At 60.3% G+C, this 56365-nt stretch carries 55 protein-coding genes (1 of these 55 cut by a window edge); 14 read left to right on the top strand and 41 right to left on the bottom strand.

Features of this window, described 5'->3' with window-relative positions:
- The 18 genes from GHN92_RS15760 to ccoN (GHN92_RS15675) all read right to left on the bottom strand — a co-directional run.
- On the bottom strand, positions 1-211 hold the beginning of the coding sequence (locus tag GHN92_RS15760) for an adenine phosphoribosyltransferase (protein WP_095002764.1). The gene continues 335 nt to the left of window position 1, outside the view; the window shows 211 of its 546 coding nt (coding positions 1-211); the start codon lies at positions 209-211; its stop codon lies off the left edge, out of view.
- A 53-nt stretch (positions 212-264) separates the two neighbouring features.
- Entirely contained in the window at positions 265-999 is a 735-nt protein-coding gene (fnr, locus tag GHN92_RS15755) for a fumarate/nitrate reduction transcriptional regulator Fnr (protein ID WP_029611340.1), read from the bottom strand.
- Positions 1000-1119: 120 nt separating this feature from the next.
- Positions 1120-2502, bottom strand: coding sequence for an oxygen-independent coproporphyrinogen III oxidase (gene hemN, locus GHN92_RS15750; RefSeq protein ID WP_153380558.1), 1383 nt, complete (start codon positions 2500-2502; stop codon positions 1120-1122).
- 196 nt (positions 2503-2698) lie between these two features.
- On the bottom strand, positions 2699-3382 hold the full coding sequence (locus GHN92_RS15745) for a sulfite exporter TauE/SafE family protein (RefSeq protein ID WP_095025020.1): 684 nt from the start codon (positions 3380-3382) through the stop codon (positions 2699-2701).
- Positions 3375-3605, bottom strand: coding sequence for a cbb3-type cytochrome oxidase assembly protein CcoS (gene ccoS / locus GHN92_RS15740; RefSeq protein ID WP_095002761.1), 231 nt, complete (start codon positions 3603-3605; stop codon positions 3375-3377). Before ccoS ends, GHN92_RS15745 begins: the two co-directional genes overlap by 8 nt.
- A gap of 20 nt (positions 3606-3625) precedes the next feature.
- The gene (locus tag GHN92_RS15735; protein ID WP_095024091.1) at positions 3626-6076 is read right to left on the bottom strand and encodes a heavy metal translocating P-type ATPase; all 2451 of its coding nucleotides are present in this window, start codon (positions 6074-6076) and stop codon (positions 3626-3628) included.
- A gap of 106 nt (positions 6077-6182) precedes the next feature.
- A complete protein-coding gene (locus GHN92_RS15730; RefSeq protein ID WP_095002759.1) occupies positions 6183-6725 on the bottom strand; it encodes a FixH family protein in 543 nt (180 codons plus the stop codon).
- 11 nt (positions 6726-6736) lie between these two features.
- Positions 6737-8152: a cytochrome c oxidase accessory protein CcoG gene (gene ccoG, locus GHN92_RS15725; protein ID WP_095002758.1), complete on the bottom strand. Its 1416-nt coding sequence runs from the start codon at positions 8150-8152 to the stop codon at positions 6737-6739.
- A gap of 215 nt (positions 8153-8367) precedes the next feature.
- Positions 8368-8778: a type II toxin-antitoxin system VapC family toxin gene (locus GHN92_RS15720; protein WP_133144953.1), complete on the bottom strand. Its 411-nt coding sequence runs from the start codon at positions 8776-8778 to the stop codon at positions 8368-8370.
- Positions 8778-9029 (bottom strand): type II toxin-antitoxin system Phd/YefM family antitoxin, encoded by a 252-nt coding sequence (locus GHN92_RS15715; RefSeq protein WP_095002756.1) that lies wholly within the window; start codon positions 9027-9029, stop codon positions 8778-8780. The genes GHN92_RS15720 and GHN92_RS15715 overlap by 1 nt, the downstream gene beginning before the upstream one ends.
- Positions 9030-9172: 143 nt before the next feature.
- The gene (gene ccoP / locus GHN92_RS15710) at positions 9173-10150 is read right to left on the bottom strand and encodes a cytochrome-c oxidase, cbb3-type subunit III (RefSeq protein ID WP_095002755.1); all 978 of its coding nucleotides are present in this window, start codon (positions 10148-10150) and stop codon (positions 9173-9175) included.
- Positions 10147-10338, bottom strand: a complete 192-nt coding sequence (locus tag GHN92_RS15705; protein ID WP_003447209.1) for a CcoQ/FixQ family Cbb3-type cytochrome c oxidase assembly chaperone — start codon at positions 10336-10338, stop codon at positions 10147-10149. The genes ccoP (GHN92_RS15710) and GHN92_RS15705 overlap by 4 nt, the downstream gene beginning before the upstream one ends.
- A 5-nt stretch (positions 10339-10343) precedes the next feature.
- Positions 10344-10955, bottom strand: coding sequence for a cytochrome-c oxidase, cbb3-type subunit II (ccoO, locus tag GHN92_RS15700; protein ID WP_016780305.1), 612 nt, complete (start codon positions 10953-10955; stop codon positions 10344-10346).
- Positions 10955-12397, bottom strand: a complete 1443-nt coding sequence (ccoN, locus tag GHN92_RS15695) for a cytochrome-c oxidase, cbb3-type subunit I (RefSeq protein ID WP_095002754.1) — start codon at positions 12395-12397, stop codon at positions 10955-10957. The genes ccoO (GHN92_RS15700) and ccoN (GHN92_RS15695) overlap by 1 nt, the downstream gene beginning before the upstream one ends.
- Before the next feature lie 468 nt (positions 12398-12865).
- Positions 12866-13804 carry a cytochrome-c oxidase, cbb3-type subunit III gene (gene ccoP, locus GHN92_RS15690; protein WP_095018988.1) on the bottom strand — a complete coding sequence of 313 codons (939 nt, stop codon included), beginning with the start codon at positions 13802-13804 and terminating at the stop codon, positions 12866-12868.
- Complete coding sequence (locus GHN92_RS15685) at positions 13801-13992, bottom strand: cbb3-type cytochrome c oxidase subunit 3 (RefSeq protein ID WP_095002822.1); 192 nt, start codon at positions 13990-13992, stop codon at positions 13801-13803. The genes ccoP (GHN92_RS15690) and GHN92_RS15685 overlap by 4 nt, the downstream gene beginning before the upstream one ends.
- Positions 13993-14007: 15 nt before the next feature.
- A complete protein-coding gene (ccoO, locus tag GHN92_RS15680) occupies positions 14008-14616 on the bottom strand; it encodes a cytochrome-c oxidase, cbb3-type subunit II (protein ID WP_095002752.1) in 609 nt (202 codons plus the stop codon).
- A 10-nt stretch (positions 14617-14626) separates the two neighbouring features.
- Positions 14627-16051, bottom strand: coding sequence for a cytochrome-c oxidase, cbb3-type subunit I (gene ccoN / locus GHN92_RS15675; protein ID WP_019826669.1), 1425 nt, complete (start codon positions 16049-16051; stop codon positions 14627-14629).
- A gap of 72 nt (positions 16052-16123) precedes the next feature.
- Between ccoN (GHN92_RS15675) and GHN92_RS15670 the strand changes: the two genes are divergently transcribed.
- Entirely contained in the window at positions 16124-16807 is a 684-nt protein-coding gene (locus tag GHN92_RS15670) for an alpha/beta family hydrolase (RefSeq protein ID WP_133144954.1), read from the top strand.
- A gap of 83 nt (positions 16808-16890) precedes the next feature.
- On the opposite strand, the gene GHN92_RS15665 is transcribed toward GHN92_RS15670, so the two are convergent.
- The 3 genes from GHN92_RS15665 to acnA form a co-directional block, all read right to left on the bottom strand.
- Positions 16891-18456: a PAS domain-containing methyl-accepting chemotaxis protein gene (locus GHN92_RS15665; protein WP_095002750.1), complete on the bottom strand. Its 1566-nt coding sequence runs from the start codon at positions 18454-18456 to the stop codon at positions 16891-16893.
- An 80-nt stretch (positions 18457-18536) separates the two neighbouring features.
- Positions 18537-19328: a CPBP family intramembrane glutamic endopeptidase gene (locus GHN92_RS15660; protein WP_095018986.1), complete on the bottom strand. Its 792-nt coding sequence runs from the start codon at positions 19326-19328 to the stop codon at positions 18537-18539.
- A gap of 173 nt (positions 19329-19501) precedes the next feature.
- A complete protein-coding gene (gene acnA / locus GHN92_RS15655; protein WP_153380556.1) occupies positions 19502-22246 on the bottom strand; it encodes an aconitate hydratase AcnA in 2745 nt (914 codons plus the stop codon).
- 204 nt (positions 22247-22450) lie between these two features.
- Here acnA and rlmM point away from each other — a divergent pair, with 204 nt between their 5' ends.
- Together rlmM and tusA are read left to right on the top strand one after the other, a co-directional pair.
- Positions 22451-23530, top strand: coding sequence for a 23S rRNA (cytidine(2498)-2'-O)-methyltransferase RlmM (gene rlmM, locus GHN92_RS15650; RefSeq protein ID WP_095018984.1), 1080 nt, complete (start codon positions 22451-22453; stop codon positions 23528-23530).
- A gap of 14 nt (positions 23531-23544) precedes the next feature.
- On the top strand, positions 23545-23793 hold the full coding sequence (gene tusA, locus GHN92_RS15645; RefSeq protein WP_095002746.1) for a sulfurtransferase TusA: 249 nt from the start codon (positions 23545-23547) through the stop codon (positions 23791-23793).
- Positions 23794-23912: 119 nt separating this feature from the next.
- On the opposite strand, the gene GHN92_RS15640 is transcribed toward tusA, so the two are convergent.
- Positions 23913-25313 (bottom strand): MATE family efflux transporter, encoded by a 1401-nt coding sequence (locus tag GHN92_RS15640; protein WP_095018983.1) that lies wholly within the window; start codon positions 25311-25313, stop codon positions 23913-23915.
- 174 nt (positions 25314-25487) lie between these two features.
- Here GHN92_RS15640 and pdxB point away from each other — a divergent pair, with 174 nt between their 5' ends.
- On the top strand, positions 25488-26630 hold the full coding sequence (gene pdxB, locus GHN92_RS15635; RefSeq protein WP_095002744.1) for a 4-phosphoerythronate dehydrogenase PdxB: 1143 nt from the start codon (positions 25488-25490) through the stop codon (positions 26628-26630).
- Positions 26631-26722: 92 nt separating this feature from the next.
- Here the strand turns inward: pdxB and GHN92_RS23875 are convergent, their stop codons facing one another.
- The gene (locus GHN92_RS23875) at positions 26723-26899 is read right to left on the bottom strand and encodes a PA1571 family protein (RefSeq protein WP_165446486.1); all 177 of its coding nucleotides are present in this window, start codon (positions 26897-26899) and stop codon (positions 26723-26725) included.
- A 252-nt stretch (positions 26900-27151) separates the two neighbouring features.
- Here GHN92_RS23875 and GHN92_RS15630 point away from each other — a divergent pair, with 252 nt between their 5' ends.
- The gene (locus GHN92_RS15630; protein ID WP_153380554.1) at positions 27152-28909 is read left to right on the top strand and encodes an ABC transporter transmembrane domain-containing protein; all 1758 of its coding nucleotides are present in this window, start codon (positions 27152-27154) and stop codon (positions 28907-28909) included.
- Between the two features lie 123 nt (positions 28910-29032).
- On the opposite strand, the gene GHN92_RS15625 is transcribed toward GHN92_RS15630, so the two are convergent.
- On the bottom strand, positions 29033-29314 hold the full coding sequence (locus GHN92_RS15625; protein WP_016780320.1) for a pyrimidine/purine nucleoside phosphorylase: 282 nt from the start codon (positions 29312-29314) through the stop codon (positions 29033-29035).
- A 79-nt stretch (positions 29315-29393) separates the two neighbouring features.
- Positions 29394-29936 (bottom strand): exonuclease domain-containing protein, encoded by a 543-nt coding sequence (locus GHN92_RS15620; RefSeq protein WP_095018981.1) that lies wholly within the window; start codon positions 29934-29936, stop codon positions 29394-29396.
- 189 nt (positions 29937-30125) lie between these two features.
- On the opposite strand from GHN92_RS15620, the gene GHN92_RS15615 reads away from it, so the two are divergent.
- A complete protein-coding gene (locus tag GHN92_RS15615; RefSeq protein WP_153380552.1) occupies positions 30126-30923 on the top strand; it encodes an ABC transporter substrate-binding protein in 798 nt (265 codons plus the stop codon).
- A gap of 21 nt (positions 30924-30944) precedes the next feature.
- On the opposite strand, the gene GHN92_RS15610 is transcribed toward GHN92_RS15615, so the two are convergent.
- From GHN92_RS15610 to GHN92_RS15590, 5 genes are all read right to left on the bottom strand, one after another.
- The gene (locus tag GHN92_RS15610) at positions 30945-31493 is read right to left on the bottom strand and encodes an RNA polymerase factor sigma-70 (protein ID WP_095002740.1); all 549 of its coding nucleotides are present in this window, start codon (positions 31491-31493) and stop codon (positions 30945-30947) included.
- Positions 31494-31697: 204 nt separating this feature from the next.
- Entirely contained in the window at positions 31698-32471 is a 774-nt protein-coding gene (gene dsbG / locus GHN92_RS15605; protein ID WP_153326534.1) for a thiol:disulfide interchange protein DsbG, read from the bottom strand.
- Entirely contained in the window at positions 32450-33322 is an 873-nt protein-coding gene (locus GHN92_RS15600; RefSeq protein ID WP_095039344.1) for a TlpA disulfide reductase family protein, read from the bottom strand. The genes dsbG and GHN92_RS15600 overlap by 22 nt, the downstream gene beginning before the upstream one ends.
- A complete protein-coding gene (gene dsbD, locus GHN92_RS15595; RefSeq protein ID WP_095018978.1) occupies positions 33323-35065 on the bottom strand; it encodes a protein-disulfide reductase DsbD in 1743 nt (580 codons plus the stop codon).
- A gap of 93 nt (positions 35066-35158) precedes the next feature.
- The gene (locus GHN92_RS15590; RefSeq protein ID WP_153380550.1) at positions 35159-36202 is read right to left on the bottom strand and encodes a hypothetical protein; all 1044 of its coding nucleotides are present in this window, start codon (positions 36200-36202) and stop codon (positions 35159-35161) included.
- A 182-nt stretch (positions 36203-36384) separates the two neighbouring features.
- Here GHN92_RS15590 and GHN92_RS15585 point away from each other — a divergent pair, with 182 nt between their 5' ends.
- The 7 genes from GHN92_RS15585 to lipA all read left to right on the top strand — a co-directional run bounded on the left by GHN92_RS15585 (position 36385) and on the right by lipA (position 44974).
- Positions 36385-37068: a response regulator gene (locus tag GHN92_RS15585; protein ID WP_095002735.1), complete on the top strand. Its 684-nt coding sequence runs from the start codon at positions 36385-36387 to the stop codon at positions 37066-37068.
- A complete protein-coding gene (locus GHN92_RS15580; protein WP_095002734.1) occupies positions 37065-38390 on the top strand; it encodes an ATP-binding protein in 1326 nt (441 codons plus the stop codon). Before GHN92_RS15585 ends, GHN92_RS15580 begins: the two co-directional genes overlap by 4 nt.
- 392 nt (positions 38391-38782) lie before the next feature.
- On the top strand, positions 38783-40192 hold the full coding sequence (cycA, locus tag GHN92_RS15575; protein WP_153380548.1) for a D-serine/D-alanine/glycine transporter: 1410 nt from the start codon (positions 38783-38785) through the stop codon (positions 40190-40192).
- Positions 40193-40277: 85 nt separating this feature from the next.
- A complete protein-coding gene (locus GHN92_RS15570) occupies positions 40278-41807 on the top strand; it encodes a sigma-54-dependent transcriptional regulator (RefSeq protein ID WP_095002732.1) in 1530 nt (509 codons plus the stop codon).
- A 423-nt stretch (positions 41808-42230) separates the two neighbouring features.
- Entirely contained in the window at positions 42231-42608 is a 378-nt protein-coding gene (gene gcvH, locus GHN92_RS15565) for a glycine cleavage system protein GcvH (protein ID WP_133144960.1), read from the top strand.
- A 49-nt stretch (positions 42609-42657) separates the two neighbouring features.
- A complete protein-coding gene (glyA, locus tag GHN92_RS15560; RefSeq protein ID WP_153326524.1) occupies positions 42658-43911 on the top strand; it encodes a serine hydroxymethyltransferase in 1254 nt (417 codons plus the stop codon).
- Positions 43912-43936: 25 nt separating this feature from the next.
- Positions 43937-44974: a lipoyl synthase gene (lipA, locus tag GHN92_RS15555; protein ID WP_256666472.1), complete on the top strand. Its 1038-nt coding sequence runs from the start codon at positions 43937-43939 to the stop codon at positions 44972-44974.
- On the opposite strand, the gene GHN92_RS15550 is transcribed toward lipA, so the two are convergent.
- From GHN92_RS15550 to GHN92_RS15500, 11 genes are all read right to left on the bottom strand, one after another.
- A complete protein-coding gene (locus GHN92_RS15550; protein WP_153380546.1) occupies positions 44952-45839 on the bottom strand; it encodes a metal ABC transporter solute-binding protein, Zn/Mn family in 888 nt (295 codons plus the stop codon). The genes lipA and GHN92_RS15550 overlap by 23 nt on opposite strands.
- Complete coding sequence (locus tag GHN92_RS15545; RefSeq protein WP_095018972.1) at positions 45840-46739, bottom strand: metal ABC transporter permease; 900 nt, start codon at positions 46737-46739, stop codon at positions 45840-45842.
- Positions 46736-47491 carry a metal ABC transporter ATP-binding protein gene (locus GHN92_RS15540; RefSeq protein ID WP_095018971.1) on the bottom strand — a complete coding sequence of 252 codons (756 nt, stop codon included), beginning with the start codon at positions 47489-47491 and terminating at the stop codon, positions 46736-46738. Before GHN92_RS15540 ends, GHN92_RS15545 begins: the two co-directional genes overlap by 4 nt.
- Positions 47488-48429, bottom strand: a complete 942-nt coding sequence (locus GHN92_RS15535; RefSeq protein ID WP_153380544.1) for a metal ABC transporter substrate-binding protein — start codon at positions 48427-48429, stop codon at positions 47488-47490. Before GHN92_RS15535 ends, GHN92_RS15540 begins: the two co-directional genes overlap by 4 nt.
- Before the next feature lie 34 nt (positions 48430-48463).
- Positions 48464-49018 (bottom strand): DUF6162 family protein, encoded by a 555-nt coding sequence (locus tag GHN92_RS15530; RefSeq protein WP_095002724.1) that lies wholly within the window; start codon positions 49016-49018, stop codon positions 48464-48466.
- Positions 49015-49350 (bottom strand): hypothetical protein, encoded by a 336-nt coding sequence (locus tag GHN92_RS15525; RefSeq protein WP_095002723.1) that lies wholly within the window; start codon positions 49348-49350, stop codon positions 49015-49017. Before GHN92_RS15525 ends, GHN92_RS15530 begins: the two co-directional genes overlap by 4 nt.
- A complete protein-coding gene (locus tag GHN92_RS15520) occupies positions 49350-49889 on the bottom strand; it encodes a thiamine pyrophosphate-binding protein (protein WP_095002722.1) in 540 nt (179 codons plus the stop codon). The genes GHN92_RS15525 and GHN92_RS15520 overlap by 1 nt, the downstream gene beginning before the upstream one ends.
- Positions 49886-51085 (bottom strand): PepSY domain-containing protein, encoded by a 1200-nt coding sequence (locus GHN92_RS15515; RefSeq protein WP_095024078.1) that lies wholly within the window; start codon positions 51083-51085, stop codon positions 49886-49888. Before GHN92_RS15515 ends, GHN92_RS15520 begins: the two co-directional genes overlap by 4 nt.
- A gap of 191 nt (positions 51086-51276) precedes the next feature.
- Entirely contained in the window at positions 51277-52227 is a 951-nt protein-coding gene (locus GHN92_RS15510; protein WP_153380542.1) for a siderophore-interacting protein, read from the bottom strand.
- Positions 52228-52297: 70 nt separating this feature from the next.
- On the bottom strand, positions 52298-53623 hold the full coding sequence (locus GHN92_RS15505) for an Nramp family divalent metal transporter (protein ID WP_095002719.1): 1326 nt from the start codon (positions 53621-53623) through the stop codon (positions 52298-52300).
- A 14-nt stretch (positions 53624-53637) separates the two neighbouring features.
- Entirely contained in the window at positions 53638-54588 is a 951-nt protein-coding gene (locus GHN92_RS15500) for a 2-hydroxyacid dehydrogenase (protein ID WP_153380540.1), read from the bottom strand.
- Positions 54589-54790: 202 nt separating this feature from the next.
- Between GHN92_RS15500 and gltX the strand changes: the two genes are divergently transcribed.
- Positions 54791-56272: a glutamate--tRNA ligase gene (gene gltX, locus GHN92_RS15495; protein WP_095002717.1), complete on the top strand. Its 1482-nt coding sequence runs from the start codon at positions 54791-54793 to the stop codon at positions 56270-56272.
- Positions 56273-56365 lie beyond the last annotated feature (93 nt).

Here is a 56365-nt window from a genome sequence, read left to right as displayed (position 1 = left end):
GTACCGAGCCGATCAGGAAGCCGCGGGCATCCATGGCGCCGATATGGCTGAAGTCAGCCTCGACGTAGCGCTCGATAAAGCTGTCGGCGATCACGCGCATGGCGCGGGGCGACTGGTAGAGGGGGGTGATGTCGCGAAAGATGACGCCCGGCTTGGGGAAATCAATAACCGGGCGAATCAGGGTTTTGAGGCAAAAATCGTCGGAGACCATATCGGGCTGTCCTGGGGAGCGTTAAGCGCGCCAGTATAACCCGTCAGGCCGTGTCAAACCTCCAGCGAACCACCGGCCAGGGCACACAGCTTGATCGGGTCAAGAATATGCACTTCCTTGCCTTCGGCAGTGATCAACTGGTTTTCCTGCAGGCGGGTAAACACGCGGGACACGGTTTCAACGGCCAGGCCCAGGTAATTGCCGATTTCGTTGCGCGACATGCTCAGGCGGAACTGATTGGCCGAGAAGCCGCGAGCACGAAAACGCGCTGACAGGTTGACCAGGAACGTGGCGATACGTTCGTCGGCGGTTTTTTTCGACAGCAGCAACATCATTTGCTGATCGTCGCGGATTTCGCGGCTCATTACACGCATCAGCTGGCGACGCAGTTGCGGCAGTTGCACGGAGAGTTCGTCGAGACGTTCGAAAGGGATTTCGCATACCGGTGTAGTCTCTAGCGCCTGGGCCGATACCGGGTAGGTTTCAGTGTCCATACCCGACAGGCCGACCAGTTCGCTGGGCAGGTGGAAACCGGTAATTTGCTCTTCACCGTTGTCGCTCAGGCTGAAGGTTTTCAGTGCGCCGGAACGTACCGCGTAAACCGAGCCAAACGTGTCGCCCTGGCGGAACAGGAACTCGCCTTTTTTCAGTGGGCGGCCGCGCTTGACGATTTCTTCCAGCGCATCCATGTCTTCCAGGTTCAACGAAAGTGGCAAACAGAGTGGGGCCAGGCTGCAATCCTTGCACTGTGCCTGAGTGTGAGCGCGCACTTTTACTGGCTCGGACATTTCTTAAATCCTTGTAGGAAAACACACATAAGATGCAAGGGTAACCCAGCGTGGGGGGGCTAGACCAGCCGCACCATGCCAGGGCACTCATCTCATGCTGTAGAGGTCGTGTTTGCGACCTTAGATCACCCGCGAATAGCGCTGACGGGTTTGTTGCTCAAGGTAAGCGTCGAACACCATGCACACCGAGCGCACCAGCAGCCTGCCAGCAGGCAGCACAGTCAGTTGCTGGTCGTCCAGGGCGATCAGGCCGTCGGCGGCAATGGTCTTGAGCGTCGGCCACTGAGGGGCAAAATAGCCGCGAAAGTCGATATTGAACGCCTGCTCCACGGTCGCGAACGGCAGGTGCAAATTGCAGATGATCTGCTGGATGACCTCGCGACGGATACGGTCATCCTGATTGCATACCAGGCCACGGCTGGTGGCGAGCTGGCCGCTGGCCAGGGTGTGCTGGTATTTGGCCAGGTCGCTGTCATTTTGGCAGTACAGGTCGCCGATCTGGCTGATGGCGGAGACACCAAGCCCGATCAGGTCGCAATGGCCGTGGGTGGTATAACCCTGGAAGTTGCGTTGCAGGGTTGATTCTTCCTGGGCGATGGCCAGTTCATCGTCTGGCAGGGCGAAATGATCCATGCCGATATAGCGGTAGCCGGCGCCGGTCAGTTGCTCGATGGTGCGCTCCAGCATCTGCAGCTTGGCGGCAGGCGAGGGCAGGTCGCTGGTGTTGATGCGTCGTTGGGGCATGAAGCGTTCAGGCAAGTGCGCGTAGTTGAACACCGACAGGCGATCGGGCTGCAGGCTGATCACTTCTTCAACGGTGCGGGCAAAGGCTTCCGGGGTCTGCTTGGGCAGGCCGTAGATCAGGTCGATATTGATCGAGCGAAATTGCAGCGTGCGTGCAGCGTCGATCACTGCCCGGGTCTCTTCCAGGCTTTGCAGGCGATTGACCGCCCTTTGCACGTCCGGGTCGAGGTCTTGCAGGCCGATGCTGACACGGTTGAAGCCCAGTTCACGCAACAGGCCCATGGTCGACCAGTCGGCTTCGCGGGGGTCGATTTCGATGCCGTAGTCGCCGGAGTCGTCGTCCAGCAGATTGAATTGCTGACGCAGCTTGGCCATCAGTTGGCGCAATTCGTCGTGGCTAAGAAAAGTCGGGGTGCCGCCACCAAAGTGCAGTTGCTCGACCTTCTGCCTGGGGTCGAGGTGGCAGGCGATCATCTGGATTTCCTGCTCGAGTTTCTGCAGGTAGGGCTGGGCCCGGCCACGGTCTTTGGTAATGACCTTGTTGCAGGCGCAGTAATAGCAAATATTGGCGCAAAACGGCACGTGCACATACAACGACAGCGGGCGCAGAGCCTTGCGGCTTTCGCGCAGGGCGTGCAGCAGGTCGAACGGGCTGACCTGGCTGTTGAACTGCATGGCTGTCGGGTATGAGGTGTAGCGCGGTCCGGCAAGATCGTAGCGGCGGATCAATTCTGGGTCCCAACGAATGGCGTCGAGCATGCGGGCATTCCCCTGGGATGGCTGGCAATGCTGCGGATTCTAGGGGGTGGGTCGTTGTAGCATCTTGATTTGCATCAACAGCTGTGATTGGCAAGTGCACCTGTGGGAGCGAGCTTGCTCGCGATACCGGCGACGCAATGTGTCAGGCAAATCGCGGTGATGCCATCGCGAGCAAGCTCGCTCCCACGGGTTCTGTCTAGTGCCCCATCAACCAGTGCTGATGGGGACCGGGCAGGGTCCAGATACCGAACAGGATCACCAGTAATCCTCCAGCCATGCGCACGCTGCGTTTGCGCAGCACTGCGGTGACACGTTCTGCGGCAAGGCCGGTGGCCAGCAGCACGGGCCAGGTGCCCAGCCCGAACCCCAGCATCAGTAATGCACTGTCGATTGCGCTGCCCTGGCTGGCGGACCAGATCAACGTGCTGTACACCAGCCCGCAGGGCAGCCAGCCCCACAGTGCCCCCAGCAGCAAGGCGCGCGGCAGGCTGGTGACCGGCAACAAGCGGCTGGCCACCGGCTGGATATGGCGCCACAGGCCGCGGCCCAGGCTTTCAATGCGGGTCAGGCCGCTCCACCAGCCGGCGAGGTACAGGCCCATGCAAATCAGCAGCAAACCGGCGAGGATGCGCATAAACATGGCCGCCGGGCTGTTGGCTACTGCCCAGCCTGCCAGCCCCAGCAGTAGTCCTGCTGTGGCATAGCTGAGAATTCGGCCAAGGTTGTAGGCCAGCAGCAGCCTGAAGCGTCGGCTGCGTTGCTCTTTGGGGATGGCCAGCGTCAGCGCGCCCATCAGACCGCCGCACATGCCCAGGCAGTGTCCGCCCCCGAGCAGGCCCAGGATAACGGCCGATACCAGCAGCGGGGCCAGCTCAAGCATGGGGCGGGGCTTTTTTGTCGGTGTCGCTGGCCGACTCCGGGTGCAGGTTTTTGGCTTCTTCGACGGCAGCGGTATGCTGCGGATCCTGGTCATCGAACAGGATGCTGTGGGCTGGGCTGTCCAGGTCATCATACTGGCCGCTGTCGACTGCCCAGAAGAAGATAAAGATGCAGATGGCGACAATCAGCAGGGCCGCCGGAATCATGATGTAAAGCGCTGGCATAAGGGCTCCAGGGGACCGGGTCAAGCCGGTAGCGGGCGAGAGTGTGGCATGGCTGGAGTATGCGCCTGGGCGGGCATGCGCGTCAGGCGCAAGGCGTTGAGCACCACGGTCAGTGAGCTGATCGACATGCCGATGGCGGCCCAGATCGGAGTAATCCAGCCCAGTGCGGCGAATGGCAGCATCAGGCCATTATAGAGTCCGGCCCACAACAGGTTTTCGATGATCACCCGTCGGGTCCGTCGCGCCAGGCTGAACGCTTGCACCAGCGCGTCCAGGCGGTTGGACAGCAGCACCGCATCGGCGCTGGTTTTCGCCAGGTCGGTCGCCGAGCCCATGGCCACGCTGATATCGGCAGCGGCGAGCACAGGTACATCGTTGACACCATCCCCCAGCATCAGCACCTTGCGGCCTTGGGCGTGCAGTTTTTGCAAGACCTGCAATTTGTCATCCGGGCGCAAGCCGCCCTGAGCTTCATCGATCCCCAGTTCGGCGGCCACGCTGGCGACCATCGGCGAACTGTCCCCCGACAGCAGCAGCGTGTGCCAGCCGCGGGCCTTGCACGCTGCCAGCAATGCCGGGGCATCGTCCCGCAGGCGGTCGTCCAGAACAAACCAGGCCAGCACGCCTTGGGTGTCGCCCAGCAGCAGCCATTGGCCGGGTTCGTCCGGCATGTCCGGGATCGGGCACTGGCTCAGCTCACAGGCAAATCCTGGCTGGCCTATGCGCAAGCGCTGCTCGCCGACCAGCCCTTCAAGGCCCAGTCCAGGCACGCTGCGTACTTCTTCAGCGGCTTGCGCAGCGCGGCCAAACGCACGGGCAATCGGGTGCTCGGAGCGGTTTTCCAGAGCGGCCGCAAGGGCCAGGCAGTGGTCGCTGTCCAGCTCGCGCAAAGGGCGAATGGCCCGCAGCGCCAGGCGTCCTTCAGTCAGGGTGCCGGTCTTGTCGAAAATCACTGTGTCGATCTGGTTCAGGCCTTCGATCACATGGCCACGGGTCAGTAGCAGGCCCAGCTTGTGCAGGGTGCCGGTAGCGGCGGTGAGTGCGGTCGGCGTCGCCAGCGACAAAGCGCAAGGGCAGGTGGCGACCAGCATCGCCAGGACAATCCAGAAGGCCCGTGATGCATCAAGTTGCCACCACCACAGGCCGATACCCGCAGCAGCGATCAATGAGAACAGCAGGAACCACTGCGCGGCCTTGTCGGCAATCTCCGCAAGGCGAGGTTTTTCGCTTTGAGCGCGATCAAGCAGGCGCACGATGGCGGACAGGCGCGTGTCCTGGCCCAGCGCCATGACTTCAACGGTCAGCGCGCCTTCCACATTCAGGGTACCGGCCGTGACGGCGTCGCCAATCTGCCGTGGTTGTGGCAGGTATTCGCCAGTCAGCAGGGATTCGTCGATGCTGGACTGACCATCCAGGATCTTGCCGTCAGCCGGCAGGATTGAGCCGGGGTGCACCAGCACCCGGTCGCCGACCTTGAGTTCAGTCAGCAGAATGCGTTCGCTTTGCCCGTCAGCGCTCAGGCGCAGGCATGAGGCTGGCAGCAGGTTGACCAATTGCGCAGTGGCGGCGGCGGTGCGCTCGCGGGCGCGGCGCTCCAGATAGCGGCCGGCCAGCAAAAACAGGGCAAACATGCCCACAGCATCGAAATACAGCTCGCCGACGCCGGTGATGGCCGTCCAGATCCCGGCGATATAAGCACCGCCGATGGCCAGGGAGACTGACACATCCATGGTCAGGTGGCGGGTGCGCAGGTCGCGCATGGCGCCTTTGAAAAAGGGGGCGCAACTGTAGAACACGATAGGTGTTGTCAGAAACAACGCTACCCAGCGCAGGATGGTGTGCATCTCGGGGCTGAGGTCGATATTGAACTCTGGCCAGGTGGCCATGGTAGCCATCATGGCCTGAAACCACAGCAGCCCGGCGACACCGAGCTGGCGCAAGGCCAGGCGGTTTTCGCTGGCCAATTGTTCGGTGGCACGGTCGGCCTGGTACGGGTGCGCGGCATAGCCGATATGGCGCAGTTCGCTGAGGACTTCACTCAATGGCAATTGGCTATCGTCCCAGCGTACCTGCAGGCGATGGTTGGACAAGTTGAGTCGCGCTTCACTGACGGCTGGCAGATGGCGCAGGTGCTTTTCGATCAGCCAGCCACAGGCGGCGCAGCTGATGCCTTCGATCAGCAGGGTGGTTTCGGCTTGCTCGCCCTCATGTCGGACAAAGGGTTTTTGCACATCGGGGCGGTCATACAGCGCCAACTCTTCAACCAGTTGCACGGGCAGGGCTTGAGGGTTGGCGGATGCTTCACTGCGGTGCTGGTAATAGCTTTCGAGACCGCCAGCGACGATAGCCTCGGCCACTGCCTGGCAGCCGGGGCAGCAGAACTCGCGAACTTCGCCCAGAACAACGGCGGTAAACCGGCTGCCGGGGGGGACGGGCAGGGCGCAGTGATAGCAGGGAACGGGAGTGGTCATGGTGCTCTATCGCGATATTGTGTCACCAGAAAATACGTCATCGCGGACAAGACCGCTCCCACAGGGTTCGCGCATCCCTGTGGGAGCGGGCTTGCCCGCGATGGGGTTATTTCGACTTGTGGTCTTCAGCGCCTTGAATGGGCTCGTCGCCCAGCAGCAGGTCCTTGTCGTGGCCGACCAGTTCTTCTTCGAACAGGCGCCAGGTCTTGCCATCTTCAACACCCAGCAGCTCAACAAAGCGGCGACCTTCAATCTTGTCATCCAGTTGGCCGATATAGCGACCCGGTTCCGTTGCGCTCTGGCTCAGGCTGACCTTGCGGTCTTTTTCCGGCTGGGTCGGTGAAATCAGGTTCAGTTCCAGCACTTGCGGCTTGCTGTTGCCCTCAAGCAGCAGCACGACTTCGCCGGTCATTTCATCCAGGCGCAACTTGGCTTTGAGTTGCAGGGTCTGGCCCAGCAGCTCACGGTCCAGTGCCCGATTGATGCCTTTGCCCGCCTCGTAGTAATTATCGTTGACCAGGTTGTCCGGGTTGTTCACGGCAATGGTGACCATCGACAGGGTCAGGGTTACCGAGCAGGCCAGGATGGCAATGATGATCCATGGCCAGATGTGCTTGTACCAGGGGCTGGAAGCATTTGCTGCGGGCATGTCGAGTTCTCTTATCTGATTTGTGGGCCGATGAATCGGCTCTTGGCTTTAACGTTGACGTCGTTGTTGTCGGCGTCCTTGAGGATAAAGAACACCTCGTTGGTACTCGACGGCAGCTTCTCGGGGGCAATTGACAGCTCGACCGGCAGGCTGACGATATCGCCGGCCGCGACCTTGATTTCGCGTTTGCCCTGCAGCTTGAGATCCGGCAGGCCGGTGGCCTCCAGCACGTAGGTGTGGTCGTGCTGGTCCTTGTTCATGATCTTCAGGCTGTAGACGTTTTCGATCCGCCCTTCGGCGTTCTCGCGATACAGCACGCGGTCTTTGCTCACGTCGAAGCCTACCAGCGTGCGGGTAAAGAACGCAGCGGCCAGCAGACCCATCATGGTCAGCAATACCAGGGCATAGCCGATCAGGCGCGGACGCAGCTTATGGGTTTTCTGGCCGGAGAGGTTGTGCTCGGTGGTGTAGCTGATCAAGCCGCGGGGGTAGTTCATCTTGTCCATGATGCTGTCGCAGGCATCGATACAGGCCGCGCAGCCGATGCACTCGATCTGCAGGCCATCGCGGATATCAATCCCGGTCGGGCATACCTGCACGCACATGGTGCAGTCGATGCAGTCGCCCAGGCCCATGGCCTTGTAGTCGGCGTCCTTTTTGCGCGGGCCACGGACTTCACCACGGCGCGGGTCGTAGGAAACGATCAGGGTGTCTTTATCAAACATCACGCTCTGGAAGCGCGCATACGGGCACATATAGATGCACACCTGCTCGCGCAGCCAGCCGGCGTTGCCATAGGTGGCGAGGGTGAAGAAGCCGACCCAGAAATACGCCCAGCCATCAGCCTGACCAGTGAAGAAGTCGATCACCAGTTCGCGGATGGGTGAGAAGTAGCCGACAAAGGTCATGCCGGTGACAAAGCCGATCAATAGCCAGAGTGTGTGCTTGCTGAACTTGCGCACAAACTTGTTGGCGCTCATCGGTGCCTTGTCGAGCTTGATGCGCTGGTTGCGGTCGCCTTCAGTGACCTTCTCGCACCACATGAACACCCACGTCCAAACGCTTTGCGGGCAGGTGTAGCCGCACCACACGCGCCCGGCGTAAACCGTAATAAAGAACAGGCCAAAGGCCGCGACGATCAGCAGCCCCGAGAGCAGGATGAAATCCTGTGGCCAGAAGGTGGCGCCAAAAATAAAGAATTTGCGTTCGGGCAGGTTCCACCACACCGCCTGGTGACCGCCCCAGTTGAGCCATACCGTACCGAAATACAGCAGGAACAACAGCGCTCCGCCGCCAATGCGCAGATTGCGGAAAAGCCCGGTAAAGGCGCGGGTGTAGATTTTCTCCCTGGCCGCGTACAGGTCAGTGCTTTCAGCGGGTTTTTTGGCAGGTGGAGTGACGTTGTGTACAGGAATCTGATTGCTCATTAGTGCGTCCCACGGCAGTGGAAAATGCCTCGGTCAGTACGTGCCGACCGCGGTCAGAAGGTGTTGCGATAGCGTAATGATACCCCTGTGACTCTAGCTCAAGGGTGCGACCTTTGGTCGCGTTCCGGAAAATGGCAAGTTGGTATAGGAGTTGTAACAACTCATGACATGGATCAATTGACTTACACCTGCAGGTGAGTTGCGTTCTGGCTGAGTCAAAGCTCCCAAGGGTTGAGCAAAGGGGCGCCGCTAAAGGCAAAGTCCCGGGTATTGCGGGTAACCACGGTCATGTCATGCACCAGTGCGGTGGCCGCGATCAGGGCGTCGCATTCATTGCTGCGGTCAGGCACATGCAGGCGGGCGCAGCGTCTGGCAACGGCGCCATCGACTGACAGCACGCGCCCGGCAAAAGCAGACATAACATGTACTTCAAGCCAGTTGCGCAAGGGGGCGGCCTGACCCGGGTCGCGGCGCTCCAGGCGCAAGATGCCAGTTTCGATTTCCAGCAGGGTAATGGCCGAGATATACAGTTTGTAAGCCGGGACGCTGCGGGCCCAGGCCACCACTGCAGGGTCGGCCTGGGTTTTGCGCAGTTCAGAAACTACGTTGGTATCGAGCAGGAACATTAGAAATCCACTGGGCGCGGCGTGATGACTGCGCGTTCGGGTTCGAATTCAACCGGCGTTGTTTCGGGCATCACCAGCAGGTCGACAATGCTGGTGTCCAGGCCGGTTAGCCGTTGGTACTCCTCCATGCATAGCAGTACATGGGCGGGGCGGCCACGGTCAGTGATGTAAACAGGCCCTTGTTGCGATGCTTTTTTGGCACCGCTTGTGTCCTGGTTGAATTCGCGGCTTGAAATGGTGGTGATGGTCATGGGCTGATCCTCCCCAAAAATACAATGTAGAAACGTTACTACCTTGTGGGTGTGTACGGCAATAGCTGCTGCAGCCCTGAAACAAAATGGCCCCGCCAACTGTCGTTGGCGGGGCCATTTTTTGCAGCGTTCAAACTAGCGCGTTACTCGTCTGTCTTGGCTTCATCACCATGGGACAGGCTGTACACGTAGGCGGCCAGCAAGTGAACCTTGTCGTTCCCCTGCAGGTCAGCCTGGGCAGGCATCTGGCCCTGACGGCCGTAGCGGATGGTCTGCTGCAGTTGAGCAAAGCTCGAACCGTAGATAAACGCCCCCGGGTGAGTCAGGTTGGGTGCGCCCATCAGCGGGTTGCCCTTGCCCTCCGGCCCGTGGCAAACCGCACAGTTGGTCGCGTAGATTTCCTTGCCTTTGGCAGGGTCGGCTTTCGCACCTTCCGGCAGCTTGCGCCCGTCGAGACTGGTCAGCACGTAGGCGGCAACGTCGCTTACGCCTTGCTCACCGATCACTTCGGACCAGCCCGGCATGACCGCGTGACGGCCGGCCATGATGGTGGTCTTGATGTCGGCAGGCGTCCCGCCCCAGCGCCAGTCGGCGTCGGTCAGGTTGGGGAAGCCGTAGGCGCCTTTGGCGTCGGAGCCGTGGCACACCGAACAGTTGGAGGCGAACAGGCGGCCACCCATTTTCAGTGCTTGCGGGTCCTTGGCCACTTCTTCGATGGGCATGGCTGCGAATTTGGCGAAGATCGGCCCAAACTTGGCGTCCGATTTGGCCATTTCCTTTTCCCACTCGTGTACACCGGTCCAGCCGGTCTGACCATTGGCAAACGGCGTCTGCTCTTTGGTGTCCAGGTACTGGTAGCCCGGCAGCAGGCCTTTCCAGTTACCCAGGCCCGGGTACAGCACAAGGTAGCCGAGGGCGAAAATGACGGTGCCCACAAACAGCATGAACCACCATTTCGGCATTGGGTTGTCGTACTCTTCGATGCCGTCGAACGCGTGGCCGACTTTCTCGTCGGTCTGCTCGCTGCGCTGGCCCTTGCGGGTGGCCAGCAACAACCAGGTCAGGGCGAAGATGGTACCCAGAGTGAGGACTGTAACGTACAGACTCCAGAACGTAGTCATTCTTTGTTACTCCTAGAAGCTTGCTCTTGCTCGACGTGCTTGATGGCTTCGGGATCATCCTTGAACGGCAACAGGGTCGCGTCGTCAAATTCTGACTTGCGTCGCGGGCTGAATACCCACAATGCCAAACCGATAAAAGCCACCATCACGACGACAGTGCCCAGGCCACGAATCATCCCGATATCCATTCAGATCACCGTTTGCTTTTGATGATGGTGCCCAAGCCCTGGAGGTAAGCCACCAGTGCGTCCATTTCGGTTTTGCCCTTCACTGCATCCTTGGCCCCGGCGATGTCTTCGTCGGTGTAAGGGACGCCAAGCGTGCGCAAGACTTCCATTTTTTTCGCGGTGTCCTTGCCGTCCAGCTTGCGCTCAACGAGGAACGGGTAAGCCGGCATGATCGATTCGGGCACGACGTTGCGCGGGTTATACAAGTGCGCGCGCTGCCAGTCATCGGAGTAACGCCCGCCCACTCGGGCCAGGTCCGGGCCGGTGCGTTTGGAGCCCCACAGGAACGGGTGGTCCCACACGCTTTCACCGGCAACCGAATAGTGGCCATAGCGTTCGGTTTCGGCACGGAACGGACGGATCATCTGCGAGTGGCAGCCGACACAGCCGTTGGCGATATAAATGTCACGGCCTTCCAGTTCCAGCGCGCTACGCGGCTTCATGCCCTCGACCGGGGTGTTGGTTACGTCCTGGAAGAACAGCGGAACGATTTGGGTAAGGCCGCCGATGCTCACGGCGATAACCATGAAGAAGGCCATCAGGCCGATGTTCTTCTCGATTGTTTCGTGCTTGATCATCAGTGCGCTCCAACTACAGCGATCTTGGTCGCCGCTTCAGCTTCTACCGGGTTCGAGGCACGCACGGTGCGGAACACGTTGTAGGCCATGAACAGCATACCGCTGGCGAAAATGGCACCGCCAAGGGCGCGAACAATAAAGCCCGGGTGGCTGGCTTGCAGTGCTTCGACAAACGAGTAGGTCAGGGTGCCGTCGTCGTTGATCGCACGCCACATCAGGCCCTGGGTGATGCCGTTGACCCACATCGAGGCGATGTAGAGCACGGTACCGATAGTCGCCAGCCAGAAGTGAACGTTGATCAGGCCGGTGCTGTACATCTGCTTCTGGCCATAGACTTTGGGGATCATGTGGTACATGGCACCGATCGAAATCATCGCCACCCAGCCCAGAGCGCCGGCGTGTACGTGGCCGATGGTCCAGTCGGTGTAGTGCGACAGCGCGTTGACGGTCTTGATCGCCATCATCGGGCCTTCGAAGGTCGACATGCCGTAGAAGGCCAGGGATACCACGAGGAAGCGCAGGATCGGGTCGGTGCGCAGCTTATGCCAGGCGCCCGAGAGGGTCATCATGCCGTTGATCATGCCGCCCCAGCTGGGTGCCAGCAGGATGATCGACATCGCCATGCCCAGAGACTGGGCCCAGTCCGGCAGTGCGGTGTAGTGCAAGTGGTGCGGACCGGCCCAGATATACAGGGTGATCAGCGCCCAGAAGTGCACGATGGACAGGCGATAGGAGTAGATCGGACGTTCGGCCTGCTTGGGCACGAAGTAGTACATCATCCCCAAAAAGCCGGTAGTCAGGAAGAAACCTACCGCGTTATGGCCGTACCACCACTGAATCATGGCGTCAGTCGCACCGGCATAAGCCGAGTAGGACTTGAAGAAGCTCACCGGCAGGGACGCGTGGTTGACGATATGCAGCATTGCCGTCACGACAATGAATGCACCGTAGAACCAGTTACCGACATAGATATGCTTGGTTTTACGCTTGGTGATGGTGCCGAAGAACACAATGCCGTAGGTCACCCAGACAATGGCCAGCAAAATAGCCAAAGGCCATTCCAGCTCGGCGTATTCTTTGGTGGTGGTGTAACCCAGTGGCAGGGTGATGATCGCGCCGACGATAACCGCTTGCCAACCCCAGAAGGTAAACGAGGCCAGCGAATCGGAGATCAGTCGTGTCTGGCAGGTTCGCTGCACGACGTAGTAGGAGGTGCCAAACAATGCACAGCCACCAAAGGCAAAGATCACAAGGTTGGTATGCAGGGGACGCAGACGGCCGAAGGTCGTCCACTCGAGGCCAAGGTTCAATTCAGGCCACACAAGCTGTGACGCGATGAAAACCCCGAGCCCCATGCCAAGGATCCCCCAGACCACCGTCATGATGGCGAACTGGCGGACTACCTTATAGTTATAAGCAGTCGGGCTGATTGCTGTGCTCATTCTAAGGTTCCACGGTTTAGGTATTTTATTAGGATAAAAATCGGTCGCAAGTATGTATAAAGCGTAGGGCTATTGCAACGAACCATGACCCCGGTCAATGCTTTCCAAGGCTTGTTCTGCGGCCTTTCCATGCGCGGAGTAAGGTCAAAGTGACCTCACCAAAAACGCCGCATGCAGGGCAAAAGTGGAGGGGTCGAGGCGGGCGGGTTGAGGTGGGGGCAAGGCGCGGCAAACATCGTAATGCACGATAGCCGGTGCAAACCCACCATTGTGGCCCGTAACGCTGCCCTTCAACTTACCGGTTAGTTTCACTTGACGTGGCGCTGCACAGATCCGGCTCACACAAGCGTTGAGCTTAGTCCTGAATGGCGGGAGAGCAATGGCGGGGCTGAAAGAGGTGCGACACTTGGTCGCGCTTTGAGGCGGGAACTGCCGCACCAAAATGATGCGGCAGGAAATGTCCGGTAATTATTCGGCTGTTTTTTCCTCTTGATTACCGTGTGACAAGCTGAACACGTAGGCCGCCAGCAGCTGTACCTTGTCGTTGCCCAACAAATCGTTTTGCGCAGGCATGTGGCCCTGACGGCCGTGGCGAATGGTTTGTTGCAATTGCGCCAGGCTGGTGCCGTAGATAAAACCGGCTGGTTGGGTCAGGTCTGGCGCGCCCATCAGCGGCATGCCTTTACCGTTTGCCCCGTGGCAGGCCACGCAAGTGGTTTCGTAGGCTTGCTTGCCAGCCGTCAGATCGACAGTGGCGCCTTCAGGGAGGGGCAGGCCCGCCAGGTCGTGGCGTACATAGGCGGCGACGTTTTTGACTCCGTTTTCACCCAGTACTTCACCCCAGGCCGGCATTGCCGCGATGCGACCGCCCATGATGGTGGCCTTGATCGTGTCGGCGTCGCCGCCCCAGCGCCAGGTGTTGTCGGCCAGGTTAGGGAAGCCGAAAGCGCCCTTGGCATCCGAGCCGTGGCACACCGAGCAGTTGGAAGCAAACAGGCGCCCGCCCATTTTCAGTGCTGCCGGATCCTGAGCGACTTGTTCAACGGGCATGGAGGCATATTTGGCGTAGATGGGCCCAAATTTGGCGTCCGCCTTGTCCATTTCCTTTTCCCACTCATGTACACCGGTCCAGCCATTCTCATAGCCGGGCAGCAGGCCTTTCCAGTTGCCCAGGCCCGGGTACAGGATCAGGTAGCCCACGGCAAATACCAGCGTGCCGACGAACAACATGAACCACCATTGTGGCAGCGGGTTGTCGTACTCCTCGATGCCGTCAAAGCTGTGGCCCATGGTTTCGACCGTATCGCTTTTGGTCTCGCCCTTGCGCGTGCTGACCAGCAGCCAGGTCAGGCCGATCAGCGTGCCGATAGTCAGCACGCATATGTACAGACTCCAGAAGGTGGTCATGCTTTTTTACTCCTAGACGCTTGTTCTTTCTCGACGTGTTGAATCGCCTCTGGATCGTCCTTGAATGGCAGTAAGGTCGCGTCTTCAAACTCCGATTTGCGTCGCGGGCTGAACACCCACAGCGCCAGGCCTATAAACGCCACGGCCACCACCACGGTGCCCAGGCCGCGAATCATTCCACTACTCATCTCCAAGACCATGGCTCACCTCTTGCTCTTGATGGCAGTGCCCAGCACTTGCAGGTAGGCGACCAGAGCGTCCATCTCGGTCTTGCCCTGCACGGACTGCTTGGCGTTGGCGATGTCTTCGTCGGTGTAAGGCACGCCCAGGGTGCGCATTACTTCGAGTTTTTTCTCGGTATGGCTGCTGTCTACCGGCGAGGCCACCAGCCATGGGTAAGCTGGCATTTTTGATTCGGGCACGACGTTGCGCGGGTTGTACAAGTGCGCGCGGTGCCAGTCATCCGAATAGCGGCCACCGACGCGGGCCAGGTCCGGCCCGGTGCGCTTGGAACCCCACAGGAAGGGGTGATCCCACACGCTCTCACCGGCTACCGAGTAGTGACCATAACGCTCGGTCTCGGCACGGAACGGACGGATCATCTGCGAGTGGCACTGCACGCAGCCTTCACGGATGTAGATGTCGCGACCTTCCAGTTGCAGTGCGGTGTAAGGCTTCATGCCCTCCACCGGGGTGTTGGTCACGTCTTCAAAGAACAGCGGGACGATTTGCGTCAGGCCGCCCACGCTTACGCACAGGATCATCAGCAACAGCATCAGGCCGATATTTTTTTCAACGACTTCGTGTTTCATTGCCAACTCCTCAGGCCATCTGCGCGGCGGCTACGACTTCAGCGGGCTCGGCGTTACGCACGGTGCGCCAAGTGTTGTAAGCCATCAGCAACATGCCGCTGAAGAAGATTGCACCACCGACCAGTCGCACGACATAGCCCGGGTGGCTGGCCACCAGAGTTTCGACGAAGGAGTAAGTCAGCGTGCCGTCTTCGTTGACTGCGCGCCACATCAGGCCCTGGGCAATGCCGTTGACCCACATCGAGGCGATGTAGAGCACGGTGCCGATGGTGGCCAGCCAGAAGTGCGCGTTGATCAGGCCCAGGCTGTACATCTGCGGGCGGCCGAAGATTTTCGGGATCATGTGGTACAGCGCGCCGATCGAAATCATCGCCACCCAGCCCAGGGCACCGGCGTGTACGTGGCCGATGGTCCAGTCGGTGTAGTGGGAGAGGGCGTTGACGGTCTTGATTGCCATCATCGGGCCTTCGAAGGTCGACATGCCGTAGAAGGCCAGGGACACCACGAGGAAGCGCAGGATCGGATCGCTGCGCAGCTTATGCCAGGCGCCCGAGAGGGTCATCATGCCGTTGATCATGCCGCCCCAGCTCGGTGCCAGCAGAATCAGCGACATCACCATGCCCAGCGACTGCGCCCAGTCCGGCAGCGCGGTGTAGTGCAGGTGGTGGGGGCCCGCCCAGATGTACAGGGTGATCAATGCCCAGAAGTGCACGATGGACAGGCGATAGGAGTAGATCGGACGTTCGGCCTGTTTAGGCACGAAGTAGTACATCATCCCCAAGAAGCCAGCTGTCAGGAAAAAGCCCACAGCGTTATGCCCGTACCACCACTGCACCATGGCGTCAGTGGCGCCACCGTAGAGCGAGTAGGACTTGGTGAAACTGACCGGGATTTCCAGGTTATTGACGATGTGCAAAATCGCCACGGTCACGATAAACGCGCCGAAGAACCAGTTGCCCACGTAAATATGCTTGGTTTTGCGCTTCATGATCGTGCCGAAGAACACGATGGCGTAGGCCACCCAGACAATGGTGATCAAAATGTCGATCGGCCATTCCAGCTCGGCGTATTCCTTGGAGCTGGTGTAACCCAGTGGCAGGCTGATGGCCGCCAGGACGATGACCAGCTGCCAGCCCCAGAAGGTAAACGCCGCGATTTTCGGCGAAAACAGGGTGGCCTGGCAGGTGCGTTGCACCGAGTAGAATGAAGCCGCGAACAGCGCGCAGCCGCCGAAGGCGAAAATCACCGCGTTGGTGTGCAATGGGCGCAGGCGCCCGAAACTGGTCCAAGGCAAATTGAAGTTAAGTTCTGGCCAAACCAACTGCGCGGCGAGAAAAACGCCGAGCCCCATACCGACGATGCCCCAAACCACCGTCATAATGGCAAATTGGCGGACCACCTTGTAGTTATAGGCGGTACTTGTAGAAGTGTTCATGGTTCCCCATCCACGGTTCAGGCGCGTCAAACGCACGCCTGGAGTTATAGGCAGACTAAAAGCGAGGCAAGCATGGTCGTAGCGGGCAAGGCCGGTATTGACGGGGATCAATGGGCGCAGTGCGTGCAGGACAGGGGCTGGCTGTGGAATGGCGCGTCAGCGGGTTCAACCGCGACCCTTATCCTGGCCCACGGCGCGGGTGCGCCGATGGACAGCAGCTGGATGAACGGCATGGCTGCACGCCTTGCTGCACGCGGGGTGAGCGTGTTGCGCTTCGAGTTCCCGTATATGGCGCAGCGCCGTCTCGATAATGGCAAAAGGCCTCCTAATCAGCAGGCGAAACTGCTCGAAAGCTGGCGTGAAGTTTTTACCGAGGTGCGACGGCATGTCGCTGGGCCATTAGCCATTGGCGGCAAGTCAATGGGTGGGCGTATGGCCAGTCTGCTGGCCGATGAGCTGCAAGTGGACGCGCTGGTGTGCCTGGGTTATCCGTTCTATGCCGCAGGCAAGCCGGAAAAACCCCGGGTGGCGCACCTGGCTGAATTGGCAACGCCGACGTTGATCGTACAAGGCGAGCGCGATGCCTTGGGCAACCGCGAAGCGGTAGAGGCCTACACGCTGGCGCCGGGCATTGAAGTGTCGTGGCTGGTATCGGGGGATCACGACCTTAAGCCGTTGAAGGCCTCCGGGTTTACCCATGAGCAGCATCTGGATGCGGCGGCGGACCGGATTGCGCGGTGGTTGCAGCAACCTTGAACAATTTGTGGGAGCGAGCCTGCTCGCGATTGGATCGCTGCGGCGTGTTGATGCCATCGCGAGCAGGCTCGCTCCCACAAGGCTTAGCGGTTAAACCGCTCCACCAGCGAATACTGGGTGTTGACGGTCTGGGTCAGTTCTTCGCTGAGCAGCGCCGAATGCTGCGCCTGCTCTGAGGTCTGGTCAGCCAGGTCGGCAATGGTGCTGATATTGCGGCTGATTTCTTCAGCCACGGCGCTTTGCTCCTCGGTCGCTGCCGCGATCTGGGTGGTCATGTCGGTGATATTGGCCACCGCTTCGCTGATGCCCACCAGTGCCTGATCTGCTTCCAGTACCCGCGCTACGCCTTCTTCCGCCTGACGATGGCCAGCGTCCATGGTTTGCACCGCAGTGGCTGCTGTCTGCTGCAGCTTGGCGATCAGGCTGTGAATCTGCCCGGTCGAAGCGCTGGTGCGTTGCGCCAGCTGGCGCACTTCGTCAGCCACCACGGCGAAGCCCCGGCCCATTTCTCCAGCCCGTGCCGCTTCGATGGCGGCGTTCAGGGCCAGCAGGTTGGTCTGGTCGGCAATGCCCTTGATCACATCGACCACGCCGCCGATCTCGTCACTGTCCTTGGCCAGTTGCGTTACCGTGGCCCCGGTTTCACCCACCACAACCGACAGGCGCTGGATCGCTTCGCGGGTTTCGCCGGCAATATCGCGACCGCGGCTGGTCAGACGGTTGGCTTCCTGGGTCGCGTCGGCAGTGCGCTGCACATGGCTGGCCACTTCCTGGGTGGTGGCAGCCATCTGGTTGACGGCGGTGGCCACTTGCTCGGTCTCGACGCGCTGGCGCTCCAGTCCGGTCGAGCTTTTGTGCGCCAGAATGTCGGACTGACGGGCCTGGCCGCTGAGGTGTTCGGCGGTATCCTGCAGGCGTGTCAGGCAGGTCTTCAGGCGCGCTTCCTGGCTCAGGATGGACATTTCCAGACGCGCTTGCGGGCCACGGCTGTCGGTGTACATCTGGGCAATCAACGGGTCGGAGGTGGTCTGCTCGGCCAGACGCAGCAGGCGTTTGACCCCGCGCTGTTGCCAGCTCAGGCCCAGCAGCCCCAACGGTATCGACAGCAGGGCTGCCAGGGCAAAACCCCAGCTCGAATTGAGCATGGCGCCAATCATGAAGCTCAATTGGCTGACCAGGATAAAGGGCAGCCAGTCCTGCAGCACCGGCAGCCACTTATCGCGCTGAGGCACCGCGGATTTGCCGCGGTTGAGGCGTGTGTACAGGGCTTCGGCGCGGCGGATCTGTTCGGCCGTTGGCTTGACCCGCACCGACTCGTAGCCCACTACCTGCTCATTCTCGAAAACCGGCGTTACATAGGCGTTAACCCAGTAATGGTCGCCGTTTTTGCAGCGGTTTTTGACGATGCCCATCCACGGCGAACCCTTTTTCAGGGTGCTCCACATATGCTCGAAGACTGCTGAGGGCACGTCCGGGTGGCGCACCAGATTGTGCGGCGCGCGTATCAGCTCCTCACGCGAAAACCCGCTGATTTCCCTGAACGCATCGTTGCAGTAGGTGATCACGCCTTTGGCATCGGTCGTGGAAATCAACCGTTGTTGCGCGGGGAATGTGCGTTCGCGTTGAGTGATGGGCTGGTTGTTACGCATGTCGTTTCAATCCGCAAGACTTTGACAGGCTGTCGGCATGCTCAAGGAATTGTTTAATTTATATTTCAGGCCCCTGGCCGTCAGGGGGCGAGCATCGGGTAGGTAAAAAACAGGAAATGCAGCACATTGAGGCCAAAGTGGGTGGCGATCGCCGCACCCAGCCCGCCAAAGCGGTAGGCCAGGCCGTAACCGACACCGGCCAGCCCGGCCAGTAGCATCCATTGCCAGCCGGCGGGTGCATGGGCCAGGCCAAACAGTATCGAGGCCAGCACCAGCGCAATGCTCTGCCCATGGGGCAGCAACTTGAACTTGCGGCTAAGTCCGCCCTGGATGTAACCGCGAAACAGCGCTTCTTCAACCAGGGTTACCAGCAGTAGATTATTCAGCAGCCAGAGGGTGCTCTGATGAGGCCATTTCGGTGCCCAGGCAATCATGCCCAGCAGCATCGCTCCGCCCAGCGCTGCAATGGCGGCCAGGGCCAGACCCATTGCAGTGGCCCCCAGGGATACCCGCCAGGCAAAGCGCGGTGCTATCCAGGGGCATACCAGCAGCAGCCAGAAGCCAATCAGCGGTTTGTCCAGATTGAAGTACATCGAGAAGGGCACGGCATCAGGGGTCAGTCGCGTGGGGGTGATGGCGCGACCGTTATGGAAACCTGGCAGCCAGTGCAAGGCCAGCGCCAGCGCCAGCAGCACAAACAAGGCATGCCCGGCATAGCGCAGCAAATGGCTTTTGTTCTGCACAACGGCAAACCCGCTGACAGTCAACAAGGCTAGCGCGATGAGGGTTTGAGCGCCTAATTGCCCGTAGCTGAGGGCAAGGCCGTAGCCCAGGGTCAGTAGTGCCAGATAAGGCCAGGGCAAAGCAATCATGTGAATCCTTGCAATCGTTAAAAAACACCCCGGATCCAGTCCGGGGTGCGCAAGTATAACGATTCGTGGCCCTGTGGGAGCGGGCTCGCTCGCGATGGCATCACCTCGGCCTGGCTGACAGACCGTGTAGTCCGAATCGCGAGCAAGCCCGCTCCCACAAGGTTGAGGTGCGTCTATGAAGCAATCAGCTGACGCAGCACATAGTGCAAAATCCCTCCGGCCTTGAAGTATTCCACCTCGTTAAGGGTATCGATCCTGCAGAGCACTTCGACTTTTTCCTGGCTGCCGTCCTCGCGGGTGATGACCAGGGTCAGGTTCATTCGCGGTTGCAGTTCGGTACCGGTCAACCCGAGGATATCCAGGGTTTCCTTGCCTGTAATGTTCAGGCTTTTGCGGTTCTGATCGAGCTTGAACTGCAAGGGCAGCACGCCCATGCCCACCAGGTTGGAGCGGTGGATGCGCTCGAAACTCTCGGCAATCACCGCCTTGACCCCCAACAGGTTGGTGCCCTTGGCCGCCCAGTCGCGGCTTGAGCCAGTACCGTATTCCTGGCCGGCTATCACCACCAGCGGAGTGCCTGAGGCCTGGTAACGCATGGCCGCGTCAAAGATCGGCAGTTTTTCACCGGTGGGGATGTAGATCGTATTGCCGCCTTCTTCGCCGCCGAGCATTTCGTTGCGAATGCGAATATTGGCGAAGGTACCGCGCATCATCACTTCATGGTTGCCACGCCGCGAGCCGTAAGAGTTGAAGTCCCGTGGTTCTACGCCCTTGTCGCGCAAGTAGCGCCCGGCGGGGCTGTCAGCCTTGATATTGCCGGCCGGGGAAATATGGTCGGTGGTGACCGAGTCGCCCAGCAACGCAAGGATGTTTGCGCCTTTGACGTCGGCAATCACCGGTAGTGGCCCGCTGATTTCGTCGAAGAACGGCGGATGCTGGATGTAGGTCGAGTCCTCTTGCCAGACATAAGTTGCGGCTTGCGGTACTTCGATGGCTTGCCACTGTTCGTCGCCGGCAAACACCTCGGCGTATTCCTTGTGGAACATGCCTGTGGTCACCTGGGCCACGGCGTCGGCGATTTCTTTCTGGCTGGGCCAGATATCGCGCAGGTACACCGGTTTGCCGTCTTTTCCGGTCCCCAGCGGTTCACGGCTGATATCAATGCGTACTGTGCCCGCAAGGGCATAGGCCACCACCAGGGGTGGCGAGGCCAGCCAGTTGGTTTTCACCAGCGGATGCACGCGCCCCTCAAAGTTGCGGTTGCCAGACAGCACTGAAGCCACGGTCAGGTCGGACTGGGTAATGGCCTTTTCGATCGGCTCGGGCAGTGGCCCGGAATTGCCGATACAGGTGGTGCAGCCATAGCCCACCAGGGCAAAGCCCAATTGGTCGAGGTACGGGGTCAGGCCGGCGGCCGCGTAGTAATCGGTGACTACCTTGGAGCCCGGTGCCAGCGACGTCTTGACCCACGGTTGGCGTGTCAGGCCTTTTTCGACGGCTTTTTTTGCCACCAGGCCTGCAGCCATCATCACACTGGGGTTCGAGGTGTTGGTGCAGGAAGTAATGGCGGCAATCACCACAGCGCCGTTTTTCAGGCGATAGGTATGGCCTTCGTAACTGTAGTCCGCTTCACCGATCAAGTCGGCATTGCCCACGGCAACACCGCCGCCACCTTCGCTTTCGAGGCGACCTTCCTCTTTTTTAGTGGCCGGCTTGAATTGCAGGCTGAGAAAGTCGTCGAAAGATTGCCCGACATCGGGCAGTGCAACCCGGTCTTGCGGTCGTTTTGGCCCGGCCAGGCTGGCTTCGACGGTGCCCATGTCCAGAGCCAGGGTTTCGCTGAAAACCGGCTCCTGGCCTGCGACCCGCCATAGCCCTTGGGCCTTGCAGTAAGCCTCGACCAGTTTGACTGTGGCCTCTGGGCGGCCTGAAAGACGCAGGTAATCCAGGGTGATCTCATCCACCGGGAAAAACCCGCAGGTGGCGCCGTATTCCGGGGCCATATTGGCAAGCGTGGCACGGTCGGCCAGCGGCAGATCCGCCAGGCCATCGCCATAGAATTCTACGAACTTGCCGACCACACCCTTGCTGCGCAGCATTTGCGTCACGGTCAGCACCAGGTCGGTGGCGGTGATGCCTTCTTTGAGCTTGCCGCTGAGCTTGAAGCCCACGACTTCGGGGATCAGCATCGACACGGGCTGGCCCAGCATGGCCGCTTCGGCTTCAATGCCGCCCACGCCCCAGCCCAGCACACCCAGGCCATTGATCATGGTGGTATGGGAGTCGGTGCCTACCAGGGTGTCGGGGAAGGCGTAGGTGCGGCCGTCTTCATCCTTGGTCCAGACCGTGCGGCCCAGGTATTCCAGGTTCACCTGATGGCAAATCCCGGTACCGGGTGGGACCACGCTGAAATTATCGAAGGCATTTTGACCCCAGCGTAAAAACGCATAGCGTTCGCCGTTGCGCTCCATCTCTATATCGACGTTTTGCTCGAAGGCGCTGGCGCTGGCAAACCGGTCGACCATCACCGAGTGGTCAATTACCAGGTCCACGGGGGACAGCGGGTTGATACGTTGCGGATCACCCCCGGCTTTGGCCATGGCGGCGCGCATGGCGGCCAGGTCGACCACTGCCGGTACGCCGGTGAAGTCCTGCATCAGCACCCGCGCAGGGCGGTACTGGATTTCCCGGTCGCTGCGCCGTGCCTTGAGCCAGGCGGCCAGAGCTTTGAGGTCGGGCTCGGTGACGGTTTTACCGTCTTCCCAGCGCAGCAGGTTTTCCAGCAGCACTTTGAGTGACATGGGTAGCCTGCTCAAATCGCCGAGTGATTTGGCGGCGAGGGCAAGGCTGAAATAGTGATAAGTCTTATCGTCGACTTTTAGTGTGGCTAGGGTGTTCAGGCTATCGAGGGAGGACATGAAATGACTCCTTTAGACGGATCACGTGGCACAAGCAGAGCTTCTAACCTAGCTCTGATTAGGGGCTGTGGCTAATAACTGGACTGTCTATGCGGGTTCAAGGTTCCGAACTCGGCTATCATGCCGACCTTTTCGTGACAGTCCTTGCGCCAAATCAAGGATGCGCAGCCGGGCAATTCCTGCCTGCTGCCCAGGAGTAATTCAATGAACACCGTTTTTATGCACTGCCGGCCCGGGTTTGAAGGCGAAGTCTGCTCGGAAATCGCCGAGCACGCCGCCCGCCTTAATGTGGCTGGCTACGCCAAGGCCAAGCCTGGCACTGCCTGTGCCGAGTTTGTGTGCACTGAAGAGGGCGGCGCTGAACGGCTGATGAACAGCTTGCGTTTTGCCGAACTGATTTTCCCGCGTCAATGGGCTCGTGGCGGCTTTGTCGAGCTGCCGGAGACCGACCGGATCAGCGTGATCCTCGAACACATGGCCGACTTCCCGGTGTGTGGCAGCCTGTGGCTGGAAATCGTCGACACCAATGACGGCAAGGAACTGTCCAACTTCTGCAAAAAGTTCGACGGTCATCTGCGCAAAGCGCTGATCAAGGCCGGCAAACTGACTGAAGAAGAGGACGGGAGCAAACCGCGCCTGCTGCTGACGTTTAAAAGTGGTCGTGAAGTGTTTCTTGGCCTGGCCCCGGCCAACAACTCGGCCATGTGGCCCATGGGCATCCCGCGCCTGAAATTCCCCCGCGAAGCGCCTAGCCGTTCAACCCTCAAGCTTGAAGAGGCCTGGCACCATTTTATCCCCCGCGACCAGTGGGACGAGCGCCTGCACAGCGACATGACCGGTGTTGACCTTGGCGCTGCGCCGGGTGGCTGGACCTGGCAACTGGTCAACCGTGGCATGATCGTGACTGCCATCGACAATGGCCCTATGGCTGAAAGCCTGATGGATACCGGTCTGGTGCAGCACTTGATGGCCGATGGCTTTACCTTCAAGCCCAAGCAGCCGGTGGACTGGATGGTCTGCGATATTGTGGAGAAACCGGCGCGCAATGCGGCCATGCTCGAAGAGTGGATTGGTGAAGGTCATTGCCGTGAAGCGGTAGTCAACTTGAAGCTGCCGATGAAACAGCGTTACGCCGAAGTACGCCGTTTGCTCGACCGTATTGCAGACGGTTTCAAGGCACGCGGCATTCAGGTTGAAATCGGCTGCAAGCAGCTGTACCACGACCGTGAAGAAGTGACCTGCCATTTGCGTCGACTGGACGTTAAAAAAACCAAATCTCGCTGATCGGGGAGTAAGTGATGAGTTTTACCGACCTGCCGGTTGACGGCACCCTGGACGCTACCGGCCTGAACTGCCCGGAGCCGGTGATGATGCTGCACCAATATATTCGCGACCTGGCGCCGGGTGGCTTGTTGAAAGTCATTGCGACGGATCCTTCGACCCGCCGCGACATTCCCAAGTTCTGCGTGTTTCTGGACCATGAACTGGTGGGCCAGCAGGAAGAGGCGGGCACGTACCTGTACTGGATCCGCAAGAAGCAGGATTGACGGCGCCCATAGCAATTGCGCCGGTCTTGTGGGAGCGGGCTTGCATCGCGATGCAGGCGCCACGGTCTGTCAGGCAAACCACGCTGATGCCATCGCGGGCAAGCCCGCTGCCACCGCATTTATGTGCGGCGGCGGATATGTTTTTTCGCACTGCGCGCCAACCGCACACCCAGCATCAGTGCCGCGCAGGTCAGGCCAACGATCAAGCCCTGCCATAGCCCGCTCGGGCCATTGGCCGGGCCGAACCAGTCGGTCAGCCCCAGGGCGTAGCCCACCGGCAAACCAATCCCCCAGTAGGCAAACAGGGTCAGGATCATCGTCACTCGTGTGTCCTGATAACCGCGCAGGGCACCGGCAGCGGTGACCTGGATCACGTCCGAGAACTGATACAGCGCAGCAAACATCAACAGCATGGTCGCCACCTCGATCACCATGGGATCGGCGGTGTAGACGGTGGCAATCTGCTCACGCAACAACAGAATCAGACTGGCGGAAATCGCCGCCCAGACCAGTGCGGTACCCATGCCCACGCCCGCTACAAAGCGTGCCTCGCGCGGTTGCTGGCGGCCCAGGGCCTGACCCACGCGCACGGTAATCGCCATACCCAGTGAGTATGGAATCATAAAGACCAGTGAACTGAAGTTCAGGGCGATTTGATGGCCCGCCACCACCGTGGCCCCCAAACTGCCGATCAACAGCGCAATCACCGCAAAAATGCTCGATTCGGCAAAGACTGCGATGCCAATCGGCAAGCCCACACTGAGCAAACGCTTGAGGATCGCCCATTTTGGCCATTCAAAATGGCTGTAGACCTTACTCGACTGGTAGATGGCCCCTCTGAACGTCCAGACCACCATGCCCAGAGCCATAAACCACATCACAATGGCCGTGGCCCAGCCGCAGCCCACGCCGCCCATGGCCGGGACGCCAAAGTGGCCATAGATGAAGATGTAGTTGATCGGGATATTCAGTGCCAGGGCACTGAGCCCCAGGATCATGCTTGGCCGGGTTTTTCCCAGGCCATCGCTGAAATTACGCAACACGCAATACAGCCCCACGGCGGGCATGCCGCTGGCGATCCCGTGCAGGTAACCCATGCTGGGGGTGATCAGCTCAGGGTCGACCTTCATCAGATGCAATAGCGGCTCGGCCGCGATCAGGATCAACGCTGCGCACAGGCCGGTAATCAGTGCCAGCCACAGTGCCTGGCGTACGATGGGGCCGATTTCGCCGTGTGCATTGGCGCCAAACCGCTGGGCGACCTTGGGCGTGGTCGCCAGCAGAATGCCGGACATCAACAAAAACACCGGAACCCAGATCGAGTTGCCCAGTGCCACGGCGGCCAGATCCCTAGGGCCCACGCGCCCGGCCATCACGGCATCGACAAAACCCATGGCCGTGGTTGCGATCTGCGAAATGATGATGGGAAATGCCAGCGCCAACAGCGCGCGCACCTCGGTGCGTACCCGGGCCGGGCGGCTGACAGGGAGGGAAGAGGGGGGGTGAGTCACAGAGTTCACTGGCTTGTATCCACAGGGTTAAACGCGCAAAGCCGGGGATTGTACGCCTGACCATGTGGTCAGTTAATAGCGAGTTGTAGGCCCTTTGTAAGCGTGCCCGCAAGTACCTGCACACCCGGCTGGCCCATTGCGCGTAACAACGCCTACACTGCCACTCCGCGAAAGGAGCCTGCCATGTTGATTGTTGCTGATGAAAATATTCCGCTGATCGAAGAATTTTTTGCTGACTTCGGTGAAATACGCCGCTTGCCGGGGCGCCAGATCAACCGTGCAGACGTTCACGATGCCGATGTTTTGCTGGTGCGCTCGGTGACCAAAGTGGACCGCGAGCTGCTCGAAGGCAGTGCAGTGCGGTTTGTCGGAACCTGCACCATCGGCACTGATCACCTGGCGCTGGATTACTTCCAGCAGTCTGGTATCCACTGGTCCAGTGCTCCTGGCTGCAATGCCCGTGGCGTCGTGGACTACGTGCTCGGCAGCCTGCTGACGCTGGCTGAAATCGAAGGCGCCGACTTGACCCAGCGCACCTACGGCGTGATTGGTGCCGGTGAAGTGGGCGGTCGCCTGGTCAACGTCTTGCGTTCACTGGGCTTCAATGTGCTGGTTTGCGACCCGGTGCGGGCGGCGGCCGAGGGCGGTGACTATGTCAGCCTTGAGCACGTGATCGAGCAGTGCGATGTACTCAGCCTGCATACGCCGCTGGACAGGACCGGCGATTACCCGACCTGGCATCTGCTTGATCAGCAGCGGCTGGAACAGCTGAAACCGGGTACCTGGCTGATCAACGCCAGCCGCGGCCCGGTGGTGGATAATGCCGCGCTGCGTGAAGTTTTGACCCGCCGGGATGATCTGCAAGCGGTACTCGATGTATGGGAGGGTGAGCCGCAAGTAGACCGCGAACTGGCGGATCTGTGCGTGCTGGCCACCCCGCATATTGCCGGCTACAGCCTGGATGGCAAACAGCGGGGTACGGCACAGATTTATCAGGCATTGTGCGATTTTCTGGGGCATAGCCCTGAAGTCAAACTGGCCGACCTGCTGCCGTCCCCCTGGCTGGCCAAGGTTGAACTGAGTGCTGACAGCGACCCGGCATGGGCCCTGGCCATGCTCTGTCGCGGTGTGTACGACCCGCGCCGTGACGATGCCGACTTTCGCCGCAGTTTGAGTGGAACCGTCCAGGAGCAAAAGCTGGCATTCGACGGACTGCGCAAAAACTACCCGATTCGCCGCGAAATTGAAGGCTTGCCGGTGCATATCGCGGGTGATTCAGTGGCCCTGAAGCAACTGGTAAAAGCCTTGGGCGCCGTGCCGGTCTGAATGTGCAGGCCTAAAAAAACCGGCCCTACGCAGTAAGGCCGGTCAGTGACGCGAATGCTGTTTAATCATGTACAGGGTCTTGTTGGCAAGGATCAGCCCTTGCGTGATGGCGTGACCAGGCGTTGCTCCAGCTCATGGCAGGCGTCCTGAATCATCGCCTCGGTGATCAGGATCTCCTGACCATTTTCGTCGATAAACGCGCACCCCAGAGATTGCTGTGGCTGGGTACGAATCACCGGTACGGCTTGAGCGTTCTGTTGCAAATCCATGGCCTGTCTCCTCATCAGGGTGTAGCGCTACTGTAGATCCGTTTAATGACCAAGCTGTTACAAACTTGGCGACCACCCCAGTCCAACAGAAATATCCTGAAACTTCCAGCCCGACTTTAGAACATTACTGTCTAGGGTTTGTGGTGACAGGTCATATTCAAAACGAGTGAGAAAGATTTACCGGTTTTAGGCGAACTTCGTTGTAGGCTGTGTAAGGCTTTTTATGCTGATCCTCACTGCGGATACCCTCCCATGCTTTCTTCCCGTCATCGCCGCGCCATTCGTCTGGCAGCGCATTTTATTGCACCCTATCGTTGGCCGGCTCTTGGCGCCCTGCTGGCGCTGATTGTTACGGCGGGTATTACCTTGTCGATGGGGCAGGGTATTCGTCTATTGGTCGACAAGGGTTTCATGACCCAGTCAGCGCATTTGCTAAACCAGTCCATCGGCTTTTTTCTGTTGCTGGTGCTGGGCTTATCAGTGGGCACTTTCGTGCGCTTTTACCTGGTGTCATGGATCGGTGAGCGGGTGGTCGCCGATATTCGGCGCCAGGTGTTCAATCACCTGATCGGTCTGCACCCGGGGTTCTACGAGAACAACCGCAGCTCGGAAATCCAGTCGCGGCTGACCACGGATACGACCTTGCTGCAGTCGGTGATCGGTTCATCGCTGTCGTTGTTCCTGCGCAACAGCCTGATGGTGATCGGCGGCGTGGTGCTGTTGTTTGTCACCAACCCCAAGCTCACCAGTATCGTGGTGGTGGCCTTGCCTCTGGTGCTGGTGCCCATCCTGTTTTTTGGTCGCCGGGTGCGCAGTCTGTCGCGCCAGAGCCAGGACCGTATCGCTGATGTCGGCAGTTATGTCGCCGAGGCCCTGGGCCAGATCAAGACGGTGCAGGCTTATAACCATCAACAGCAAGACCAGCAACGCTTTGCCAGTACCGTGGAGCAGGCGTTTGCCACTGCCCGCAAACGCATCCTGCAACGGGCGTGGTTGATCACGCTGGTGATCTTGCTGGTGCTGGGCGCCGTGGGGGTGATGCTGTGGGTCGGCGGCATGGACGTGATCGCCGGGCGCATCACCGGCGGCGAGCTGGCCGCCTTTGTGTTTTACAGCCTGGTGGTGGGCAGCGCATTCGGCACCCTGAGCGAAGTGATTGGCGAGTTGCAACAGGCGGCGGGCGCGGCCGAGCGAATTGCCGAGCTGTTGCAGGCGAAAAGCATGATCCTGCCACCGAGCACGGATTTGCGCGTGTTACCCGCACGGGTGAAGGACAATTTGCAGCTTGAAAACTTGCGCTTTTCTTACCCTTCACGGCCCGAAAGCCATGCGATCGATGGCCTGAGCCTGACGATCAATGCGGGAGAAACCCTGGCGCTGGTCGGCCCTTCCGGGGCGGGCAAGTCAACATTGTTCGACTTGTTGCTGCGCTTTTACGATCCGCAACAAGGGCAAATCCTGCTTGAAGGGCAGCCGATCACTCAGCTTGACCCGCAAGACCTGCGTCGTTGTTTTGCTCTGGTGTCGCAAACACCTGCGCTGTTTTTCGGCACCATTGAAGACAACATCCGGTATGGCAATGCCGGGGCCAGCGATGAGCAGGTCCAGGCTGCGGCGCGAATTGCCCACGGCCACGACTTTATCCTGCAAATGCCCGAGGGTTACAAAACCCACTTGGGTGATGGCGGCCTGGGCTTGTCGGGCGGTCAACGCCAGCGTCTGGCGATTGCCCGGGCGTTGCTGGTGGATGCGCCGATCCTGTTGCTGGATGAGGCCACCAGTGCCCTGGATGCCCAAAGCGAGCATCTGATCCAGCAGGCTTTGCCGAGCCTGATGCAAGGCCGTACCACGCTGGTGATTGCCCACCGTCTGGCCACCGTGCAAAACGCTGATCGTATCGCGGTAATGGATCAGGGCAAGCTGGTCGCCATCGGCACCCATGCCCAATTAATCGCCGCCAACCCGCTGTATGCACGGTTGGCGGCGTTGCAGTTCAACGTAGGGGTGTAGCTGTGGGAGCGGGCTTGCTCGCGATGGTATCAACGCGATTCAACAGACAGACCGGGTCGTCTGTATCGCGAGCAAGCCCGCTCCCACATGGCAGCATCAAGACAGTTGCTGCCAGAGGGAGATTTAGCGGTACTCACACAGGTAGGCGGTATCCACTGCGACCTTGAGCTGAAACTTGCTGTTGGCCGGCACGTTGAACTGGCTGCCGGTCTTGAAGGTTTCATATTCGCTGCTGCCCGGCAACTTGACGCTCAGCTCGCCCGAGACCACGTGCATGATTTCACGCTCGGCGGTGCCGAACTCGTATTCACCTGCAGCCATGACGCCAATGGTGGCCTTGCCTTCGGTTTGGGCGAAGGCAATCGACTTGACGGTGCCGTCGAAGTATTCGTTGACTTTAAACATGGCGATTCCTCGGAATGGGCTAAAAAGGGCTGGCCAGTATGCAGAAGCGGTTTTATCCCGTCACGCCCTTTTATGGCCGTCACCCCTTGAGCACCAGGGGCAATAAACGCGCAGTATTACGGGCATCTTCCAGGGCCCGGTGCTGTTGACCATTGAATTGCATTCCGGCCAGTTGCAACGCGCTGTTCAGGCCCAGCGGCTGCTTTAACTGGCGGGCCCTGGCAAATTGCTGCTTGAGGTTCATATGCGGCAATTGCTGCAGGGCGCTGTGCAGTTGTTTGTGCTGCCATTCCTGTTCCAGTTGTTTTCGGTCGTACTCGCCCCAGCTGGCCCAGCCTTCAAGCTTGGGCAGGTGCTGGCCGAGCCAGCGTTCAAATTGCTCCCAAACCAAAGGCATCGATGCAGCGGCATCAATCTTGGCCTGGGTGATACGGGTCAGTTGCCGACAGAAAGGGGTCAACAGCGGACGACGTTGCGGGCGAATAAATCGCTGAAAATGATCCACCTCACGACCTGCGCGGGTGACCACGCTGGCGCCGATTTCGATCACTTCCATTTCCTCCAGGGGCCAGCCGCCATCATCGGTAGTGGCTTCCAGGTCAATTACCAGCCAGTGAGGCATGTGCAGCTTCCTTTAACAGCATCGGCGTTGAAGTTGGAGCGTAGCTAAAACACTGAGCACGGTGCTTATTTTGTAGTGGGCCAGTCGACCCCTTGCTTGCTAGTCTATATGCGCTTTAATGGTGTGCGTGCCCGATCTCAGGTCGTGTGTCGATCAATAAGTTCCAGCCATGAACGGCGTCAGGTGTGTATGGTTTTGAAGTGTTCGCCAATTCAATTGGCCCACAGCCTGTTGCTGACCCTGGGAATGGGCTGGCTGGCACCGGTGTGGGCGATTCAGGAAATCAGGGTTGGAGCTGCGCACTTTCCGCCTTATATCGTACGTCCCGAGCGCGGCACCGACACGGGCCTGTTGTCGCAACTGCTTGCAGCTCTCAACCAGTTGCAAGGCGACTACCGCTTTGTCCTTGTGCCCAGTTCCATTGCCCGGCGTGTGCGTGACTTCGAGCGTGGGCGGGTGGACATGCTGATGTTCGAGAACCCGGCCTGGGGCTGGCAGGCGTTCTCCTATGCTGCAGTTGATATGGGCCTGGAAGACGCTGAAGTGTTTGTTGCCCGGCAGCATCCTGACCGTGAACAAGGCTATTTTGATGACCTCAAGGGCAAGCGCCTCGCCCTGTATAGCGGCTATCACTATGCTTTTGCCGGGTTCAACGCCTCGCCGAAATTTCTCACCGAGACCTTCGGCGCAACCCTGACCTATTCCCACGAAAGCAATTTATTTATGGTCTTGAGGGGGCGGGCGGATATTGCCTTGATGACACGTTCCAACCTGATCGACATGCTGGGCTGCGACCCGCAGGCCAAGGCGAAGGTGATGGTGATGGTGTCAGAGCGTATCGATCAGACTTATCGTCACTTCGCCCTGTTGCGGCCACAGGCACCGATCCAGAGTCAGCAGTTTGCACAAATGCTGCAAAAGCTGCGCGACAACGGCCAGTTGAAGGCGATTTTTGCGCCTTACAAAATTGCCGTGGTTGAGATGTAGGAAGGTGCAAGCCCGGTTGTATCAACGCCGCGCGTAGGTATCTGCGTGGGTGCCCGACACTGCGCGGCAATGGATCAGGGCATCGCGGATCATGAAGTTGACCAGGGTGGGAGATACGCCCAGTTCCTTGGCAATATCTTTTTGCTGTACGCCATGCAGGCGATACATCTCGAAGGCATAACGGGTACGGCTTGGCAGCTCGGTGAGTGCCACCGCGATATGTTCCAGAGTCGAGAAATTGATCAGCGAGGTTTCCGGGGAGGCGCCGTGGATCACCACGTTCATGCCTTCTTCTTCGGTGCCGGAGTATTTTTGCTCCAGCGCCTGCTTGCGGTAGTGGTCAATTGCCAGGTTACGCACGATCTGGAACAGGTAGCTCAGTTGTGCCTTGAACGATGAAGTGATCTGCGGTGCGGACTGCAAACGGAAGAAGGCATCCTGAACCACATCTTCAGCCCGGTATCGGCAGCCCGTTATGCGGGCTGCGATTTTGACCAGGACCAGTCGGTTATCAACAAAGGCTTGAAGTAGGGGTGAGTCGCACTTGCCTGTGGACATTGGTTCCGTCATGGAGATCACCTGCTGCGAATGAGTGAGTGAGGACCTCTTCGTGGGAAGCGTCCTACACAGCTGTTCACAAGCTAGGCTTAATGATAATGATTGTCAATTGAGAAATAGAATTAATAGCGCTGCAGGTGGTGAACTGAGACATGCCTCACGCCAGCATCGGCGTGGGCTGCGAACGCTTTGTAGCGCGATCGCAGCCCTCGGGTTTTACTTGGGCCCCAGGATCTGGACCAGTTTCTCCGGCGATGGCGCGCCTTGCTGCTGTTGCAGGTTGCCTTGTGCGTCCTGGTAGAAAATGGCCGGGGTGGCGGCCACGTCCAGCTCTTCCATCAACTTGGCATTGGCATCGAGCTTGGCTTGAATGTCAGCCGGGATTTTGGCCAGGGGCTTGAGGCTACTGGCCTTGCCGGCTTTTTCGTGTTCGTGCAGGGCTTGCTGCGGGTCCTTGGCGGCCAGCAGGGCGGCAGATTTGGCCGGGCTGTCTTCGCGGATGATGCCCACCATGATATGGCGCAATTGCACTTTGCCCGAGTCAACCCAAGGGCGGGCCTGCTCCCAGAACATGTTGCAGTACGGGCAGTTGGGGTCGCTGAACAAGTACACGATACGCGGTGCATTCGCCTTGCCGTCGGCAATCCAGTTGCTCTTCTCCATTTCGCCCCAGACCTGCTTGGCCATCGGCTCGTACACCAGCTTTTGCAGCGGCGCCAGGCTCAGGTCTTTGCCGTCGGCATCATACAAATTACCCACCAGAACGTTACCGTCCTGGGTCAGGTACAGCGCCATGCCACGGTTCTGGTACTGGGCGGCATAGCCACGCAAGCCGCCGGGAGCATCGAAGCTGCCAATGATTTTTGCACCCTTGGCTTCAATCTTCTTGATCGCCGGCGGCAGCTCTTCTGCCTGCAATACAGGCGATTGCAGGAGCGCAGCTCCCAGCAGGGAGGCCATGCCCAGGGTTAGCAGTTTGCGGTTAAACATTTTTGCTCATTCCTTGCAGGGTCGACCTGTTGGGCCGACATTGAATGGTTCAGATTGAAAGGCTCCATGGCCCGGGCCAGACTGGCTTTTGACAGCTCGCCCAAATGACTGCCCAGCAGTCGACCATCAGCGCTGTAGAACAGCGTAGTCGGCAGGGCCATCGAACCGACTTTTTGTGCCAACTGGCCGCCGCTGTCGAACAGCACGTTGCTGAGGTTCAGACCCTGGGTTTCAAGGAAGGTGCTGACGCTCTGCATGCTCTCGCCCTGATTGACGAACAGGAAGGTCACGTTTTGATGTTGATGCTGGGCGTTTTGCAGCACCGGCATTTCGCGCCGGCACGGCGGGCACCAGGTGGCCCACAGATTGATCACCAGCGGGCCGCCCTGATAGCTGCTCAACTGCACCGACTCGCCATTGGCATTGCGCAATACCATTTCCGGCAGGCGCGTGCCTTTTTCGTAAAGGCTGGACGACAGGCTGGCCAGCAGCCAGAACGCCAGCCCGCTGGCCAGCCCCCAACCCAGCGGGCGACGCAAACCGACGCGGCGCCAGCCCCAGATAAGCCCACCCAGCAGTACCGCCACCAACCCCGGCCACAGTAAAAAACCGCCATCGCGCAGGTCGAGAATTTGCAGCGGGTCGTCCTTGAAGTAGCGCCAGTAGCTGAGCACAAAGCCGATGCGTGCGCTCAGCAAACCCAGTAAGAACAGGCTGAACAGCACTGATTCGGGGTTTTCACCACCGCGTTTGGCCACACGCCACCCCACCAGTGTCGCCAGGGCAAGGGCCAGTATCAGCAGCAAGTGGTTGATGGCCAGCGCAAACGAACCGATGGTCAGGGTCAGCATTTAGAGGAGTTCCCGAGTGGCGTTCCAGTTATTCAAAAAGGTCTGGGCGTTGACTTCGCCAGTGATGCGTTGTCCGCGCCGCTCAACACCATTGGGGCCGATCCAGACAAAACTGGGCGGGCCGGGTACTTGATAGCGGCTGAGCAGCTCGCGGCTGGCGACATTATCGGCGGTCACGTCAAGACGCAACAGGCGCACGCCTTGCAGGGCATCCATCACCTGGGGTTTGGCAAATACCTGCTTCTCCATGACCTTGCATGACACGCACCAGTCTGCGTAGTAGTCGAGCATCACCCATTGACCTGCTGCCTTGGCATCTGCCAGCTCGCGGTCCAGGCTGGCCGGGTCCTTGAGGGTGATAAAGGCGTCATGGGCGGAGTTTGTCGTGCTCCCCGCCACGGTTGTGGCGGTATACACCTGCAGCGGTTGCCACAGCTCGGTCCCGCCCCCGGCCGCTCCCACCAGCAACAGGCTGCCCCACAGGCCGGCCAGCAGGCTGAGCGGGCGGAACAGCGGTTTGGCGCGAAGGAATGCCTGTGCCTGTTGCCACAGGCTGGACGCCAGAACGACCAGCAGCACGCCCCACAAACCGACCCACAAGGATTCATCGAGGACCGGGCGTACCAGCAACAGCGCAGTACCCAGGAACAAAAAGCCGAACAGGCCTTTCATCAGGTTCATCCACGCACCGGGCTTGGGCAGGAAACGGCTGCCCACGGTGACCAGCAGCAACAACGGCACGCCAATGCCCAGGCCCATCACAAACAGCACCAGGCCACCTTCAACGGCGTTGCCGCTTTGCGCGATATACAACAGGGCACCGGCCAGCGGTGCGGTCATGCAGGGGCCCACCAGCAGGCCAGAGAGGGCACCCAGAATACCCGCACCCAGCAAGCTGCCGCCCTTGCGGCCACGCCCGGCGCTTTCCAGGCGGTCACGCAGGCCGGCAGGCAGTTGCAGTTCAAAAAAACCGAACATTGGCAGTGCCAGCACTACGAACAGGGCAGCAAAACTACCCAGCAACCAGGGTTGTTGCAGCAACGCCTGCAAGTTGGCGCCGAGCAGGGCCGCCAGCACGCCCAGCCCGGCATACACCAGCGCCATGCTGATCACATAACTGCCGGCCACGGCAAAACCGCGCCCGGCCGTGGCGCCACTGCCCACCACCAGCCCGGCCAGAATCGGCAGCATGGGCAGCGAGCAAGGCGTAAAGGCCAGCAGCAGGCCCAGGCCGAAGAACAGCAGCAGGCTCCAGCCCAGGGAGCGCTGCTGCAAGGTGGCCGCCAGCGACTGGTCCTGGGCCTGACCCTGCGCTGCGGCAGACTGCATGCCGCCCAAATCGATGGTCCGGCTTTGTGGCGGATAGCACAGGCCGGCATCGGCGCAGCCTTGCCAGCTGACCTTGACCTGACCGCTGGCACCTGCCGGAATCACTAGCGCAACGTTGTCGCGATACACCTCTGTGGCGCCAAAAAACTCATCGCTGTGTTCCAGCCCTTTAGGCAACTCGGGTGTGTGTGCGGCATCCAGCCCGTCAAACTTGAAGCGCTTTTTATACAGATAGTACTTGTCGGCTATTTTCCACTGCAGGCGGGTTTCACCAGAGGGCAGATCTTCGCTGCTGAACACAAACGCCTTGGCGACCGGAAGGAAGTCCGGCTTTTGTGCAAACGGATCTTCATTGGCATGCGCCTGGCTAAAACCGGCGACCAGCAGCAGGAGAAAGAAAAACAAACGAGACATGCGCCCAACCTTGGAGTGTACGGATACGCCACACCTTGGCGGGCGTTGATTAACCGAGTGTTAATACGCGAGAGGTTCAAGCCGGTTGAGGGCTTAGAGCAAGCAGGCGCGCAGGCGGAATTCGGACAGCAGCGGGTAGTGCTCACGCCACTCATGGGCAATCTCTTTGGCGGTAATGACTTGGGCCGGGCCCAGCTCCGACTCAAGATGATGGAGTTTGTCCTGGATATTATAGGGATTGCTCCCCCGGCCCTTTACCTGGTTGACCAGCCATAACAGGGCATACCCCCCTGTGTAATCGGCTTCGAAACCGCTGACGATATCGTTATGGGTGCCATCGCTGTTCATGCCGGTCAGGGCCAGGCCATATTGCTGGACAGCATTGATGCTGCCGGCCTGGGCTTCCTTGAGTATCCAGTGTTGAATAAGCGCAAAGTTCCGGCGGTTTTCAATGCGGTTCGCAAACCAGTTCATGGCAGGAGGATATCCACCATAGGCTGAGCTGCTGATCAGTTCATAGATGACTTCTTGGGGATCCTCGGCGCTGGCCAGCATTGTTGGGTTTTTATCGTAGAGGGTTGCCAGCAAGTATTGAGCGATGGCATGTCCTGATGCCGCCGAATGCTTTAGCCAGTTCAGATCCCTGGTCAAGGCATACATGTCCAGCAGTGCTTCGGGGGTATGGACTCGCAAGCCGCTTTCGAGCTGTGCGCGTACTTTTGCGTTCCACGCATCGCCGCCCAGACGCAGCATCGCGTCAATATTGCCGTGCTCCGCGGCAGCCTCGTAGAGGGGCATATACTGCGCCTTGAGGGTGATCTGCAGCCTTTCGATCATCTGTGAGGCCTGTGTTACCAGGTGCCAGTGATGCTCTTTCTGGCGACTGATTTGCGTTATCCCTGCAATTTGTCGCCTGAGCGTGGTGATCTGGGACGAGATTTCAGTAGGGCTATGCTCGATGATGCTGGCCAGTGCAAACTGAGCCTCGGCATCGCCCACCGTCGCGGGTAATTGCAAAAACTGCCGGGCATGTTCAAAGGCGCCAAGGTCGTAAAGACGCATGCCTTTTTGATGAAGTGTGGTGTAGGTGGGGAGCCCTTCGAAGAGCCACGAAAACTCATCACTGGGTGCCAGCATGTGAAGTTCCTTCAGGTTGTTGGCGAGGCGATCTCCAGCTTAGGGATGGATTGGAGTGCGAGTGCGTTACATAAATAGGCACTATCCGCACCGCGCACAGTGCCACGAGCCACGGTTTGCCCAGGCATAATCGGGCCTTAATCCCATGACCTTTTAATCGGCTTATTTACGCGGGTATCAGCATGCATGTACTGGTTTGCGAAGACGACGAACTGATTGCCAGCGGCATCAAGGCCGGGCTGACGGCACAGGGGCTGACGGTTGAGCATGTGAGTACCGCCGCCGCAGCACGGGCCATGCTCAAGGCTGCCGAGTTCGACGTCATGGTGCTCGACCTGGGCCTGCCCGATGAAGATGGCCTCAAGCTGCTGCAGCAGTTGCGCCAGCAGGGCCTTGAGTTGCCGGTGCTGATCCTGACCGCCCGTGACTCGGTCACCGACCGTGTCGACGGCCTGCAGGCCGGTGCCGATGACTACCTGCTCAAGCCCTTCGACCTGCGTGAACTCGCTGCCCGCCTGCATACCTTGTTGCGCAGGGTGGCCGGGCGCAGCGTCAACCTGATCGAGCACGGCAGCCTGACCTACGACCCCAGCAGCCGCGTGACCCTTCTGGGCGGCCAGCCGGTGGACTTGTCCCGTCGCGAGCAGGCGCTGCTGCAAGCCTTGCTGCACAACCGTGGACGGGTGCTGTCCAGCGAGCAACTCAAGGACAGCATCTATGGTTTTGGCGACGAGCTGGAAAGCAACGCCTTGAACGTGCATATCCATCATCTGCGACGCAAATTGGGTAACGGTATCGTTGAGACCGTGCGTGGCCTGGGCTATCGCCTGGGCCCGGCCGACAGCGCAGAGTCCGAAGCACGATGAGCTTGCGTCTGCGTCTGAGCCTGACCATCGGTTCGGCGTTTGTGCTGGTGTGGGCTCTGGCTGCAGCCTGGATGCTCAGCGACCTGCGTCAGCAGATGATGTTCTCCCTCGACCAGCGCCTGGTGGCCTCGGCTCGCATGGTCGCCGGGTTGCTGGAGCAGCTGCCGCAATTGCCGGTCAAGGGCGAGGGCACCCATTTCAGTGCCGAGCAACTGACCATACCTGGCGGCATGGCCTGCCAGGTCAGTTCGCTGCGCGGCGAGGTTCTGGCCCGCAGCCACAACAACCCTGACCAGCCGATGCAATCCCAGGCGGCGGGTTTCCATGATCAGGTCATCGATGGCGCGACCTGGCGTACTTTCACCCTGGACCGTGGCGATGTGCGTATCACCACGGCCGATCGCCAGGTCGAGCGCGAGGCCTTGAACCTGTCGGTGCTGCTGGCGGCCTCGGTGCCGGTGGGCATGGCATTGATCGTCTGCTTGCTGCTGCTGTGGCTGGGGATCGGCCAGGGGCTGGCGCCACTCAATCGCATGCGCGATGCCCTGATGCGCCGTGATGCCGATTCGTTGCAGCCGTTGCACATTTCACCGTTGCCCGGCGAACTGAAACCGCTGCTCGATTCACAGAACCAGCTGTTTGCCCGTATCGCCAAGACCATCGAGCGTGAACGCCGCCTGACCGGCGATGCGGCCCACGAGCTGCGCAGCCCGCTGACCGCGATCAAGACCCACCTGCAAGTGGCGCGCATGACCGACGGCGAGGCCCGCGAACAGTCACTGGCCCATGCCGAGGCCGGTGCCGACCGCCTGCACCGCACCCTGGAGCAATTGCTGTTGCTGGCGCGGGTCGAGGGCAGCCTGTCGTTTGACGACGGGGTCAATTGTTCGGCCGCACAGGTGGCGCATTTCGCGGTGCACGATGCGGCGGCTGGCGATGGTGAGCGTATCTGCCTGCAGCTGCCGCCCGACCTGCCGGACACGGCGCTTGAAGTGCCTTCGGTACTGGCCATCGCTGCGCTGCGCAACTTGCTGGACAACGCCTTGCGTCATACCCCGGCGGGCACCCGGGTGGAGTTGACCGTGGCCGTTGAAGGTTCACAGGTTAAATACCAGGTCCGTGACCACGGCCCCGGTATCCCTGCCGAAACCCTGCAACACATGACCCAGCGCTTCTGGCGCAATGGCAACAGCAACGGCTGCGGCCTGGGCCTGGCGATTGTTCAGGCGATTGTCGAGCGTTGCCGCTGTGAACTGAGATTCGACAGCCAGCCCGATGGTTTGCGGGTTGAATTGCGCATGCCGTTGAAAAGGAGCGCTTGAGGCGCATCCTCTGTGGGAGCGGGCTTGCTCGCGATACAGGCAACGGGGCCTTGCAGGTCGTTTGAGGTGATGCCATCGCGAGTAAGCCCGCTCCCACAATAAAAGCGACTTTCGGCCGCCCACGGTACGAATACGCTCCAATGTACTGATTTCGTTACAACTTCAGTCGGACCATGGTTTACAGTACCCGCGCTCCACTGAACCACCCGCAAACGCTTATTTGTGGAGTGATTCCATTACACACAAACAGACTCCACGGCGCATAAACGGCCCGCTTGACCTCTTGTACGGTGCTGGCACAGAACGTGCTCATGTCCCTTTGTCCGCTCTGGGTAAACATGATGTTTATCTGGTCCAGGGACCCCGTACAAGAACAATAAAGAGGATGATTCATGCAAAATCACCGACCTGATACCCAGGAACCGGAGCTGCAACGCAGCCTGTCCAATCGCCATATCCAGCTGATCGCCATTGGCGGTGCCATCGGTACCGGTCTGTTCATGGGCTCGGGCAAGACCATCAGCCTCGCCGGTCCCTCGATCATCTTCGTCTACATGATCATCGGCTTTATGTTGTTTTTCGTGATGCGTGCCATGGGCGAGCTGTTGCTGTCCAACCTCAAGTACAAATCCTTTATCGACTTCTCCGCAGACCTGCTGGGCCCCATGGCCGGATACTTCACCGGCTGGACCTACTGGTTCTGCTGGATTGTGACCGGCATTGCCGATGTGATCGCGATCTCCGGCTATACCCATTTCTGGTTCCCCGATATCCCGTTATGGCTGCCTGCCATCGGCTGCGTCGCGTTGCTGCTGTCACTGAACCTGATCACGGTGAAGATGTTCGGCGAACTGGAGTTCTGGTTTGCCATGATCAAGATCGTGGCCATTTGCGCACTGGTCTGCACCGGGCTGTATATGGTGACCACGGCGTTTCAGTCACCCACCGGCAATTCGGCATCGCTGGCCAACCTGTGGAATGACGGCGGCATGTTCCCCCATGGGCTGATGGGCTTTTTCGCCGGTTTCCAGATTGCCGTGTTTGCCTTTGTCGGCATCGAGCTGGTGGGCACCACTGCGGCGGAGACCAAAAACCCGGAGCGCAACCTGCCGCGGGCGATCAACTCGATTCCGCTGCGTATCATCATGTTCTACGTGTTTGCGCTGATTGCGATCCTGGCGGTCACCCCGTGGCGTGATGTGGTGGCTGACAAAAGCCCGTTCGTTGAACTGTTCATGCTCGCCGGTTTGCCCGCAGCCGCAGGCATCATCAATTTTGTGGTGTTGACCTCGGCAGCGTCTTCGGCCAACAGCGGTGTGTTCTCCACCAGCCGCATGCTGTTCGGTCTGGCAATGGATGGCGACGCGCCGAGCAAGTTCAAGAACCTGTCGAGCCGTGCGGTACCGTCCAATGGCCTGATCTTCTCCTGCATCTGTCTGTTGGCGGGCGCGCTGGTGATTTATGTGGTGCCCAACCTGATGGAGGCCTTCACCCTGATCACCACGGTATCGGCCACCTTGTTCATGTTTGTGTGGACCATGATCCTGCTGTCCTACCTGGCCTATCGTAAAAAGCGCGATCACCTGCACCGTGCCTCGAAGTACAAAATGCCGGGTGGCAAGTTCATGGTCTGGGTGTGCCTGACCTTCTTCGTGTTTATCCTGACTTTGCTGGCGCTGGAAGATGACACTCGCCAGGCGCTGTACATGGTGCCGGTGTGGTTTGTGGTGCTGGGCCTGGGCTATCTCACGGTGCTGCGCAACAAGCAGGAGGCTGCGGACCTGGCTTGCCAGACCGACTGATGGCCGCTTCACGACATTGATTCTGCCCGGGGGGCGGCACAGGGCGTGCCGCCCCTCGTTGTTTGCTGTCAGGGAGTGCCAGGCCATGCGAATTCACGTTACCTTCAAAGACCGCGTCGGCATCACCCAGGAAATCCTGATGCTGCTGGGCGCGCGCAATCTCAACCTGGACGCGGTGGAGATGAGCCCGCCGAATGTCTATATCGATGCACCCACTCTGTCGCAAAAAGTGCTGGAGGAACTCCACCACGCCTTGCTGGGGGTAGCAGGGGTGCAGGCTGTGGACCTGGTGGACATCCTCCCGGGCCAGCGCCGCCGCCTGCAACTGGAGGCCTTGCTGGCCGCCATGAGCGATCCGGTGATGGCGGTGGATCCCGACGGCTGCGTGCTGCTGGCCAACCCCGGGCTGACGGATCTTTATGGCAGCGACCCCACCGGAGAGCCGTTGTCGAATCTGTTCGCGGCCCCTGACCTGGCCCGTACCCTGATCGATAAAGGCTTTCGCCTGCCCATGTGCGAAGTGAATTTCAAGGGTCGCGACCTGCTGCTCGATGCCACGCCCATCAGCGGCGGCAGGGATGTTCTGGTGGGCGGGCTGTTGACCCTGTATCCGCCGAGCCGTATCGGCGAGCGGCTGGCGTCCTTGTTGCGCGACCCGGCTGAAGGGCTGGAGGCATTGCTCGGCAAGTCACTTGTGCTGGAAGAACTCAAGACGCGGCTGCACAAAGTGGCGAGCCTGGATGCGCCGCTGCTGATCCAGGGCGAAACCGGCACCGGCAAGGAACTGGTGGCCCACGCCTGTCATGCCATGAGTGCCCGCCGTGACGCATCATTCCTGGCCTTGAACTGTGCAGCGCTGCCCGAGAGCCTGGCCGAAAGCGAGTTGTTCGGCTATGCCGCCGGGGCCTTTACCGGTGCCCAGCGTGGCGGCAAGCCGGGGCTGCTGGAATTGGCAGACCGTGGCACGGTGTTTCTCGATGAGGTGGGGGAGATGTCTCCGTACCTGCAAGCCAAGCTGCTGCGGTTTCTCAGCGACGGCTGCTTTCGACGTATCGGCGGCGAGCGCGAAGTGCGGGTCAATGTGCGGGTGCTCTGCGCGACCCACCGCGACCTGGAGCGCATGGTGAGGGAGGGGACTTTCCGTGAGGATCTGTATTACCGTCTTAACGTCCTCAATTTGCTGGTGCCACCGTTGCGCGACCGTGGCATGGACATTCTGCTGTTGGCCGAACACTTTCTGCGCCAGGCCTGCGAACAGATTCACCGCTCGCCCTGTCAACTGGCTGTGGCGACCCATCCGCTGTTGCTGGGCAATCGCTGGGCGGGCAATGTGCGGCAACTGCAGAACGTCATCTTCCGCGCAGCAGCCACCAGCGAGGGCGATGTGATTGATTGTGGGGATCTGGAACTGGCGGGTACCGAGCTGACCGGCCAAAAGGCGGCCAGCGAAGAAGTGACCAGCCTGGAAGCGGCGGTGCAAGGCTTTGAAAAAACCTTGCTGGAGCGTTACTACGTGGCCTATCCATCGACCCGGCAGTTGGCCTCCAGGCTGCAGACGTCGCATACCGCCATTGGCCAGCGGTTGCGTAAATACGGCATAACCTCGCGTTCGTAACCCGCACCGCTGAACGGTAGATACTCTGTTGGAGATCGAGCCCTATTGTGGGAGCGAGCCTGCTCGCGAACGACCTTCGCGAGCAGGCTCGCTCCCACAGTTGCAGTTTTTCCTGTAGCCGCTGAGCTCCTCAGCGGCTGCATTCAGTGCGCGTAGCGTACGTTGGTTCGAGTGGTGTGATTCTGCTCCAGTGGAATGATTTCGCTCCGTGCCCATCCTGACCCCGCCCTTGCGGGATCAACCCGCCAGACCCCCTCCAGAGCTGGAGCAGTTTCACTCCACTGCTTTCGTCACAATGCGTTCTTATTTTTTAACTTATTGATTTTAAAGGTTTTTTAAAACTTGGCATTGCCTTTGCTCTTGTCCTGTCAGTTGCGCCTGTTCGTCCTGCACCAGGACACATTGATAACAAGAGAAAAGTCCATGAGCACTCTGCGTTTTACTCCTGAACACGAATGGCTGCGCCTGGAAGCATCGGGCCAGTTGACCGTTGGCATTACCGACTTTGCCCAGCAGGCACTGGGTGATGTGGTGTTTGTGCAGGTACCCGAGCTGGGGGCGTTCGAGGCAGGTCACGAAGTGGCCGTGCTGGAGTCGGTCAAGGCAGCCAGCACTATCACCATGCCGCTCACCGGAGAGGTGGTGGCCGTTAACCAGGCTCTGGCCGATGACCCGGCACTGGTCAATGCCTCACCCATGGGCGAAGGCTGGTTCTTTCGTATTTGCATCGAAGACATGTCGGCTTTCAACGATCTGCTCGACCAGCAGGCCTATGACGCCTTTGTTGCCGAAAACGGCTGATATCGCCGCGCAGGCATTGCTTGAATCTCTAATAAAAAGGAAATCCCTCATGTTCCATAAAAGCCTGACCCTGTCCGATTTCGACCCCGCCCTGTTCGACGCCATTACCCGCGAGGCGCAACGTCAGGAAGAGCATATCGAGCTGATCGCCTCGGAGAACTACACCAGCCCGCAAGTAATGCAGGCCCAGGGCACCGAGCTGACCAACAAATACGCCGAAGGCTACCCGGGCAAGCGTTATTACGGCGGCTGTGAGCACGTTGATGTGGTCGAACAACTGGCCATCGACCGCGCCAAACAATTATTCGGCGCAGGCTATGCCAACGTCCAGCCGCACTCCGGCTCACAAGCCAACGCGGCGGTGTACCTGGCGTTGCTGCAAGCAGGCGACACTCTTCTGGGCATGAGCCTGGCTCACGGCGGCCACCTGACTCATGGAGCCAAAGTCAGTTCATCGGGCAAACTGTACAACGCGGTGCAATACGGCACCGACGCCAATGGCCTGATCGACTATGACGAGGTCGAACGCCTGGCCCTGGAGCATCGGCCCAAAATGATCGTGGCCGGGTTCTCGGCCTACTCCAAGACCCTGGATTTCCCGCGTTTTCGTGCCATTGCCGACAAGGTCGGGGCGTATCTGTTTGTGGACATGGCCCATGTCGCCGGGCTGGTGGCCGTCGGTTTGTACCCCAACCCGCTGCCTTACGCTGATGTGGTCACCACCACCACCCACAAGACCCTGCGCGGGCCGCGGGGCGGGCTGATTCTGGCCAGGGCTGATGCCGATCTGGAGAAAAAACTCAACTCGGCAGTATTCCCCGGCGGGCAGGGCGGCCCTCTGATGCATGTAATCGCTGCCAAGGCGGTGTGCTTCAAGGAGGCGCTGCAACCAGGCTTCAGGGACTACCAGTTCCAGGTGATCAAGAATGCCCAGGCCATGGCTGAAGTGTTCAAGCAGCGCGGCTATGACGTGGTTTCCGGCGGCACCGACAACCACCTGTTTCTAGTCAGCCTGATCCGCCAGGGCATTACCGGCAAGGATGCCGACGCAGCACTGGGCCGTGCCCATATCACTGTCAACAAAAACGCTGTGCCCAACGATCCGCAGTCACCGTTCGTGACCTCGGGCCTGCGTATCGGCACCCCGGCGGTGACCACCCGTGGCTTGCAGATACCCGAGTGCCGTGCGCTGGCCACCTGGATCTGCGACATCCTCGACCATCCGGGCGATGCGGCGATCGAGGCCCGGGTTGCCCGTCAGGTCGGCGAGCTGTGCGCACTGTTTCCAGTGTATTCGGCCTGAATGCATACCCGTGTGGAGCCAAGTCATGAATGCACCATTGCCTGTTACCGGCCGCCCGCAGCCCTTGCAGACAGGGGTAAAACTGCGGGGAGCCGAGAAGGTGGCGCGTATCCCGGTGAAGATCCTGCCCACCGAAGAAATCCCGCGCAAGCCAGAGTGGATCCGCGTGCCCATTGCCACCTCGCCCGAGGTGGCACGGGTCAAGGCGCTGCTGCGTAAGCACAAGCTGCACAGTGTGTGCGAAGAAGCGGCCTGTCCAAACCTGGGCGAGTGTTTTTCGGGCGGTACAGCGACCTTTATGATCATGGGTGATATCTGCACCCGGCGCTGCCCGTTCTGCGACGTGGGGCACGGCCGGCCCAAACCTCTGGACAGGGACGAGCCGAAAAACCTGGCGATTGCCATTGCCGACCTGGGCCTCAAGTATGTGGTGATCACTTCGGTGGACCGTGATGACTTGCGCGACGGCGGCGCGCAGCACTTTGTCGATTGCCTGCGTGAAATCCGCAAGCTGTCGCCCGGTGTGCAACTGGAAACCCTGGTGCCCGACTATCGCGGGCGCATGGATGTGGCGCTGGCGATCACTGCGCAGGAGCCCCCCGATGTGTTCAACCACAACCTGGAAACCGTACCGCGACTGTATAAAGCCGCACGCCCGGGGTCGGATTTCGGGTGGTCACTGGATTTGCTGCAGAACTTCAAACACCGGGTGCCCCATGTACCGACGAAGTCGGGACTGATGCTGGGGCTGGGCGAGACGGACGAAGAGGTGATCGAAGTGATGCGGTGCATGCGCGAGCATGAGGTCGACATGCTGACCCTGGGCCAGTACCTGCAACCTTCGCGCAGCCACCTGGCGGTACAGAGGTTTGTGCACCCTGACACCTTCGCCTGGTTTGCCGAAGAAGGGTTGCGCATGGGCTTCAAAAACGTCGCCTCGGGGCCGTTGGTGCGCTCGTCCTATCATGCGGATAAACAGGTGCAGGGGGGGCACATCGGCTTAGCCGGGTGCCACAAGCCCGCTCCCACAAGTACAGGGTTTACTTCTGAACAAGAGCCTTGATGATCGCTTCAAAGTTGCCCTGCAACTCAGTCACGGGATCGGTGCCATCGGCACCGATTACCACCAGCGTGCTGCCACCCTCGGCAATGGCTTTTTGTACCTCGGCTGAAGGCTGGCGATGGTCCAGCACCAACGCCACTTCATTGTTTTTCAGGGTTTGGGTCAACCCTTGCAGTGATTCCGGTGTCCAGGTTTCATCACCCTTGTGATTGACCTCGACCCGCTCCAGATTCAACCCGCCAATCAGGTAATCCAATCGGTCGGACAGGCTCACCACACTCAAGTTGTCCGCCTGGGCCAACTGCGCTTCGCTGTCGGCGCTGAGCTTGAGCAGGCGCTGCTTGAGGCTCGCCAGATTGGCTTCGATCTGCGGCTTGGCATCCGGTGCCAAGCGCACCAGATCGGCAGCGATCACATCCGCCATGCGCCCCATATTGTTGCTGGTCAGCCACGGTTGGCTATTGAGGCCATCGACATGAACACCTGGTTGCACGGCAATGCCCGGCAGGCTGCCGTCCACCGGCCGCGCCGCGTCCACTTCAACAATGCGGATATTGCTGCGCCGCGCCATCGGGTATAGCGGATCGTCGCTCCACACGGAGCGCAGGCCGATCACCGCATCGGCTTTTGTGGCCAGCGAGTGCAGGGCCGGGGCACCACGGCTGCTGAAATAGGCACTCTGGCGGCTGCCCGGCAGGTTGGCCGGTGCTGCCCGTTGCAGTTTCACGCCGCTGTCCTTGAGCAGCAGTTCGCTCAACCCAAAGGTAATCGGCAGGCTGGCCAGTACGGTGGTTTCGGCCAGCACCGGGGTGCTCAACAGGCCGGTGAGGGCCAGGGCGAGGGTCAGTTTGCGCAGAGTGAACATTTATCCAATATTCCCTTTCAGGCTGGGCACCACGCCACGGGCGATGGCGGCGAGGGCGAAGGCGATGCCGGCCATCAGAATGATCGCGGCACCGGACGGGATCGGCAGGTCAAACACGATGGGCAGCAGAATGCCGCACAGGGTGCTGACGGTGGCGATCAGCACCGAGATCCAGAAAAACCCCTTCAGCGACTGGCTGAGCAATCGTGCCGCCGCCGCAGGAATCACCAGCAGGGCGCCGACCAGAATCGCGCCGATAACTTTAACGGCGGCGACGGTGATCAGCGTCACCAGAATCACGAACAGGTAGTCCAGCGCCTTCACGGCCACCCCACGTACAGCGGCCAGTTGCGGGTTGAAGCTGGCCAGCATGATGCGGTTGTACAGCGGCAAGCTGAGGCCCAGCACCAGCGCGCCGACCACAGCCAGTACCAGCAGGTCGTTACCGTTGACCGTCAATACCGAACCGAACAGCACGTTTTCGAGGATGTGCACGTTGATCTTGCCGGCCAGAATCAGCAGCAGGCTCGCGCCCAGGGCCAGCGACACCGAGAGGAACACTCCGATCAGCGTATCCGGTGCCAGCCCGGTGCGGTTGCGCAGGTAGTTGAGCGAAATCCCGAACAGCAGGCAGTAGCCGAACAAGCTGCCATAGGGGCCGGTGTAGGGTTCGCCGAGCAGGATGCCGATGGCCACGCCGGTCAGTGCGGCATGGCCCACGGCCTCGGAAAAAAACGCAAAACGCTTGACCACTACCAGGGTGCCCAGGCCACCCAGCACGGGGCCGATCAGCAAGCCTGCGAGCAGGGCGTTGACCACAAAGCCATACGCCAGTACTTCTGGCAGATAACCGGCAGACGCCCAGCCCTGGACTAGCAAGCGGAAGGCTTCGTAACTCATGAAAGGGCGCTCCCGTGAGCCTTGGGATGGGTCGAAAACAGCGTGAGCAAACGTTCCGGGCTCAGGGTTTGTTCCGGAGCCCCGTCGAACAGCACCTGGCGGTTGAGCCCGGTGACACGCTCGGCCAGGCGCTTGACGGCGGCCAGGTCGTGTTCGATCCACACCACCGTGACCCCGGCCCGGCGCCAGTCCGTCAGCAGTCGCTCAAACACCTGGGCACCGGCTTCGTCCAGGGCCGACATGGGTTCATCCAGCACCAGCAATTGCGGTGCCGGGATCAGGCCCTGGGCCAGCAGCACCCGCTGGCGTTCACCGCCGGACAGCGCGCCCATGCGCCGCTTGCGTTTGTCTTGCATGCCCACCCGTTCCAGCGCTTCGCCGATGGCCGGGGCGACCTTGCGCGACAACCCCATAAAGGCCGGGCGACGCTGGCACATGGCGGCCATAAAATCATCGACGGTCATCGGCAGGCCACGGTCGAATTCCAGTGCCTGGGGCACATAACCGATCAGCCCCGGCTCACCGGGCCAGTTCAGGCACAGGCGACCCTGATGGGGCATTTGCCCCAATAGCGTCTTGATCAGCGAACTTTTACCGCCGCCGTTGGGCCCTACCAGGGCATGCACACTGCCAGGGCGGATGCTGAAGCTGACATGATCGAGAATGGGCGTGCGCCCCAGGGTCAGCGACACTTGGTCAAACTCCACCCCCGGCCCGCAGGCCGTGACGCAGAGGCGTTCGGCGGCGGTCATGCGCCGGCCTCCTGGATTGCCCGGACCACGGTATTGAGGTTGCCGGTCATTTCTTTTTCGTACTTGTCGGCGCTGTAGTCACCGTAGGAAATGTGCGACAGCGGGTACAGCCTGACCCCTGACTCGCGCTGAATGGTGTCGACGTAAGTGGACGGGAAATCCATCTCGGAGAAGATCACCTTCACATCCAGTTCGCGCAATTGGTCGATGGTTTTCTTCAGCTGGCTGGGGCTGGGCTCGATACCGTGGGCAGGTTCGACCACAGCGGTGACTTCCAGGCCGAATTCCCGTAGCAGGTAGTCATAGGCCGCGTGCACCGTGGCCACGCGCAGGTCGGCATTGGGTGCCTGGGTCAGCTTGGCCAGGGCATCTGCGCGCATCTGGCGCAGGCGTTTGCCGTAGGCGCGGGCATTGGCGGTGTAAGCCTTGGCGTTGGCCGGGTCGAGCTTGCCCAGTTCACGGGCAATGTTGTTGACCTGAGCGATCGAGGCGCTGATGGACAGAAAGGTATGCGGGTTGACCACCTTGCCTGCACCCCGTGCCGCGTTACCCGTGGCGGCCAGCAGCGGTACGTTCTGGTTGGCCTCGATCACCGGGATCTGCGGTTTTTCGCTGGCCTCGATCATGCGGTCGGCGAAGTCATCATGGCCCACACCATTGAGCACGATGACATCCAGGGTGCCGATGCGCTTGATGTCTTCAGCGAGGGGCTCGTAGGCGTGCGGGTTGAACCCGGCCGGAATCAGCGGCACCACTTCAGCCCTGTCACCGACGATGTTTTTCACATAGCTGTAGTAAGGGTGCAGGGTGATGCCGATACGCAGCGGCTTGGCCAGGGGCGCGGGCGCGGTGTCGGCGCTGACCAGGGGAGACAGGCAAAGGGCGAACAGGCTGGCCAGCAACAAGGTGCGGCGGCGCAATACAGATGAAATCGACATGGCGAGCAGTCTTCTCTCAGGGCAAGCGGTGGGTTCAGTGGCGGTGCTGACGGGTAACCCCGGCATCGAATTGCGCGATCACTTGTTGCCAGCCACTCTGGTTGAGGGCGGCATCGTCAAGGTCGGCAGGGACACTGGCGCCGGGATTGCGGTTAAGCCACACGTCCGGTTGATCGCCAATGCGCAGCAGAAACGAGCCTGCCACTTCAGGGCTGGGGCTCAGGCCCAGGTACGCCTGCTCGCCGAGCAACTGCCAGGCGTGGTTGCCACGGCTCACCGAACTGGCGTCTTGGGCAAAGGGCGCGAAGCCTTCTTCGGCCAGTTGCGCGGGTTGGGGCAGGGCGGCGGACTCTTCGCGCAGCAGCAGGATTTCGTCCAGGGTGACCCGCAGATCGGCATAGATCCCTTGTTCGGCGGCATTCAGGTCGCGGCGCGCATCCAGCTGATGGGCCGCCACCGACGTCACCTCGCTGGATTCATGACGCCAGGCCACCACCGAGCCGGCCACGGTCACAATCAGCAGGCACAACAGCAGCACATACAGGGTTTCATGCCCCGCCCCGGCCGGGCGTACGACTTGAGTACTCATGGGGCCTCGATATCGGCTTGGTCGATTTCAACGATATGGCCGGGGCCGGCGTCGAAGAGCACATAAAACTCGGCATCCGGACGTTTGAAGGTCAGGGTCGAATCGGCCCCCAGCTTGCCGGGTACCAGGATGGTTTCGTCGTAGCCGATCACGTCCAGGGTCACCCCCGGTGCGCCGCTGCCATCAGAAAACCCGCCGGTGCAGCGGATTTGTCCGTCTTCAATGGCCTTGCATTCGCACATCGGGTTGTGGGCCTGTGCCTGGCTGCAAACGCCGATCAAGGCGATCAGGGCCGTTGCCAGGGCAGGTGTTTTAAACAGGCGCGCATGCATTATTTCGCTCCTCGTTGGGCCAGCCAGGCGAGGGTTGCCGGTGAGGCCTGGCTCAGGGGAATGGCGGCCTGGTGCATGGAGCCGTCCCACCCTTCGAGGGTGATCCACAGCTCGGCATCGGCCTTGGTGCGTTCCGGGATGGGCAGGGTGGCGCCCATGCGATAAGGCGTGCCGAAGAAAATCACCCCGGCGGCGCGCAGGCTGCGCGGTTTGCCGATACGCAGGTAGGCGGCCTTGACCTGATCGATGCAGGTGTCACACAGGGCCGCGTTAAAACTTTTCATATAACCTGCCGGGCCATCGGGGCGCGGGGCCTCGTTGCGCAACTCGGCCAGTTGCAGGCTCCAGGGGCCGACCTGCACGGTGCCGATGTCGCGCTCGCCCAGGCCGCTGTCGCCGCGAAACAGGGAAGCGTCGGCAAAGTACTTGGGCATAAAGCCCAGCGGGACCAGTAACAGCAGGACATTGATGTGAAAGCGCCATTTGTGCCACAGCCGGCTCAGGGTGGACGCAGGCTGTGCAGCCGCTGCCTTGCTCATACATTGGCCTCTTCGTGCTGTGGTTTATGCGCCGAGACGGCGGCTGCCCGCCGGGGTTTTTCGCTGCGCTTGAGGGCATTGGCGGTGGCCAGGGCCGTCCGTTTGGTCCAGATCAACAGGCCGCTCAACACCATCATGCTGAGAATCAGGCCGAAGAAGAACCAGATCAGCTTGACCCACAACCCGCCAAAATCGCCGGTGTGCAGCGGGCGCATGGACTCGGTCACCAGCTCCAGCCCGGAGCGGTCGGCAATCATCCGTGAGCCTTCGATTGCGCCGTTGTACGGGTTGATGTCGGCAGTCTGGAACAGCAGCGGGTACCAGCCCGGGCCGCCCACCTCGATATGCCCGTAGGCATTGCTCGGCAGGCTGACAAAGCTGGCTTCCAGCCCCGGGATGTTGTCGGCGGCAATCTTGACCGCCTGATCGAGGCTGATCTGCGGTGCTGGCTTGCCGTCCGGCATAATCGGCACATCCTGGCGGGCCACAACCGGCGGGTTGCCTGCGGTCGAGATGGAGATCTGGTTATCGAACATGAAAGCCTGGATCAGGAACCACAGGCCGGTGATGGAAATCACCGCAATAAACCAGATCGACCAGATGCCGCACAGGCGATGAAAATCCCCCCAAAAAATCCGCGCCCCGTGTTTGAAGCGCAGGTTGGGCTTGAAAAAGCCTTTCCAGAACTTCTTGTAGACCACCAGCCCGGTGATCAGCGATGCCAGCAGCGGCAGGCCGAGGAATGACACCAGGTACCAGCCCCAGCTATAGCCGTTGGTAAAGGGCACCAGCCACCAGCCGTGGAGGGCGCGGGTAAAGGCCTTGAAGTCAAAGCTGGGGCTTTCGCCCTGGATCACCCCGGTATAGGGACTGATATACAACGATGGCGAGCGGCCGTCCGGGTACACCACGCTGGCCACCAGGGCAAAGTGCGACTCGTCCGGGCGGCTGATCGACTGTACGGCCAGCGTCGGTTCGGCCTTGTGAATGGCGCTCAGTACCTGCTCGTAAGTCAGCAGGGGTGCATCATCGGCCGGTTGTGTGGCACGGGCCTCGGGGGTGGCCAGCCAGACGATCTCCTGGCTGACCACAGCCAGCGTGCCGGTCACGCAGACAATCAGCACAAAGAACCAGATGGGCAGGGTCATCCAGCTGTGAACCAGGAACCAGAGTTTTGAACGGGATTTTTTGGACATGGGAAACGGCAAACTCGCGGCGGGGCGGGTGTGTAATCGCCATTGAGAAGCGACTGCTTATCCATGTAGGACGGATGAGAAGAGCAAAACCCGAAGCTAGATATGTAAAAAATTGTTTCTTGTTCTCATTCGCCTGTAGCAGCTGACGAGCGGAGCGAGGCTGCGTTCGGCAGCTGCTACAAGGGCCAGTATCACCCTAGCGACCGACCCTGCTTCCAATACCCCATCAAGGTCAGGCCCGAACGGTCCATGCCGCACTCATGGACGAAAAACCGCCTGATCGCCATCACCGCCATCGATTCCCCGGCTACCCAGGCATAAAACTCATTGTGTTTGGCGCTGGCCCGATCCCACAGGCGCTGGTTATCCAGATCCAGCTCTTGCAGTTCAGCGCACGCCCGGGCCTGCATGCGTCTGGGCGGCAGGCTGGCCAGTTCGCGGGCGGCCAGGAGCATGCCATCGCCATGCTGTTTGCCCAGGCTGGCACGCGGCAACCAGTGCACCTTGGTGTTCGGGCCACAGAGCAAGGGCTGGCAGTCGGCTTCTTGAGGAACTTCAATAAAGGCCTGGACCTGGGGGGTGTCGGGGTGCAGGGCAAGTTCTTCAAGGATGCCGGCAATGGCTGGCAGCGCAGTTTCGTCGCCGATCAGCAACAGTTTGCGCATGCCTTGCGGTGGCTGCCATTCATAGCCACCGGGGTCGTCGGTGCAGGCTGCATTGGGCGCTGCGATCTGCAGGCGATCCCCCGCCCTGGCCTGGCTAGCCCAGCGTGTGGCGGGGCCGGTGACGCCGTGGAGGACGAAGTCGATATCCAGTTCGCCGGCCTCTGTGCGCAGGTTGCGAAGGGTGTAGGAGCGCATGGGTGGCACTGACTCGGGGCTCATATCCCGCAGGGGCGCTCGCCAGTCGCTCTGTTTGGGCAGGTTGGCGGTGGCGCCGTTGGCGTTGGGGAACAGTAGCTTGACCCGTTGGTCGGGTGCCAGGGTGCGCATCAGCGCCACATCGCTACCGCTGAACACAAAGCGCGTCAGTGACGGGCTCAAGGTGATGCGGTGCTTGAGCTGGATATCGAACAGACGATATCCCGCAGGCTTGCTCAGACGATTGCGCAGGTTTTGCACCAGGGTGGCAGCGGTGGACATAACAGCACCTCAATAGCAGGAGTCGTCTTGTATAACGAGCCATTGCGCGCCGAATTTAAGGGGCTGGGGGTTAGGCGCCGAACCCGATCTGTGCAATCAGCCACAGGTTGGCGCAACTGATGACTGCAAACAGAAACCACGCCAGCAGCCGCGTCGGCAGTCGGTTGGCGAACGGGCCCATAAGTCGTTTGTCGCTGGTCATGCGGATCAGCGGGTACAGGGCAAAGGGCAGTTGCAGGCTGAGTACCACCTGGCTGAGGATCAGCAGCTTGCCCACCGCATCGTCGCCCATCAGCCACACGCCCAGGAATGCAGGCACCAGCGCCAGCCCGCGGGTGATCAGGCGCCGTTGCCAGCAGGGAATCTTCAGGTTCAGATAGCCCTCCATGATCACTTGCCCGGCAATGGTGCCGGTGAATGTCGAGCTTTGCCCCGAGGCCAGCAATGCCACGCCGAACAGGATGCTGGCCATGGCTCCGCCCACCAGCGGGTCGAGCATGCGGTAGGCGTCCTGGATCTCGACCACGTCGGTATTGCCGGTCTGGTGGAAAGCGGCCGCAGCGAGGATCAGGATGGCGGCATTGACCAGCAGCGCCAGGGCCAGGGAGCCGATGGTGTCGATGCGTGAAAGGCGTACGGCATCCAGTTTGCTGGCGTAGTCGCTGCCGGTCAGGCGTGTCTGGACGATGGAGCTGTGCAGGTACAGGTTGTGCGGCATCACGGTGGCGCCAATGATGCCGATGGCGATGTACAGCGGTGCTGCGTCGCTAATGGCCGACAGTGACGGTTTGAAGCCCTCGAACACGTCGGGCCAGTAAGGTTTGATCAGTACCAGTTCGACAAAAAAACAACCGACGATAGTCATCACCAGCGCCAGCATGATCGCTTCAAGTCGGCGAAATCCCCTCCCTTGCAAGGCCAGCACCAGCAAGGTGTCGAAGGCAGTGAGGGCGATGCCGGTGGTCAGCGAGCAGCCCAGCAGCAGATGGAACGCCAGCGCGCAGCCGAGTACTTCGGCCAGGTCGGTGGCGATGATCGAGATTTCCGCCAGCAGCCATTGCACCCGCGCCGAGCGCTTGCTGTAGCGCTCACGGCACAGCTGCGCCAGATCGCGGCCGGTGGCGATGCCAAGGCGCGAACACAGGCATTGCACGGCCATGCCCGCGAGGCTGGCGAGCAGTACCACAAACAGCAGGTGGTAGCCGTAACGTGAGCCGGCTTCGATGGCGGTGGCCCAGTTGCCGGGGTCCATATAGCCGATGCTGATCAGCAGGCCGGGCCCGGCAAAGCGCAGCACGCGCCTGAAAAACGGCGCGCTGGCGTCGACGGGCACGCTGCCACTGACTTCGGAGGGGCAGAAGGGCGCAGTGGCGGTTGTTGGCAGGCGGAATTTCAAGCGCAGGCTCCGGGTCAGGCAGGGTGGGGCAATGGCACCGGGGTGAGAACGGGTTTGCCGGCAAAAAACGCCCGCAGGTTATCGACCACCAATTGCACCGTGGCTTCGACCGCATCGGGTGACTGGCCCGCTACATGCGGGGTCATGACCACATTGCCGAGGGTTTTCAGCGGGTCGGGTACCAGGGGTTCGTCTTCAAACACATCCAGCCCGGCCCCGGCGATTTTGCCGGCGGTCAGGGCGCTGATCAGCGCCTGGGTATCGACCACACTGCCGCGGGCAATATTGATCAGGTAGCCCTCGCTGCCCAGGGCGTCCAGCACACGGGCGTTGACCAGGTGATGGGTGGCGCTGCCACCGGGGGTGGCGATCATCAGGAAATCCACCGCAGCGGCCAGCTCAAGCACGCTGGCACAGTAGGTGTAGGGCGAGTCGGGGTGCGGCTGGCGGCTGTGGTAGCGGATGCTCATGTCAAAGCCGTGGGCCGCACGATTGGCGATGGCAGCGCCGATGGCGCCGAGGCCGATAATGCCCATGCGTTTGCCCGACAGTGACGGCTGGCGCACCTTGACCCATTCATTGCGGCGGATGCTGGCGTCGGCCTGGGGGATGCCGCGCACCACGGACAACAGCAGCGCCATGGCGTGGTCGGCAACCGATGAAGCATTGGCCCCGGCGCCAAAAGTCACGGTAATGCCCAGGTTGCTGGCGGCCTGCAAATCGACCTGTTCGAAGCCGGCGCCGATCACGCAGATGATTCGGAGCAGGGGCAGGGCGGCCATTTCATCGGCCTGCAAGCCCAGCGGGCCGCGAGTCAGCACGGCGTCGATGCGGGCGCCGTGTCGGGCTATGGCTTCGGCGCGGCTGGCGGGGGTGGGCGCAAGGATCAACTCGTAGCCCTGATTCTCCAGCATATGCAGGTAATCGTTAACGCTCTCTACCAGCACCAGCACAACGTGGGGCATAGGTCTCTCCAGCCAGGGGATGTCGGGAATGAGCCGAGATTAACACCGGTATAGGCTGTTTTTCCCCGTATCAATTCGATACAAACGCTCTATTACAGCTTTTTTCAACCGTGTGGCGGCCGGGCTGAGTCCTGTACTGGAGCCGGGCCGGGTCGGCCTGTTACCATTCGCCCTTTGTTTTATCTTCACTTCGAGACCGCCCATGACCACCGTTCGCACGCGCATTGCGCCATCGCCTACCGGCGACCCCCACGTCGGCACCGCTTACATTGCTTTGTTCAACTACTGCTTTGCCAAGCAGCATGGCGGCGAATTTATCCTGCGGATCGAAGATACCGACCAACTGCGCTCGACCCGCGAGTCCGAGCAGCAGATCTACGATGCCCTGCGCTGGCTGGGTATCACCTGGAGTGAAGGCCCGGACGTCGGCGGCCCGCACGGCCCGTACCGTCAGAGCGAACGTAGCGACATTTACAAGAAATACACCCAGCAACTGGTGGATATGGGCCATGCGTTCCCGTGCTTCTGCACGAGTGAAGAGCTGGACCAGATGCGCGCCGAGCAAATGGCCAAGGGCGAGACCCCGCGCTACGACGGTCGTGCGCTGCTGTTGTCCAAGGAAGAAGTGGCTGAACGCCTGGCCGCTGGCGAACCTCACGTAATCCGCATGAAAGTGCCGACCGAGGGCGTCTGCGTGGTGCCGGACCTGCTGCGCGGTGACGTTGAAATCCCGTGGGACCGCATGGACATGCAAGTCCTGATGAAAACCGATGGCCTGCCGACCTACTTCCTGGCCAACGTGGTCGACGATCACCTGATGGGCATCACCCACGTACTGCGTGGCGAAGAGTGGCTGCCATCGGCACCCAAACTGATCCTGCTGTATGAATACTTCGGCTGGGAACAACCGCAGCTGTGCTACATGCCGCTGCTGCGCAACCCGGACAAGAGCAAGCTGTCCAAGCGCAAGAACCCGACTTCGGTGACGTTCTACGAGCGCATGGGCTTTATGCCTGAAGCGATGCTCAACTACCTGGGTCGCATGGGCTGGTCGATGCCGGACGAGCGCGAGAAGTTCTCGTTGCAGGAAATGGTCGACAACTTCGACTTGAGCCGTGTATCGCTGGGCGGGCCGATTTTCGACGTTGAAAAGCTGTCCTGGCTCAATGGCCAATGGCTGCGTGATTTGCCGCTGGACGAGTTCGCCAGCCGCGTACAGCAATGGGCGCTGAACCCCGAGTACATGATGAAAATCGCGCCGCTGGTACAGGGCCGTGTCGAGACGTTCAGCCAGATTGCACCGCTGGCCGGGTTCTTCTTCTCCGGCGGCCTGCAACTGGATGCCAAGCTGTTTGAGCACAAGAAGCTGTCCAACGAGCAAGTGCGTCAATTGATGCAGTTGATCCTGTGGAAGCTGGAAAGCCTGCGTCAGTGGGAAAAGGACGCCATCACCGGCAGCATCCAGGCCGTGGTTGAAAGCCTGGAGTTGAAGCTGCGTGATGCCATGCCGCTGATGTTTGCCTCGATCACGGGGCAGGCCAGCTCTGTGTCGGTGCTGGACGCCATGGAAATCCTGGGGCCGGACCTGACCCGTTTCCGTCTGCGTCAGGCGCTGGACCTGCTGGGTGGCGTGTCCAAGAAAGAAAACAAAGAGTGGGAAAAGCTGTTTAACGCGATTGGTTAACAGGGCGTAAAAAACCGTAGCAGCAACTGTCTTGCCCAGTCATTCACGTTCGCCATGCTGTGCCGTCGCGCAGCATGGCGTTAAGCCGGATCA

It is taken from the genome of Pseudomonas sp. FSL R10-2964 (assembly GCF_009600035.1).
GTDB classification, from domain to species: domain Bacteria; phylum Pseudomonadota; class Gammaproteobacteria; order Pseudomonadales; family Pseudomonadaceae; genus Aquipseudomonas; species Aquipseudomonas bubulae.
Note: the sequence above shows the minus strand (reverse complement) of the source record. Positions and strands in the feature narration are given on the sequence as shown.

Coding starts and splice junctions, on each gene's coding strand:
- GHN92_RS15600 (WP_095039344.1), bottom strand. CDS start 33,322: ATGCTGACCCTGACCATCGGTTCGTTTGCGCTGGCCATCAACCACTTG.
- GHN92_RS15745 (WP_095025020.1), bottom strand. CDS start 3,382: ATGCTTGAGCTGGCCCCGCTGCTGGTATCGGCCGTTATCCTGGGCCTG.
- ccoN (WP_095002754.1), bottom strand. CDS start 12,397: ATGAGCACAGCAATCAGCCCGACTGCTTATAACTATAAGGTAGTCCGC.
- GHN92_RS15590 (WP_153380550.1), bottom strand. CDS start 36,202: ATGCTGGCACCCAGTGATGAGTTTTCGTGGCTCTTCGAAGGGCTCCCC.
- GHN92_RS15520 (WP_095002722.1), bottom strand. CDS start 49,889: ATGAGCAAGGCAGCGGCTGCACAGCCTGCGTCCACCCTGAGCCGGCTG.
- dsbG (WP_153326534.1), bottom strand. CDS start 32,471: ATGTTTAACCGCAAACTGCTAACCCTGGGCATGGCCTCCCTGCTGGGA.
- GHN92_RS15660 (WP_095018986.1), bottom strand. CDS start 19,328: ATGATTGCTTTGCCCTGGCCTTATCTGGCACTACTGACCCTGGGCTAC.
- tusA (WP_095002746.1), top strand. CDS start 23,545: ATGAGTTTTACCGACCTGCCGGTTGACGGCACCCTGGACGCTACCGGC.
- GHN92_RS15730 (WP_095002759.1), bottom strand. CDS start 6,725: ATGCCCGCAGCAAATGCTTCCAGCCCCTGGTACAAGCACATCTGGCCA.
- gcvH (WP_133144960.1), top strand. CDS start 42,231: ATGAGCACTCTGCGTTTTACTCCTGAACACGAATGGCTGCGCCTGGAA.
- ccoO (WP_016780305.1), bottom strand. CDS start 10,955: ATGATCAAGCACGAAACAATCGAGAAGAACATCGGCCTGATGGCCTTC.
- ccoP (WP_095002755.1), bottom strand. CDS start 10,150: ATGACTACGTTCTGGAGTCTGTACGTTACAGTCCTCACTCTGGGTACC.
- GHN92_RS15665 (WP_095002750.1), bottom strand. CDS start 18,456: ATGCGTAACAACCAGCCCATCACTCAACGCGAACGCACATTCCCCGCG.
- GHN92_RS15615 (WP_153380552.1), top strand. CDS start 30,126: ATGGTTTTGAAGTGTTCGCCAATTCAATTGGCCCACAGCCTGTTGCTG.
- hemN (WP_153380558.1), bottom strand. CDS start 2,502: ATGCTCGACGCCATTCGTTGGGACCCAGAATTGATCCGCCGCTACGAT.
- rlmM (WP_095018984.1), top strand. CDS start 22,451: ATGAACACCGTTTTTATGCACTGCCGGCCCGGGTTTGAAGGCGAAGTC.
- cycA (WP_153380548.1), top strand. CDS start 38,783: ATGCAAAATCACCGACCTGATACCCAGGAACCGGAGCTGCAACGCAGC.
- glyA (WP_153326524.1), top strand. CDS start 42,658: ATGTTCCATAAAAGCCTGACCCTGTCCGATTTCGACCCCGCCCTGTTC.
- GHN92_RS15630 (WP_153380554.1), top strand. CDS start 27,152: ATGCTTTCTTCCCGTCATCGCCGCGCCATTCGTCTGGCAGCGCATTTT.
- GHN92_RS15715 (WP_095002756.1), bottom strand. CDS start 9,029: ATGACCATCACCACCATTTCAAGCCGCGAATTCAACCAGGACACAAGC.
- GHN92_RS15720 (WP_133144953.1), bottom strand. CDS start 8,778: ATGTTCCTGCTCGATACCAACGTAGTTTCTGAACTGCGCAAAACCCAG.
- GHN92_RS15705 (WP_003447209.1), bottom strand. CDS start 10,338: ATGGATATCGGGATGATTCGTGGCCTGGGCACTGTCGTCGTGATGGTG.
- lipA (WP_256666472.1), top strand. CDS start 43,937: ATGAATGCACCATTGCCTGTTACCGGCCGCCCGCAGCCCTTGCAGACA.
- ccoG (WP_095002758.1), bottom strand. CDS start 8,152: ATGAGCAATCAGATTCCTGTACACAACGTCACTCCACCTGCCAAAAAA.
- fnr (WP_029611340.1), bottom strand. CDS start 999: ATGTCCGAGCCAGTAAAAGTGCGCGCTCACACTCAGGCACAGTGCAAG.
- ccoP (WP_095018988.1), bottom strand. CDS start 13,804: ATGACCACCTTCTGGAGTCTGTACATATGCGTGCTGACTATCGGCACG.
- GHN92_RS15620 (WP_095018981.1), bottom strand. CDS start 29,936: ATGCCTCACTGGCTGGTAATTGACCTGGAAGCCACTACCGATGATGGC.
- GHN92_RS15525 (WP_095002723.1), bottom strand. CDS start 49,350: ATGCATGCGCGCCTGTTTAAAACACCTGCCCTGGCAACGGCCCTGATC.
- GHN92_RS15625 (WP_016780320.1), bottom strand. CDS start 29,314: ATGTTTAAAGTCAACGAATACTTCGACGGCACCGTCAAGTCGATTGCC.
- GHN92_RS15530 (WP_095002724.1), bottom strand. CDS start 49,018: ATGAGTACTCAAGTCGTACGCCCGGCCGGGGCGGGGCATGAAACCCTG.
- ccoS (WP_095002761.1), bottom strand. CDS start 3,605: ATGCCAGCGCTTTACATCATGATTCCGGCGGCCCTGCTGATTGTCGCC.
- GHN92_RS15670 (WP_133144954.1), top strand. CDS start 16,124: ATGGTCGTAGCGGGCAAGGCCGGTATTGACGGGGATCAATGGGCGCAG.
- ccoO (WP_095002752.1), bottom strand. CDS start 14,616: ATGAAACACGAAGTCGTTGAAAAAAATATCGGCCTGATGCTGTTGCTG.
- ccoN (WP_019826669.1), bottom strand. CDS start 16,051: ATGAACACTTCTACAAGTACCGCCTATAACTACAAGGTGGTCCGCCAA.
- GHN92_RS15735 (WP_095024091.1), bottom strand. CDS start 6,076: ATGACCACTCCCGTTCCCTGCTATCACTGCGCCCTGCCCGTCCCCCCC.
- GHN92_RS23875 (WP_165446486.1), bottom strand. CDS start 26,899: ATGGATTTGCAACAGAACGCTCAAGCCGTACCGGTGATTCGTACCCAG.
- pdxB (WP_095002744.1), top strand. CDS start 25,488: ATGTTGATTGTTGCTGATGAAAATATTCCGCTGATCGAAGAATTTTTT.
- GHN92_RS15540 (WP_095018971.1), bottom strand. CDS start 47,491: ATGACCGCCGCCGAACGCCTCTGCGTCACGGCCTGCGGGCCGGGGGTG.
- GHN92_RS15585 (WP_095002735.1), top strand. CDS start 36,385: ATGCATGTACTGGTTTGCGAAGACGACGAACTGATTGCCAGCGGCATC.
- GHN92_RS15535 (WP_153380544.1), bottom strand. CDS start 48,429: ATGTCGATTTCATCTGTATTGCGCCGCCGCACCTTGTTGCTGGCCAGC.
- GHN92_RS15550 (WP_153380546.1), bottom strand. CDS start 45,839: ATGTTCACTCTGCGCAAACTGACCCTCGCCCTGGCCCTCACCGGCCTG.
- GHN92_RS15610 (WP_095002740.1), bottom strand. CDS start 31,493: ATGACGGAACCAATGTCCACAGGCAAGTGCGACTCACCCCTACTTCAA.
- GHN92_RS15580 (WP_095002734.1), top strand. CDS start 37,065: ATGAGCTTGCGTCTGCGTCTGAGCCTGACCATCGGTTCGGCGTTTGTG.
- GHN92_RS15545 (WP_095018972.1), bottom strand. CDS start 46,739: ATGAGTTACGAAGCCTTCCGCTTGCTAGTCCAGGGCTGGGCGTCTGCC.
- dsbD (WP_095018978.1), bottom strand. CDS start 35,065: ATGTCTCGTTTGTTTTTCTTTCTCCTGCTGCTGGTCGCCGGTTTTAGC.
- GHN92_RS15570 (WP_095002732.1), top strand. CDS start 40,278: ATGCGAATTCACGTTACCTTCAAAGACCGCGTCGGCATCACCCAGGAA.
- GHN92_RS15515 (WP_095024078.1), bottom strand. CDS start 51,085: ATGTCCAAAAAATCCCGTTCAAAACTCTGGTTCCTGGTTCACAGCTGG.
- GHN92_RS15685 (WP_095002822.1), bottom strand. CDS start 13,992: ATGAGTAGTGGAATGATTCGCGGCCTGGGCACCGTGGTGGTGGCCGTG.
- gltX (WP_095002717.1), top strand. CDS start 54,791: ATGACCACCGTTCGCACGCGCATTGCGCCATCGCCTACCGGCGACCCC.
- GHN92_RS15510 (WP_153380542.1), bottom strand. CDS start 52,227: ATGTCCACCGCTGCCACCCTGGTGCAAAACCTGCGCAATCGTCTGAGC.
- acnA (WP_153380556.1), bottom strand. CDS start 22,246: ATGTCCTCCCTCGATAGCCTGAACACCCTAGCCACACTAAAAGTCGAC.
- GHN92_RS15500 (WP_153380540.1), bottom strand. CDS start 54,588: ATGCCCCACGTTGTGCTGGTGCTGGTAGAGAGCGTTAACGATTACCTG.